Below are 57,671 nucleotides of genomic sequence, written 5' to 3' on the forward strand. Positions count from 1 at the left end.
ACAGCGGCAGGATTAGACGAGCATAGATCTTAAAGTCGCCTGCGCCGTCAATTTTTGCTGATTCTACAATCGCTTCCGGAATGCTGCCCATAAAAGACTTCATAACAATGATATAAAAGACATTGAGCATCATCGGAACCACTAAGGCCATCAGCGTATCCTTCATATGCAGGTAGTTGACCATAAGCAGATACCACGGAACCAAACCGCCGCTAAACAAAGTCGTAAAGAAAAAGAAGAATGAAAATTTATTGCGCCACTTAAAATCTTTTCGGGATAGCGCATAAGCAGTCATCGAAGTCAGAAACAAGCCAAGCACCGTGCCGAGTATAGTAACTCCTATTGTCACTATATAGGCTTGAATCATCTGTTCGGGATACTTAAACAAAATGCTGTAGGCCTCAGTTGAGAAGGCAGTCGGTATAAATTGATAACCATCCGTTAGGATTTTGGATTCTTCCGTAAAGGATGAAGATACGACAAGTATAAAAGGAAAAATACATAAAACTGAGAGAAAAATCAGGGATACATAACCAATACCTGAAAATATTTTACGATCAAGCTGCTTCATATCGTTACCTCCATTATGAAAGACTTAACTCCTGATACGATTAGAACAGAGCGCGGTCTTTGTCGTATTTACGGACAGCATAGTTCACTGACATGATCGTCGCGAAGCCAAGAACGGACTGGAAAACACCAGCTGCAGCTGACATGCCGATATCATTCGAAGTAATCAGTGACCTAAATACGAAAGTGTCGATAACGTCTGTCGAGGAGAACAACAAGCCGTTGTTGCCGATCATGTTATAGAACATCCCGAAATCACCACGGAAAATGTTCCCGACTGCCAGCAGCACCAGAATAATAATCGTTGGATACAAATTCGGAATGGTTACTTTCATAATTCGCTGAAAAATATTAGCCCCATCGATTTCGGCTGCTTCATACATTTCTGTATCTATCCCCGTAATCGCGGCCAAGTACATCACCGTTCCGTATCCGAGACTTTTCCATGCAGAAACTATAACCAGAATATACGGCCAATAGGAAGGTGTATTATAAATATCGACAGGCTGGAGTCCGATACCTCTGAGCAAAGCATTCACGGTGCCAATATCATAATTGAGCAGGTTATAAGCAATCGCTCCGACAACGACCCATGAGATAAAGTAAGGCAGGAACAACGCCGATTGTGTGATTTTGCGGAACCATTTACCACCGACCTCAAACAACATAATCGCTGCAAAAATTTGCAAACTGTTATTGACGACGATAAACGCAATGTTATATAGTGCTGTATTTCGTGTTACCCGCCAAGCATCACCTGATTCAAAGAAAAAGCGGAAGTTGTCGAGCCCGTTCCAGGCACTTCCAAAAATACCGCCCGCATAATCGTAATGCTTGAAGGCAATAATAATGCCCGCCATCGGGACATAGGCAAACAGAAGGAAAAAAGCAACCGCCGGAGCCAGCATCAGCAAGAGAACCCTATAATTCTTTAAATCGCTCCAAAATGTATGCCCTTTCATCTTTGCACCCCTCTCTTCTCTATATCTCTTATTATAAAAGGGCGAAGGCGCCTAGATAATTCAGCGAAACAACTAAACATAATACTAATTCAACGATTCGACAAAAAAAGGTTAGCCGGCAGACCAAAAACACCCGGCAGCGATTCTCCAATAACCGAAAAATCATCGCCGGGTTTTCATTTTCACCGCTTTTTTGTTAGATTTTATTTTTCTTCCGGTACTCACCGGGTGACATGCCCATGTATTGCTTGAACTGTCTGTTGAAATAAATAATATTTTTATATCCGGCTTGTTCTGCAATCTCATACACTTTCTTAGTCGGATCTTCGAGCAGCTCGCATACCCGTTTCATCCGTAATTCACTTAAAAAATCGCTGAATAAACTGTTGGTTTCAACCTTGAATAAATGACCGAGATAGTTAGGCGTAAAATCGAAATGGGCGGCCACTTCGTTCAGCGTTATTTTTTGATCTAATCTTTCTTTCACATATTCCGTGATTTCATCAATTAACTTCCGCTTTTGTCTTTGCCGTTTCAAATAAAGCAGCTCCGACAACTCAAAAAATCTTCTTCTCAGCCAAGAGAGAATATCATGCACCGTTTCAAACTGAAACAGCACAAAGGGATGATGTGAATCCCAATTCAAAATCTCGTATAGATGCTCGTTCATTTGCTGCAGATCGGCATGAAGCTTGGAGGTAATTCGAATAATGATATCGTAGATGTCATTTTTCTGGGAGAGCGGACTGTCCCCGGCAAACAGCTGCAGCAAACAATCATCAATGGTGGTAAGGTCGTAATCAAGCATCGCTTTAAGCATCCGGTCCACAATAACCTCTAAATCTGAGGCGATTTTTTCCTTCGGGCTCCATTCCGAGGCATCTTGGATGATTCTATTTTTCCCAACAATCCATTTAATACTTAAAGCAGCCTGAGCCTGCCGATAGGAATCATGCAGCTTACCCAGTTCTGTTGTGTACATCCCTCTTCCAATCGTAATTGAACAGGAAAACTCCTGATAGAATGACCGAATGAGCTCTTCCATCAAAGTGGTAAAATATTGTTCCTGAACCGCAGCAAGGATCACAAAATGATAGTCATAGGTTGTGATGACCATGCCTAAATTTTGATCTTGCGCGAACTTCCGGATAAACTGATTGGCTGTGCTGCTCCATAAACTCCGCTCTTCTTCCGTCCAAGTTTGGATTTTCCGTGCCATATCGTCGATCTCGACGATGGCAACCGCCGACGCGCCTTGTAAGTAAGACGTAAGAACGTTGTGAATATGCGTCTCTACCTGCCCCGGGGCAGTCTCATTAAACCAGCGCAGCAGCAGCTCCTGATTCACAAGCGTCAGTGTTTCCGATAAGGAAATATGCTGCTTCCTCTCCTTCTCAATCTTGGCGCAGAGTTCAGTCAGCGTCTTATTTAACTCGTCATCATCGACGGGTTTAAGCAAATAACCAGAGGCATTTAATTGAATGGCCTCTTTGGCATAGTTGAAATCCTGATGTCCGCTAATAAAAAGCAGATGGACCTCAGGGTTAATCTCCTTCGCTTTCCGGGCAAATTCCACGCCCGACATAATCGGCATGCGGATATCGGAGAGAATGATGTCAATGCGGTGCTGCTCCATCATTTTTAAAGCGGAAAAACCGCTAGTTGCCGTTCTCACGCTATGCAAAGGCAAATGATCACTGCCCGCCACCCGCCGTCTCAGCCATTCCAAATCGATCACTTCATCATCCACCAGCAGAACGTTGATCTCCATCGCCATACTATTTACTCCCCCATAACTTCCCGGATTTCCGCATTATCCACCGGTAAGATAATTTGAACGGTCGTTCCTGCCCCAAAGTAACTGCCGATATGAATGCCGAAATCATGGCCGTATCTCAGCTTGATTCGTTCCTCCACGTTTCTCAGTCCATAGCTGCTCGAATGGAATGAGCTTGAACGCATATTTCGCAGTGTCTCCGCCCGCATACCAATTCCGTTATCGATGACCTTGAGCTCGATGCGTTCACCCAGCCGTTTTCCGGTAATCCGGATCGCAATCGTCTCCCCAAACCAAGCATGCTTGAATATATTTTCTACAAATGGCTGCAAAATCAGCTTGATGATAGGAACCTGTAAAATATCAGGATCAATATCATAATAAACCTCAAACGCATCGGCATACTTTACCCTCTGAATTTCAAGGTACATCCTTACCTGCTCCAGCTCTTTTTCAAGAGAGATATAGACATGTCCTTCATTCAAGGTGAGGCGATAGAATTTAGAAAGACCTTGTACCATCTGTGTAACCTTCTCAACTTCGCCCAAATTGGCTAAGCTGCCAATGGTCGACAATGTATTGTATAAAAAATGCGGACTGATCTGAGCTTGAAGCACATCCAGTTCTGCTTGCTTTTTCTGAATCCCTTGCTCATAGACGTTCTGGATCAGGTCCTGGATACTAGTCGCCATCTGATTAAAACTATTAGCAATGTAGACAAATTCATCATTCCCGGCAAACCCAATTCTTTTATAAAAATTCCCTTCCTGAAACGACCGGACCAAATATACGATCCGTTTAATTTTTTTGCCTGATATGCGGGCAACGAGGAAGCCGATCACCGCCATGACTAAAAAGCTGATCAAACAAACCGTGGTGATCACCTTCTGCATTCGGCTAGCATCTTTATTCAAGTAGGCATGCGGCACCCGTACCTCGATAGCATAGTCAGACAACGGAATATCTTCACTAATGATCAGATAAGCATCTTGCTTCGCATGTTCATCGACAATACCTTGTTCATAAAGCGTTAATCCACTAACCCGATCCACTAGACGAAGGTCTATACCCTGTTCAATCGGAAAGGTATCGAAATTGCCAAAAAGCTCGTCAATTCTCGCCGTGACGCGAATATAACCAATAATCGATGGGCCTCCCTTAGAAGAAACCAGCTTGCGGAAATACGAAATATTGCTTAGTTTACTGTCGCTGTCCGCCTGAAGCCACAAGCTGTCTTTGTTATTGGCAACAATCGACTTGAACCATTCCTTATCTTCAATAACCTGATCAGAAAGAATATAATAATCGCTTCTACCGATAGGTACAGACATATCATCACCGGGGATTTCAAGCATCGTCTCATTTGCGGTATAGAGCACAAGTCTCAGATTGTTCCCATACAATTGCAGAGGAGCTTTCATATAAGGAACGATATCATCCCTCATTTTGAGCATGTTTTCCAATGCATCTCCCCTAAACTGCAGAGCATTCTGAAAATTCGTATTGAGAAACAGCGAGTTAGTCATTCGTTTGATTTCATCTGTCTGATATTCGATATTGTTCCTCGTCTGCTTCAAAGCTGTCCGGACATTCGTTTCCGCCATTTCCGTTCTGGACTCTACGAGCATCGTATAAGCTATATAACCCACCAATACATCTGTCAGCAATACTAGAATGAGGTACGGTATCATCATCTTATAGGTGAACGGAATATACTTTTTACTGAATAAAAACCTCTCCATACCCATGCTCCCTTGTATCCGAGTTAATGCTAACGTTGTTTTCATCCATTCTACAATGGAATGAAAGCGGTTACCAGATATTGTGTTTGGAAAATGGGCTTTAGAGCAACACCCTGTTTTCCAATATATTTTTCAGACTGATATGAGATTTTGAAGGTCCAAACTTTATAAGGTTGTCTTGGAATTCAGCTAACTCCTCAATCGACGCGGTTTGCACCTTTATGAGGTAATTATATTCTCCACTAATCCGATATAAATCGGTAACTTCCTTAGCATTTTTGCAAAAATCCGTAATCTCTTGGCAATGTTCTGTTTTTAATAGAATAAACGTAGTTGTGCCCCGATCCAGATCTCGTAAATTAAAAGCTGTATGATACCCAGAAATGATATTCCTTTCCTCCAGCTTGATCATTCGTTCTTTAACAGAGGGTTGTGACATCGAAACCTCTTTACTGATTTGTGAAATGGACATTCGGGCATTGTACTGAAGTAATTGCATAATCTTTTTATCAATCTCATCCACAAGTTGTTCCATAGCAAGCGCCTCCTAAACTCATTTTATAAAATAAACTTATTCCACTAAAATACCTTAAATTTAATAACCATATTACTACAAAACACTTATCTTATATATATATCTCATATTTTAATACAACTATAATAAGTATATATTAAAGTTGGGAGCGATTATAAATGAGTGTAAAAGGCCTTGCACATGTAGCGATTCAAGCTAAAGACTATAAAGCAACTATTTCTTTCTATATTGACGTTTTAGGATTCAAGCTAGGTCATCATTGGAGTCTGCCATCTTTTCAGATCAAAGAAGCCTCCATGCTGATTTCGCCTGACCGCAGAACCTGTATTGAGATTTTTGATAATGATGCAGTCATCGCCGCTCAAGGAAAAAAAGCCTTGTCTGATGAAGATATAGCACACGGAGCGTTATTACACCTTGCCTTCTATGTAGATAATGTAGAGGAGATGTATCAAAAAGCCCTTGCACATGGGGCCAAGGCTTTTATAGCACCGGACTCTCTGTCTCTGGGCGAACCGCCTCTTCTAATAAAAAACGCGATCATTCATAGTCCCAATGGAGAAGTTATCGAATTTCTTGAAGAGGTTGATTTTGATATGTCCAGCAAAGTTCATGTAGAATAAACGCTAGGGAGGGTTATGAATTATAAAACATACCATTCTCAGTAAAAGGTCGCTTTTCCTCTTAATTTTTTTGATATTTCTTATAGGAACCTACTTTTTATTCTTTGGACTTCCGTGGAAGTCTCTGGCTTTAAAAAAGCAATTTGAAGTCTATTTAGAAGATAAATATCAAATCGATTTCCAGCTGGGTAAGATGGACTTTGATTTTATACATCGCACTTATCTTTCTTATGCCCATCCAGCAAATGATCCCACTCTGATTTTTTATGTAGGTCAAGATATTGAAAGCAAGGAAATTCAGGATCTTTATCCATATGAAGTTAATAAACGAAATGCTGGGAGAAAGTAAGAGAATTGAATCCTGCTTCTAGCAGATGAAGAAGGAATGATAGTATTGATCGTGATTCAAGTCATCGCTTGGCTCATCGCCTTCGCAGCCTTGTTATCCATGGTGTCGATTGTGCTGGTGAGCTGGAGGAACGGGATATCGCCGATGCCTACGTCAAAATCTGTACGCTCGGCTGTTGCCGTTGAGGTGAATCGGATTCCGGGATATAGCAGCATTGTGGAGGCGGGATCGGGTTGGGGAACACTTGGCATGGATGTTATTCGCCAATGTCCAGGCAAAAGGCTGACAGGCATTGAAAATTCCAGTATTCCCTTGTGGACATCCCAGCTGCTTGCTAGGTTCGGCACACGTATGCTGCGAGCAGACGAAGGCCAGAATCTGCTCCACGGAAGGCTTCGTTATGTACGTGGGGATATCTATAGCAGCTCTTACGAGCATGCGGATATAGTTCTTTGTTACTTATTTCCCGGAGCGATGAAACGGCTGGGGGACAAGTTCAAGCGTGAGCTACTGCCGGGCGCAGTGGTCATTAGCATTTGTTTTGCCCTTCCAGGCATGCAGCCTGTCCGTACCATAACATGCACGGACACACTGCGTACCAAGGTATATGTATACACTTTTTAATTCAGGATTACCCCACTACTTCTCTTCTGATAAGGTGGTAATTCCTGAATTTATTTCAGTTTATCCACTTGAAGTCCCCCCCTTTCTATTAACCTCTCCATCTTTGCCAAAAACAATGAATTGCATGGATTTTATACTACTACCGAGGTAAGTGATTTGTGTAGGAGAATGAATTTTATCCTAAATATAACTTTTTGGATGTCTTCTCCATCTAATTATACAGAGGGCCCTCAAGGAGGAAAAATCATTTGCTGGAAAACGAACTGGATATCAAAAAAGCGCAGAAAGGCGACCACGAGGCGTTTACCCGTCTTTTCAGGCAACTGGAATCCCAGTTGTACAGATTAGCCAAAACCATTCTGCTAAAAGATGAAGATTGCGCGGATGCTCTTCAGGAAACAACACTGAAGGTGTATAAAGGGTTGGCCAACCTTAAACAGCCTAAGTTTTTTAAAACCTGGGTTATACGCATCCTGATTAATGAATGCAATCAGTTACTTCGTATGCGAGAACGAACTATAGCTGTGGCGGAAATTCCCGAGGAACCGGTCGTTTCCTATGTGCATTTTGAAGATTCAGGCAACGTAGACCTGCAAAGCTTCATTAATCAGTTGGACGAATCCCTGCGGCTTGCTATCGTGCTTTTTTATTATGACGATTTATCCATTAAGCAGATTGCAGATGTGCTCGACATCTCCGAGGGAGCGGTCAGGGCACGACTTCATCGCGCACGGAGATTGTTGTCCAAACAGATACATCCTGTGCGGGAGGAGGGTCTTGCTAATGAATAATAACAATTTAGAAAAGCAGATCAGGGAGCTAGGGAAAGCTAATATACAGGAGCTTCCTCCTTTACTACGATCACGGCAGGATTCGATTTATGCATCGCTGGCCACCATTGTCCAGGATCCTGTGGAAAAGGAAAAGAAAAAGCGGATATATCCAAAAATCACAGCTGCTGTGACTGCGGCGATATTGTTAAGTGTTATGCTAACGGCTATCTATCCGCCTACGTTGGCCAATGCGCTCAAGCAGCTTCCCTTGATAGGCGGTATATTTGAACGGGCAGATGATATAGGGTTACAAGCGGCCCAGCGTCTGGGACTGACTTCCCGTCTAAACAGCAGTGATACCCATGAAGGGATCACCTTGTCTGCCGAAGAGGCTGTATTTGATGGCAGCCGGTTGGCATTCTCGGTGAAGCGTGAGGGAGAAAAACTGGAAGGTAAGCTAGCCGGAGTAACGATTGGAGCGGATGGGAAGCCTTTTTTAGCGAAAGGTGCAATAACCTCTGCAGAAGTATTGATCGACGGCGCTTCCCTGGAGCAATTTTCTGATGGTCTCTGGAAAGCTATGCCGTTTCTAAGCTGGATAGAAGGTGCGGAAAGCAACACAGCTATTTTTAGACTAGTGGATTCCTCGAATTCCGGAATCTCCAACAAACCTTTTCCTGATCGATTTGTATTGACCGTAACTCTTGGCTTAAACGGTATGGATGAACCGTTTGTTCTCCAAATTCCTGCGCGGAAGGCTACGATTAATAAAATTTCCACACCTGACATACGCGCACAAGTTGGAGGATGGAGTTTGATCCTGAAAAAGCTGGAATATAGTCCATTAACGACACGCCTGTCGCTCATGCTGGAACAGGATACAGACGAAGATCATACAGCATTGAGTTTAGTGGGCTTTGAAGTAAAGGATCAACAAGGACAGGTGCTGAAAGATATTTCACAGAAAGTCCTCTCGACTTCCAATAGGTCACTTAATGTCGATTTGCTTACTGAGCCATTTGAGAAACACCCTAATATGCTCACAATCCGTGGCTATCTTTATGAGTTTGAGAACCCACAAAGTAAGAATGGAGCATTTAAAACAGACAGTTCTGGAAACCCAGTGAAGCATTATATTGACGGTCTAGAGATAAACGTGCTAGTTAAATAAAAATTAAGGAGCTTGATAATATCATGAAAAAAATGACTAAGAAGATGTCTGTAATTTTAAGTGCTGCTGTATGCCTAGGAGCGTTGGGAATGCCAGCTTTAACCCAAGCATCCAGTGCCCAACCCGCTGTTGAAGCTTCCCTGAATACAACAAAAGTGGCCGATTCACACGATCAGCTTACTTTAAAGGGCAATGCGCAGTTTGATGGTAACTATATTAAGATCGACCTGAGCCGTGAGGGATCGCTATTTTCAGGAATGCTCGCAGGAGTAACTTTAAATGATAAAGGTGAGCCCTATCTTGCAGAAGGTACTATTGTGGGAATAGACGCTAAGCTCACTCAACCAGGAGGCATTGATTTAAAAACACCACGCTGGATCAGTGACGGTGATGCCAACAAGGCGGTTGTTGTATTGCAGACCGGATGGTTAACTGAGCAACAAAAGGCAAACCTGGCTTCCTCTGAATTGAGTATCCATGTGAAGCTTAACGGAATCGATGAACCGTATGTACTTAAATTTTCTCTCAAGCAAGCAGGATTAGTGCATAACATTCAGCTGCCTGCTATAAAGAAAGACAACCAATTTGAAATCAAAACCACCCGTGTTGCTGCGGGAGAGACTTCTGTGCGTATCGCTTTAGCGGTTAAAGGGGTTGCCACCCAAGCACAGGCTTTAGGATATGACATTTATGATAATCTGGGAAATGAATTAGAATTTATTGCAAGGGATTCTGTTGCAGCAACTCAAAATACGGTTTCTGAAGATTTATTGTTCGAAGCACCTAGCTCAGCGGCAGAATATCTGATTATCAGACCGTATCAAGCCGTATTTGAAAAAGGCAACACCGGGGCTTATAAAGTAGATGCCAAAGGCAATGTAGTTAAAAATTACAACAAGCAATTGGAGATCAAAATCCCTCTAAAATAATCGTTAGCGCAGCAAACATAAACATATTTATCTAGGAAAAGGGGATTACCTCTCCGGCCGAAGGCTTGAGGTAATCCCCTTCTTTCAACGGAAAGAATGTTCCGTTTTACTGGTCATTTATAGCTAAAAAGCGGATAGTAGCTGTTGTCCCCTTACCTACAGAACTACTATAATAAATTTCGCCGCCGTACTTTTCTACGATATTAAAGCAAATCATTAATCCTAGACCTGTTCCATTACTTTTTAATGAATAAAAAGGAGTCCCTAGCGACTTAACCTCAGCTTCCGACATCCCGCTTCCTTCATCAATGATTGTTATCTCAATAAAATTATTGTTCCTATTCGCCATAATAGAGACAGATTTACCAACATCCGAAGCCTCTAAAGCATTTTTTATTATATTAATAAGCAGCTGCTTAAATTCAATTTTATTAATAGAGATCATGCAGTCTTCTTCTACATAGGTAACAATTTGATTATCAGATAACATTGCGTAGGAATGGAGCAATCCTGTGACACTCTCAATAACATCCTTCACATCTACTTTTTCTAGTTTTTGTTCTCCATTTGGCTTTGAAAGGGTTAGAAATTGCGAGATAATCTGTTCTACTGTGTTCAATTCATCAATCATTAATTTAAATTTTCTTTTCATAGGATCATCAAATGAAGGATCCTCATCAAAAAACTGTAAAAAACCTCTAACCACTGTCACTGGATTTCTAATTTCATGCGCAACGGCAGCTGTCAATTGTCCAACCATCTTTAAGCGCTCAGATTGCTGTAATTGTTCATAATAAAGCTGCTGTTTTTTCATCCGTTTAAATGATATTTGAAAAATGAAAAATAATAACACTTGAACCGCTATTATATTAATGAAATTCCCTAGAATATCATAATGTAAATATGTATATAGATCCCCTCTATCAATCAAGAGGATATAGCCAAATGTAATTACCATCAGTATTCCATTTATAATGAAGGAAAAATAGAACAATTTTAAATCAAAAAATAGAATAGAGAGTGCAGGAATAAGACAAATGAGGATATAGGTAGTCCAAGTTTGAGGGTATAAAAAGAATAGCGTGTAGAAATACGCAAATCCAAATAGAATGATAATCTTTCTAAAAGTATGTGTCTCATGCTTAGGGTAAATCCATAAACAAACCGTTAGAAACGCCACACATAAAAAATGAATGATATAACCAAAATCAATTCCATCTAACTCTAGAGTAGATAGTATTAATCCAGACATCATAAGAACGATGATCATTAACATTAATATGTAATAGGTTTTTCGATTCACCCGACTGTAGAACTCTCTCATGAATTCACCACTTTTAAATTGATTGTCGAAATAAGAATTATATCAGCTGAAATAGTAATAAACAATAACTGAAAAAACCAGTAAACTCAATACCCCATTTAATTTCTGAAACTAGTAATTATTGCTATAATCATTGTATTCACTTTAGTTCTGATATCTAAAGCATTAGGATGGTGTACCCTATGGTATTTGCATTTTTATTTATATTCGCTATGTATGCGGCAACTAACTATTACATTGCAAGAAAGATTTTTAAATGGTTACAACATATATTTTTACATATAAACGGGATCATATATGGAGTCATCTACAGCTTATGTGCGTTATCAATCATTATTAATTTACTATTGTCTTCTTCAGCTATGACGACCGATTCAAATATTGTTAATTTTATTGGTCAATTCGGGGACTATTGGATGGGTATCTACTTCTATTTGTTCTTGCTTTTGATCCTTTCAGATGTAATCTTACTAATTAGTAAATGGATCAAGGTCCTCCCTTCTCCTATACCAGCACGTGTCATTTTTCATACAAGGTCCATAGTATTAATTCTAGTCATAGGATTGGTGTCCTATGGGATTTATAATGCAAATCATTTAAAAGAAGTCACCTATCCGCTCCAAATACATAAAAACACTTCATTAGATCAGTTAAATATCGTCCTGATCAGCGACTTACATTTAGGCTACGTAAATGATGTAAAGTTTATTGAAGACGTTGTTGATCGTATTAATGGACTACAGCCGGATATAGTGTTGATGACAGGAGATATATTTAATGGTAACTACTATGCGCTCTCTAACCCTTCCAAAGGAATAGAGTTATTAAGTACTATTCAGTCAACCTATGGAGTTTATGCTTGTTTAGGTAACCATGATGCAGGACGCTCATACGATGAGATCGTGAACTTTATAGATAAGAGTAATATCAAACTTCTAAATGATGAGCATGTCGTTATTGATAATCAATTCGTTGTTGTTGGCAGAAGGGATTCATCACCGATTGGTAATCAAGGGAACCCTCGAGCAATTACTTCAGAAGTGATGAGTGACATTGATACAAATATGCCCGTTATCGTAATGGATCATCAACCAACCAATAGGATTGAATACGCAGATGACGTTGATTTGATACTTAGCGGACATACGCATCAAGGACAAGTATTCCCTGCAAATCTGATCACCAATGCTATGTTTACAGTAGATTATGGCCACTATCAGAAGAATCCTAACAGCCCTCACGTCATCGTTACATCTGGTGCAGGGACTTGGGGACCGCCATTACGAATTGGCACGAATAGTGAGATAGCACAAATCAAAGTTGATTTTAAATAGACGATAATTTTAGACTGATTAAAAAATATGGAAGAATATCCCGATAGCATACATAAGTTCGAAAAAGAGCATCGACCACATTAATGAGAAAATCCACCACCGTATGCGGTGGTGGATTTCTATGTCTGCCTATCCAACTGTAATATCAGCAAGCACCCTCATCGACTAATCATGCCGGATCTCCGTGTTAGTCCGAATACCTTCGAGACGTGCTCTTGGATCAGGCGTTATTCTTTCCCTCTTTCTTCTATTTATCGAATACAAAACAAATAATAATATAAACCATAAAGGCGTCAACAATAAGGCCGGACGAGTTTCATCAGCAAATAGCATAATTATGAGTATGATTGCAAACAAAGCTAGAACAACATAATTCACAAAGGGTGTAAACGGTGCTTTGAATTTTGATTTGGCCTGCAATTCCGGCTTCGTCTTTTTATATCGCAAATGGCAAATTAGAACGACGCCCCAAACCCAGATGAAACAAATGGCACTAATTGTTGTCACGATGCCAAAAGCCGTCTCCGGAATCAGCTTACTCAACAAAGCGCCTACAGATAAGACAAGCGTGGATATGAATAAAGCATTACTTGGTACATGATTTTTATTAAGCTTTGCAAAGTTGGCTGGAGCCTGGTCATTTCTGCTTAAATTGTATAGAATCCGGCTTGTTGAGAACATCCCGCTATTACAAGCGGACGCAGCTGAAGTTAATACAACGAAGTTAATAACCCCCGCGGCAATCGGAATCCCCACTAAACTAAATGTTTTAACAAAAGGACTTTCTGCCGGGTTTAGTTCTGTCCAAGCGTTGATGCATAATAAGGCAATAATAGCACCCACGTAGAAAAATAGAATTCGTAAAGGTATTTTATTAATCGCCGATGGGATAGTTTTTTCTGGATTGGAGGTCTCTGCTGCCGATACGCCTACCAATTCCACACCCACAAAAGCAAACACAACCATTTGAAATGAAAGCAGGAACCCTGAAATCCCGTTTGGAAATACTCCCCCATGTGCCCAAATATTACTGAGCGCAACCGTTCCGGTAGTTGTTTTGAATCCAATCACCAGTAAGACTACCCCGATAGCAATCAATGCGAGAATAGTGATTACCTTAATTAAAGCAAACCAAAATTCCAATTCGCCAAAGCTTTTTACCGTTAATAAATTGAGCCCTAATAAAATAATCAAACAAATGACTGCGGGTATCCATTGCGGGATATCAAACCAATATTGTACATAGACCCCAACAGCTATAATATCGGCCATAGCCGTCATGATCCAACAAAACCAATAGGTCCATCCGGTTACAAACGCCGCCCGCGGTCCAAGATAGTCTTCGGCAATGTCTGTAAAAGATTGATAACCTGCTTTAGACAACAGAAGTTCTCCTAATGCCCTCATCACAAAAAAAATAGCGATACCCACGATTAAATAAGCAAAAATGATGGATGGTCCTGCCAGCTGTATAGCTTTACCTGATCCTAAAAATAATCCGGTACCGATGGTTCCACCAATCGCAATGAGCTGAACATGCCGATTCTCTAAATCTCTCTTTAATTCTTGTACTGCCATTTCAAACTCCCCCTTATGTGAAAAAATGTACAAGTAAAAATGATAACAAAAAAGAGATTGGATACGCTCCAATCTCTTAGGTCTAAGAATAATAAATAAAATACATTCCTTTACTCTGACGATGATCAGAATAACAAATGAATTATCTAGTACTCTTCTGTCCTTTTGCCTGAGATTGTGAACCCTTCGGCGCCGGGGGAATCCCCCACGGTCTCTCCAGAAGCTGCTCCTGCTATAGTGTGATCCATAGCAATCATAGCTTGCGAATTATTTAATTGTTATGCCGCTAACTTCATTTTTAATATTTTTCAATACTAATCATTGTCAAATATTTTGTCAATAACATTAATTACCGCTGGATTTAAACACATAATACGGATTTTTAATAAAAATGCGAGAAATTAATAGCCTAAACGAGGGTAAAATGCTCGTTTTTAAAAGCTTCTCCTCTAATTGCGATTTACTTTAAGGCCCAAAAGATTACTATTTGGAGTACGTATTTCATTTAGCTTTTGAAAGCGTTTTATTAGAGGAGTACAGGCAGCTTGTTATGCATGGCAACTAAGTGAGGGGGAATTTATTTGAGACAAAAAACAAGCAATAGGTTTATGAGCGCACTCAAAAAAGACGGGCTTCTTTATATGATGGCACTGCCCGGCATATTAGCGCTGTTGGCCTTTTCCTACTTGCCAATGGCAGGGTCGATTTTAGTGTTTAAGGAATATCGCTTTGACGGAGGTATTTTTAACAGCCCATGGGCAGATCCCATCTTTAAAAACTTTCAATTTTTCTTTAACAATTTTGATACTGCAATGCGGGCGACATTTAATACGATAATGTTCAATATTTTATTTTTTGTATTTGGCACCATCTTCGCGGTAGCGATTGCTATTATGCTCAATGAAATTTCTAGTCGCCGATTCGTCAAAGTTAATCAAAGCATTATGTTTTTTCCGTTTTTTATGTCTTGGATGGTTATTGGCTCCATTCTAAATGCAATTTTGAATAATGAAACAGGCTTTCTAAATCAGATTATTAAAAGCATCACCGGTTCAACTTATGATTTTTATGCTACGCCGTGGATTTGGATTCCGATTCTGGTCATTGTGGTGATTTGGCAAAGTACAGGTTATAACTCCATTATTTATTTTGGTGTGTTGACTGGCTTTGATTCCTCCATGTATGAAGCCGCCGAGGTAGATGGCGCCAGTAAACTTCAGCAAATTTTTAAAATTACAATTCCTATGCTTAAACCGACCATCATTATTTTGTTTCTATTATCGGTCGGCAATATGCTGCGCGGTAACCTAAATATGATTATCGGCTTGACGAATATGAACCCGATTTTGTTACCCTTCACGGATCTGATCGATGTATTTGTTTATCGCAGCGGCGTAAGAAATGGTGAGATGGCGTTTGCGTCGGCGATTTCGTTATATCAATCTGTTTTTGGCTTCTTCCTTGTTATTATCGCTAACAAGATTACAAGCTGGTACGACAAAGATTCCACATTATTTTAAGGGGGTGTCTATTTGAAACGATCAAATGCTGATAAGTTAACTAATATAGCCTTTTATGTCTGCTCAGCAATATTTGCACTATTCTGCTTGTTCCCGATTGTTTTAGCGATTTCCGGTTCACTGTCTGATGAAATGGCGATCACTATGCAAGGTTTTTCGATTATTCCACGTCATTTCTCATTGGATACTTACCGTTATGTATTTTCTAATCTTGATTTTATGATCTTAAAAGCCTACAAGATAACATTGTTTACGACAATATTTGGCACACTACTATCGGTGTCGATAACAGCATGCTTTGCCTACGTCATTTCCGTAAAAGATTTTAAGCACCGTAATAAACTGGCGTTCTTCGCTTACTTTACTCTGCTGTTTAACAGCGGTATGTTGCCGTGGTATTTAGTGACCACACAATTTTTCGGCCTGAAGGATTCGTTGGCAGCATTGATTTTGCCTTATTCAATAAATGTATTCAATATGTATCTGCTACGTAATTTCTTCAAGTCCATCCCACATGAATTGCTGGAAAGTGCACAAATTGACGGCGCTGGTCATGGGCGGATTTTTATGCAAATGATGCTGCCGTTAGCCAAACCGGGGCTTGTTACGATCTCATTATTTTATGCACTGCAATATTGGAATGACTTCTATTTACCATTAATGCTCAATAATAATCCCGAGCTATATACGATGCAATACATCTTGTACAAAATGATGGCCAATATTCAATACCTTGCAGCCAATCCAAGTGGCACCATGGCAGGCCATGTTATTCTGCCCTCGCAAACGATTAAGATGGCAATTACCTGTATTGCGATTGGTCCGATTATCTTGCTGTATCCCTTTGTACAAAAGTACTTTGTTAAGGGCGTTACTGTTGGCGCTGTAAAAGGATAATAAGAAAAAACAATAGTAGTTAGGCCTATTTGAATTTTAGTAGGCTAAATATAAATTTGGGAGAGTGTTCTTATGGGCAAATCGAGAAAAGGGTTCACCTTACTGCTTGCATCTTTACTGCTGGCGGGACTTTTAAGCGGATGCGGCGGCAAGTCGCAAGGGGACGAAGCTGGTAGCAACAATAGCAATAATGGCAGTGGCGATCAGCCGACCAAAGCAACGTTAGTGCTTTACGGGGAGCAGTCAAAACGTATGGCTGATTTTGCGAAAAATGAGTTTCATGACAAGGTTCTGCAAGCGATTAACGTCGATGTAAGTATTCAATATTTACCGTGGACCGAGTATGCAACTGGTAAAACCGAGCTAATGCTATCATCCGGCGAAAAATTTGCCACATATACCGATACTGCATTTATGGCAAAATCCGTTGCCAAGGGCTATTATGCTGATTTGACTGAAGCTGCTGAAAAATATGCTGGCGATTTAAAAAAGAATACGGGCGGCGATGAAGCGTTTGACATCTGGAAGGTCAACGGAAAGCAATATGCATTACCTTTCGGCAATAAACCAAATGCTGGAGAAAATTATGTGATTATTGCACGAGAGGATCTGCTGCAAGAAGTCGGTATGACCGATTTGAAAACCGTTGAGGATGTTGAGCAATTTTACAAATTGGCAAAGCAAAAATATCCTGATATGATTGGCTCAGGACGCGGCTGGAGCTTGAATATCTTCAATGGCTCGATTAATTCAAACATTAATATTTATCAGCCGTATAGCTTTATTATGACCGATGGCAACAAGCCGGAAGATCCGACTGTCTACAGCTTTTATGAATCGGATGAATACAAACAAATGGCGGATATCGCCCGCAGATGGAATAAAGAAGGTCTTATCCCAAGCTACGCCTTGTCAAATCCTGCACAAGCAGATTCATCGTTTTTTGCAGGCAAAGCCTTATTCGGCATGGGTGCAAGCTATCGCGTATTTGAGTATATGGATGCCATACGCAAAGCTAACCCTAATGCGGTGTTCAAAAACTACTATTTAGGTGATCCTGCGAAAAAACCACTAATGTCACGCGGCACATATTCTACAGCGTTTGCAGTTGGGGCTAATGTAAAGGGTGCTGAACTTGAGGGTTACGTGAAGTTAATTAACTTACTGCAAAGCAGTCAAGAATGGACAGACTTTATTCTGTATGGCGTTGAAGGCAAAGATTATAACCTAACTGCTGATGGACAGATTGAGTTTATTAATCAAGATACATTGTTCGACACTTGGTTGCCTGATAACATTCATTTTACAAGATTTAGAGATTATATTACTGAAGAACAAATCAGTACGTATCAAAATTGGAACGAAGGCTCGATACTACAAAAAGATATTGGCTTCTCCTTCAACATGGAGCCCGTAAAAACGGAATACGCTCAAATGCAAGCCGTAGAACAAGAATATATACAACCCATATCACAAGGTTTTAAAGACTATGACTCCAATATTGACACTGCCTTGAAAAAGCTGGGTGATGCCGGTTTAGAAAAATTTATTGCTGAATATCAAAAACAATTTAGTGAGTTCATTTCCAGCAAAAAAGCAACTAATTAAGCTTATATGACTATCGGAATAGCCTGATTCATCAACTCACAATTAGGCTATTCCTTCATAATTTCATATAAGGAGGGAATGAAGCTATTGAAGCTGTTGAATCCAGGCAAACAATTTGTAAGTAAATATGCCAATAGATGGCGCAAAAGCTTTAAGTTCAAAGTCTATATGAACTTTTTATCCATTTCTATTATTACTGTAATTATTATCAATGTTGCGGCCTTCCAATATTTTAATGTTTATATGAAAAATCAAATTAATGACATGTTGCGAAATAAGCTGGAAAATATCAGTACCGTATACAACAGCAAACTAGATCAATACCGTCGCCTGACAGAGCTTATTAATAAAATGCCCAAATCTATTTCTTACATTTATGACTATGAAAACACCAGCGTATTGGACGCGATAGAGATAAGCAATAACTTACACCCGATTTTGAATGCGAACGAATCCGTCAACTCCATTTTCTTTTTTAATCAGGATGACATTATTTATGAACTGGATGACTACTATCTTAATCGAAATGAAAAACAAAATATTTTAAAGCAAGTACTGCAATCTAAGACGGATCGTTATCCTATTCCGATTACATTAGCAGATGGCAGCCAGCGACTCGTATTTTTTCAAACCTCGCGCACAGCCTTATACGGCACTAGTCAAAGTGGTATTATCATAGTCTCCAATACGGAAACATTACGTAAGAGCATTCTTTCCAGCTATGAAGATCAGTCTGACAGTATATTAATCGTAGATAATCAAACAAGCCAAATTATAACTGAACAAAACAATAATTATCCCATAGCACCAACTACACTAAATGAAATAGCGCATGCCACAGATGGCTATAACAGCTATTCATCAAAAAATAAGGGTAAAGATGAAGATATAGTAATTTCCTATGTAAATAATGGGCATGAAGGATACAGTATCGTTTCCGTCATGGATTATCAAAGCAGTATTGAACAATTACTTAAGGCTAGAAATGCGATTATTATCTTTTCCATCTTCATTATTTTCATTGCGCTATTATTAAGTTATGTGTTCACTAATAAAGTTTACAAGCCAGTTAATCATATGCTGCTCAATATTTATACAGCCTTCAGAAACTCGGAGCAGGATGATGAAGAGGAGCAAGAACATGGAAATCATTATGATGAGATACAAACAGCATCACTGACAATATCGAAAGCGCTTTCTAAAATGAGTGCCTTGGAATCACGGCACAGCAGCAATGAATTTATAGATTTTCTTCAAAAGCGTAACTATAGTCAACAAAATGCAGACCCGCAACTGCCGCGAGAACTGAAAAGCCTGCAAGAAAAGCTAGGAGATCAAGGACATTATCGCGTTATCAGTGTAGAAGTTACTGCTCCTTCTGCTCTAGATCTCGATTATAATCTCTTACTTCTTTTGCAAAATGTCGGGCAACAAATATGGAGCCAGGAAATAGATTATAAAGCCTATCCGATAAGCAGCAATCAGTTCATTCTAATTGTCAGCGAAGGACGGTCGGCTATTTTACTAAACGATCTGCAAGTTGTGGCGCAATACGCTGAACAAATGATTCATAAGCTTGCCGAGAACTATAAAGTTCATATCACTATAGGCATTTCACAAATAGCATATAACTTGCAGCAATTACCGGATTCCTATGAACAAGTCCAACATTTGATAAGAAATAAATTGTTTTGCTACAAGCAGTCGTACTTTATCTTTGACACCTTTACACCAAGTAGTCTATCCAAAGGGCAAGCGAATGAGTTGACACAGAAGATTTTGGAGCTAATTAAAAGCAACCAATTGCAAACAATCCCTCTTGAAAATATAGAAGCTTTACTTGAGCTTGTGAAGAATATTGAGTATGAAGCAGGTTTAAGTTATTTAGCCAATTTGCTTGCTGATGCTGCTATGCTAGCGCATAACTCCATAGTAGAAAATAAGGAATACCGTAGCATCTATCTGGATGTCTATGTGAAGCTGCAAAGCTGCAATAATATTGATGAGCTTAGTACCCTGCTAAAAACAATGCTCGACAGTGCTTGTTTAGAGTTAAAAACTTCCCGTTCATTAACGGTGCAAAACAACATTATGAAGGCGATCGAGTATATCCATGAGCATATTAACGATAATACGCTATCCATTGATGCCCTTGCTGAAAAATACAATATGAGCTCATCGTACTTTAGCAAACTGTTCAACAGCTATACGCAGAAGACCTTTCCAGATTATATAAATCAATTAAGACTGCAAAGAGCCGCAGCTCTACTGGTGGAAAAGAAAGATTTCAATATTAACGACATTGCCAGCGAAGTTGGCTTTAATAGTAGTTCTTATTTTGCTGCTGCCTTTAAGAAGAAATATGGGCTGTCACCGTCGCAATACAGGATCAATTATCTTGATGTTACTGCAGAATCAGCTGGAGAATGACACATAGAACATGGCGGCGAACCATCTCCAAAAAAACCTAAAAAGGCACCCGAAGGGGCGCCTTTTAGGTTTGGAATACACGTTGTATTAGTGGCTTGTCAGCCAAGCCGCCAACTCTTCTGTCTGACTCAGAATAGCTATTGGGTCCCAGTAGCCGGAGCGATCGCTTGTCCAAAGAAATACGTGATCATTTTTGACTGCTGGCAGTGCGCCCCAGATCGGGTCGGCTTTAAGTTCATCCAGCTTTTTCGAGTCGGAGGTAAGAATAATATAGTCACCGGCATACTTTGGTAAGACCTCAGCAGAGAATGAAGCCCAGCCCGGATCGGCCATTTCGGCGGCGATATCCGCAGGAGGCTTAAATCCTAATCCATTATAGATTGGTTGTCCACCTTTGCCGAAGTCTGTTCCGACGGCCATCAAGCTGTTTTCAGACCATTCAATAATGGAAAATGTGCTATCTGCAGGCACAACCTTCAATACGCTCTCCTTGGCATTGGCCATACGGCTGTCATAGTCTGCAAGCCAGGTTTTGGCCTTATCTTCTTCACTAAGCAGCTCACCGAAATAAGCCACTTCCTCATGTACCGTTTTTAAGGAAGCGTATGGAATAACGACCGTAGGTGCGATTTTTGACATCTGCTCATTTAGCTCAGGATAGAAATCATCCATAATAATCAAATCGGGATTAAGCGACAGAATTTTCTCTACATTTCCATTTCCGTCCCCTATATTCTCAACGTCTTTCAAATACTCCTGAAAATATGGATTTTTAATATGATGTTCGGAGGTTCCGATAGGTGTAATGCCAAGCGCAATTAAGCTGCCGAGATATTCACCTGCAACAATTCTTTTGGGATGAAGGGGGATCTCCACCTCACCGTTAACCGTTTTAACGATTTTGGTCTTCGGCTGCTGTGAGGCAGCATTCTCCGTAGCACCGTTTGTACCACATGCGCTCAGTACCAAAATGAAGCTTAACAGCAATACCGATGCCAGCGTAGGCCTTGAATGTTTAAACATGAATGAATCTCCCTCTTGATCAAAATGATACTGATAATCGTTATCAATATAATCAGTATAGTCAAATGATTCAAGGGCAACAATGGAGGATTCTATGTTTGTGGCAGGACTATCTTCTAGTTTGTTCTTTCTGGAATGCAATTCTCTATAGCTAATCGGGGAAACACCCTTATACTTTTTGAACAGCCTGCCCAAATAACTAGGGTCTTGATAACCGACGCCCACTGCAATTTCCTTCAGCGTAGCATCTGTTTCCAGCAGAAGTGCCACCGCTTTTTCGATGCGCACCTTAATTAAGTAATCAATCGGGCTAAGTCCAGTACGGATTTTGAAGTAGGAAGATAAATGGGGGACGCTATAGTTCAGGCTTTCCGATAATGATTCCAGCGTAATGTTATCCGTATAATGTTCATGGATAATGTCGGCAATCCGGGCAGCCAGATCACGCTTAGTCGTATTAACCCCTTGCACCGACATTTGATGAAATAGCTCATACACAAACTGATGGAGTAAAGTGCGAACATGCAACCGCGCAAGCGGCTGCGGCTTCCCCCACTCCTTAAACATCTCGCTCACTATGCGATACAGCGCTACCGAATTGTCAGGCGTCATGCTGTACGAATGATCAAAGGATTTAGCGCCCTCGTATAGCGTAGCAATCTCTAAGGGTAGTGAGGGATGCATACTCACTTTATAATAAATGCTATAGTAATCCAGCCCCTCGCTGCCTGCGTCAATGTTGAGCACAGTTCCTTTGCCTACATGAAGCACTGTAAAGCGCTGTAAACGGTGAACTTGGCTTCCCAGGTTAACTGTAGCATTACCGTGAATCGACATAAGAAACAGCCTTGAGGGGACGTAATAGGAAGGTATAGATTCGCCAGGTCTAAGGGTCATCCGACGAATATCAACTACTTTGCAATTCGCGTGATTCCATACAGCAATAAGGTCATTGATGTCCATGATTGACTAACACCTTACATGTTTTCGTTTGAAGCCGAGCTGCGATTTATCAACTGCCTTTTGAATATTAATTGAAGCATTCAAAATCTTGCTTTTTGCACTACCGGTATGGACTTCCACCGGGCCAACTTCCTTTGCAATCTCAACCGCTTTATCATGAAGCGGCAGATAGGATACGCCCACAGTGTAGATGAAATTGTTCATTGCGTATTTCGTTCGCTCAGGAGCATCATGAATCGTATTTTTAGCAAGCTCCAACATAGCGGCCAATTTTTCTGCGGAAAATTCACTGTCCGGGCGATTTCCGAGCAGCCAGCAGTAACAGTTCCAGCCCGCCGACATTTTCAGCTCTATCTCACTGGCAATCCATTTATCAGAAACCTCTTGCGCAATATCCGTCTCCGCCAACGTTACTGCCACCACAAAGTCCGATAGCATATAGAAATAAGCGCCAGCAATCCACCGCTCAAAATCCGACTCTGACATTGCTTTAGGCTCCGCGATCACCCCGGCAAAATACATAGCGTCGTAATTTCCCGTAGCATAAAGCTGCTCGGCCAAGGGTTGATTATGTTTTATTTTTCTGAAGATAGGCTTCATCTGGCCTGTGGCCACACCAAAAAGCGGTTCGTGCGCGCCATTGGATAGATATATTTTCTTGGTGCGTTCCTTGCCGAGAGCTTCAAGCTCTTGCATGACCGTTTCTAAATCCATTGTTCGCACTTCCTTTTTAGATTATTGGCTAGGGACTCAAACTTTACTTGAATATATCATAAAAGCTCTTATAAATACCTTCTTTTATACATCAAGGTAATTTGCCCCGCTATGTATTCAGCGCTATATTGGTTGCCATCCTTAATCCACCACATAATAATCCCCAGTAGTGAGGCTGCAATAATATCAACGGAGACTACCTCCTTAGTAAGGTCAATGTTCCTCGCGTTTCTTCGTTTTTCGACAGTACTTTTTAACAGGTTGGTCAAGTGTTTTTTGAAGCCTTTATGCTCAATCAATACAGCAAAAACTTTCCGGTATTCAAAAAAATAATTTAAAAAGGTGACCAGCTGCTCCTGTTCGTTGTTGCTCTTCATTTGTAATAGCGGTTCAACCTTCATGGACAGGTCATCGAAGATTTCATGTACGATCTGGCGCAATAAATCGTTAATATCCTCATAATGCAAATAAAACGTTGCACGATTTAGTTCCGCGCGGTTGGCGATTTTTTGGACGGTCAATTGCGAAATCTCCACATTGTCGGCCAATAATGAAAAAACGGCGTTCTTAAGCATCTTTTTTGAGCGAATAGCTCGTGGGTCAACTCTTTTATGTTCAGTCATTTCATCCCTCTATTATCGTTTAAATGGCCTTTCATCAACTAATTTGCCTATTCTGTCGATTAGTCGACATTTTCAATAAAATTGCAAATAGGAATACTATTTAAATCCTGATATGATTTATTTTATTGACACTATGTCGAAAAAGCAATGAAGAGAGGACTGCAACATGCAAGAAGACATTAAGAAAATAAATAAAGGGATCTTACTAACCATCTTAATCTTTGGTTGTTTCTTATCCACACTCAATCAGACGCTTTTAAATGTCGCCTTAAGTAGTCTGATGGATGTATTTGATGTCACGGCAACAACCGTACAATGGATTTCAACAGGATTTATGCTGATCAACGGGATTTTGATTCCGATTACGGCCTATTTAATGAAACGTTTTACAACACGGCAATTATTTATAAGTGCCATGTCATTTTTATTAATCGGTTCTATAATTTGTGCAGCAGCGCCGAGCTTTAGTCTACTCTTAATCGGACGAATGATCCAAGCTGCCGGTGCTGGCATTATAATGCCGCTCATGATGAGTGTTGTGCTGGCGATCTTCCCCGTTGAAAAACGTGGCAGCGCTATGGGACTGCTTGGACTGGCGATGATATTCGCTCCTGCTATTGGGCCAACGCTCGCGGGTTTTGTTGTCGAATACCACTCTTGGCGCTGGTTATTTATCGGGCTTATTCCACTTGTCCTCATTGTTATAGCGTTGGCACTCAAGTATTTAGTGAATGTATCTGAGACGTCTAAGTCGAAGCTTGATGTCATAAGTGTTCTTTTATCAACCGTCGGATTTGGCTTAATTTTATACGGCTTCAGTAGTGCAGGCAGTAAAGGCTGGGATGATGTAATCGTGATCCTGACCTTAGGGATTGGGGTCGTGGTAACAGCCGTATTCTGTCTTCGACAAATCAAATCGGATGATCCGCTGCTAAACCTGTCGGTCTTCAAAAATAAGGTTTTTACGATGACATCTCTTATTAACGTATTAATCACGATGATGATGTACGCAGATATGATCTTATTGCCTATTTATCTGCAGAATGGCCGCGGGTTTACAGCATTTGATGCAGGACTACTATTGTTGCCGGGCGCACTCGTAAATGCGTTCATGTCACCCGTCACCGGTAAATTATACGACCGTTTCGGTGCGAAACCGCTGTTCATCATTGGTCTATTGTTTATTATTCCATCTATGTGGGCGGTAACAGATTTATCTGAATCAACTACGTATACGTATCTAATGATTCGTACTATTGGCCTGCGAATTGGATTAAGCTTCATTACTATGCCACTCAATACAGCCGGACTAAATGCGTTGCCCAAACAACTTGGCACTCATGGTACAGCTGTGAACAATACCGTTCGCCAAATTGCCGGGGCCATTGGTACTGCTGTCGTAATTACAATTTATACAGTGCAGGCAACAAGTCATGCAACTACAGTGATGCTGAACAATCCCTCCACTACTCCTGACATTCTTAAATCCCTTACATCAATTCTTGGGGCAAGTGACGCCTACTACTTCATGATGATTTTATCCATTGCCGCATTTGTTATAACCTTATTTATGCCCACGAAAAACAAGCTCATGATTGAAAAGAAAGCAAACCTAGTTAGCAAGGAAGAACCTCAGTTGTAACTAGTAATTGCAGAGTAAATGAAGAAAAGCCATTCCTTAGCGGAGTGGCTTTTGTTATGAATGGCTTGCTTTGGATCATTGGAGCACGTATTCCTACGAGCATCAATATTTTCTTATCCATATCAGTATCCCCCTCTCCGTATCAAATGTGTAGACTCTATTATAAAAACGGAAAAATATTTAAACTTTACACATAAGTTAATATATGGTATTTTAATAGTGTTATTAAAAGGAATATTAATCCATAATAAGGAGCTGATTCCATTCATGAAACTATCTTTAAAAAAGAGATTGATGCTTGTTGGAACCTTTGTTTCAGTCTTTCTTTTTTCTTTTGTTTCCCAAGCATATGCGACTAATTTAATTGGCTACCCTACAGCTACACAAGCTAAGAATAATTGGTGCTGGGCTGCGACTAGCGTTACCATACTTCAATATTACGGAATCTCTGTAAGCCAATGTTCTTTTTATGATCATGTGAAGGGAACCTCCGGCTGTACAACAGACGAGAGTGAATCTTATGGAACTGTTCAAGAAGGCATTCATGATTATGGTGTCTCCAGTTGGAATCATACAGGAGCACTATCTTACAGCGATGTAAAAAACCAGATTGATAATGTTGGCAGTCCTATATATGTAAGCTGGAAATGGAATAGTGCTACCGGTGGCGGGCACGCAGTAGTTATCTATGGGTACGACACATATAGTGGAAATGATTGGATTCAACACATGAACCCGAGTGGGGGCACAAAAACCTCCATGTTATACACCAACGTTAAAGGTGGCTCCAGCTACGATAGAACCTGGAGATGGGGACTTCATGGCTTCAACAAATATATTTAAGGAGGGCTTCCCATTAAGAAAACGCTGCTGTTAACTGTAACTTCATTCGTTTTATTTCTGACTTTTTTCTCACCTGTATGGGCTCAGACCGTAACTGAAGATGTTGTTTCTTTTGCAAATACAGAAGGATTAACATTGATTAAAGAAGGGCTATCTAAAGATCCTGAAGGGTATGGTTACAACAATGAAGCAGAGATTAGTGAAATTACCGTAGGTCAAGGAATGCAGATTCATTTTATTGATGGCGCTAAGCTTAGGGCGGCTTCCGATAGTCTGATTGAAACGGTCACACCCCAAGACAACTGGGAGTTTCTTATTTTATCGGGCGGAATACCCAAATCTAAAATGATCATTCAAAAGGATTCAAACGGGTCCTATCAAGTTACTGAGTTTGGAGGAAATCCTAATACTTTGGCCTATGCTATTCATTCACTAGAAGCTGAGGGTGAAGTGAGTGAGCCTACACTTATCCGTGAGCGGGACGAATATATAGCTGCCTTCAAGAAAGACAATCAGGAACTAATCATCGCCCCACAACAAGCCTCATCAGCAGAAACAAAAGGACTAAGCAATATTTCGGAGCCTCAAGCACCCGGGCATTTAATTGATGTGTTACAAACGATGCAGAACGATTCTTCCGATGACGAGCAGGATGGGTCGGGAACCATTGCTTCCGCATATTATGCGGACGATAATAATCATCTAACAAGGTCTATCACCATTAGCGCCATTATTGCTCTAGTAGCGGTATTTGTGTTCTGGGCCTATCTCAGAAGACGTAAACAACCTAAATAAATGTAAAAATAAGTAGGCCGCCCTCCTTCATTGGATTGCGGCCTACTTTGATAGATAGTACCTCTAAAAAGCCTCCCTCTCCCCATATGATTAGGACATAAAGGCTGCCAAAGACCTCGTTAGCATAACACCATTTGTAATGGTATCTTGCGGCTAAACATCTCGTCCAGTACCCATGCCCCTTTTATACATTTTTTCTGCTTCAATAGGACTTTCTTTTGCCGTGATATGATACGGAATTACCCGATAAACTTGAACCGGACCGCCAAATACAGCCGATCTATACTTTTCCACATGCTGCTTGGACAAGGGGCGATTATAATAACCCGGTACGTATTTATTGATCAATTCCTGAAGTACGTGTGTGGCTTCATCCAAATCTGAAATCGGTTCTGCTTGTCCAAAAATCATTACGCTCATATAAGCTGTATCCGTTTTGGCTGGTACCGGATCTGTAATAGTTCCGTATTCCTCACATACCGTAAAACACACCTCCGGATTATCACGCATGACCTGATTACGTCTTCCATCTCCAGCCCCATGAATATACAGTTTCCCTTCAGTCCATACATAATTAAGTGGCACAACATAAGGGAGGTTCCCATCAACCAACCCCAGATAACCTAATCTCGTTTGGTGAAGGAACCTTTCAATCTTCTCTTGATCTAGGCATTCCCTGGTCTTGTAACGAACCGAATTCATATCGAATCTCTCCTTTTATTTAAATTGCGGATACCTGCGTTGTTACGGTAGTATATCAATGAATGGATTGCATTAAAATATCCATAATTCGCTGTTTAGAGCAATCCATAATCAGCTTTTTATGATTGGAGTTTCTATTTGGAGGTATGTACGATGATGAAAGTAATTCGTAATGATAAGAGACCGATCTGGCAGCAATTGCTTGATCAAGCGATCCATAATATTACTAGCGGAGTCTGGGCACCAGGAGAACTACTGATTCCTACCCGCGAACTTGCGCACATCGTAGGTGTCTCCCGCTCAACTATACAGATCGTCTATGAGGAATTGTTAAGTCGGGGTTATACAGTTACCTCCCGCCGGGGAGGGACGCGAGTTAGTACATGGAAGCAAGTCGCTATATCAACGAAGGAAATAGAAACAGAGGGCCCCACACCTCCTTCACTCTCCTTGCTAGACTCAGCTGTTGATCAATTACATGACTGGTTCAGAGGTAAAGAGCCGCTAGAAGTGGATATTGATTTCAGTCCCCATGAACCCTATTTGGACGAACAATTCCAAAAAAACTGGCGGCAATCGCTGCTCCAGGCATCCGCTGAAATGGATTTATCAAGCTGGGCTTACGGTAACTGCTACGGGTACACACCATTACGTGAGCAAATACAGCGTTATTTATCACTTGAACGGGGCATACATGTCCAAACCAATCAGATTCTGTTGACCTCAGGAGCTCAGCATAGTATTGACTTAATCGCACAGTCACTTTTAGCTGATGAGGACACTGTCTCAGTAGAAGATCCAGGTTTCCCAGCTGCTTGGATGGCAATGAAATACCGCCGTATGAATGTGGTACCCGTTCCTGTTGATGAGTATGGTCTAGTGGTTGAGCATATTCACCCGCAATCCAAACTGGTCTTTGCCACCCCTTCCCACCAGTGCGCAGTAGGGGTCGTTATGTCGGAGCCCCGCCGGCAACAACTGCTGCATAAGGCCGTTCAAGAACGATTTTGGATCATTGAAGACGATTATGATAGTGAATTTCGATATCGCGGGGAGCCGCTGCCAACGCTGTTTAGTCAGGCATCTAATAATACTTTGTATCTCATGAGTTTCTCTAAAATGATTGCACCAGGCATTCGTATTTCGGCTATTGTTGGATCAGTCGAGGCAATTGCTCAGCTAGCGAAGGTGCAGGAGCTGACTTACCGTCATCTTCCGATTATGGATCAGCTAACACTAACCCACTTCATTAAAAATGGTCATTTTATGCGCCATATGCGAAGAGTCAGAAACGTATACCGGCGAAGACACGAGGTCATGGCAAAAGCTATTATGGCTACCGGTTTAGGGGAGCGCTTCACGCTCAGTGGAGTAGAAACTGGATTACATATGTTATTAGAAGCTGAGGAAACATTCGACGAAGAAGCTGTGACAAAGTTAGCCCTACAACATGGAATACGTGTGTACCCTCTTGGACCCTATTGTTTGGATAGCAAAAGAAAAGGATGGGTATTGGGGTTTGCAAAAATAAATGAGGCAGCGATTGAGCAGGGCATTCATCGTCTTGCGGAGCTGATCCTATAAAATCATCTCCGCAGCACTCACAAAATTTGTTGAACAGTCCATAGACTATTTTAGATCTATGAAACCCTTGCTTCCGCGTATTATCCGGACGATAATAATCACCTAACAAGGTCTATTACCATTAGCGCCATTATTGCTCTAGCAGCGGTATTTATGATCTGGGCCTATCTCAGAAGACGTAAGCAACCTAAGTAAATGTAAAAAGAAATAGGCCGCTCTTTTCATGGAGTGCGGCCTATTTTTCTCTCATCTACGGCTCCCGAGAAATATTCAAACACTGCACTCTAATACTATTAAAAACTTACCAAGAAACTACTAAAAGGCATGTTGATTACTACTTCCGGAGACTATTTTTTATATGAAGGAATCAATCCTGGATTGGCTCAAACAGGCAATGTAGTATTTGAAATCCCAGAAGATATGACTGGCTTTCTTTTGAATGTCCAAACTGGGTTCTGGAGAACCGAACAAGGACAGATTGAATTGAAATAATACTATATGGATCGTAAACCACCCAACTGGATATTTAAAAATCAATGAAAAAGGCACTACCTTGAGGCAGTACCTTTTGCATTGTTAAGTGAAGAGATCTCCAATTTAGGGGGGGTAATACTCCACATCGACCCAATCAGGTCCTACATTACATAGCTTTTTCAGCCAAATCACTAACTAAATTTCTCATCCACTTACGGGAGTAAATCCGGGCGTAGCCGAAACCAAAGCGGACAACCTCCTCCAGCGAGATGACGAGATACACAAGGTAGACTGGTTGCTTCCAAATGTATGACAGCAACAGCCCGGATGGGACACCTATCAGCCACGTTGCGGTAGACTCCATGCCAAATACGAACTTGCTGTCTCCTCCGCTGTTTAGAATACCGCCGGCTATAATCATATTGGATACTTTGACCCAAAGAAATCCAGCAAACACGATAACGATATACATGCTCATTTGTTTAGCGTCCTCGGAGATATTGAACGCAGAGACATACAGCTTCGAGCCTGCCGCAATGATAACCCCGACGATCAGAGAGATAATGATGCCTAGACGAATGAACCTTTTCGCATGATCGAGTGCGATATCAGATTCATTCGCACCCAAACGGTTGCCAACCATTACCCCTGCTGCACTAGCCAGACCCGATAATAAACCAATGCAAAGACCCTGAAGTGGGAAGGTAATGGTCATTGCAGTCATTTCCATCGTCCCCATACGGCTATAAATGACCGCATATGCCGTTTCACCCAATACCCAAATCAATTCAGTCAGTAGCAGCGGATAGGTCGTTCCAAAAAACTTGCGAATGAGCGGTTTAGGAACGCTGAATAAGTTCTTTAACCCGACAGCTCCCGGTAAACGATACCGGTACACGGCACCAATGATCAACAAGCATTCGAAGACCCTAGAGATAAGAGTAGCAATGGCAGCGCCCTTCAGACCAAGCGCAGGAGCACCGAAATGACCGTAAATAAGTACGTAATTCAGTATAATATTCAAGCCAACTGCAATTAGACTTACATACATCGGCCATTTGGCATGGCCAGTACTGCGTAAAATCGCGGAATACATCATCGTGAGCATGACAGGCACAAAACCGATCGACATTATCTGGAGAAAGATATAACCCTCATCTATTACATTCACGTCTGTAGTGAATAGGCTCAGAAAGAGCGGCGAGTCGATAAAGACAGCCGCAGAGAACAGGAACGAGAACGCAAAGCCGGTGATCAGTCCGAGACCCAGTACTTGAGAGACGCTTTTGGAATCTTTATTTCCCCAAAACTGGGCTGCATATATGGATACACCCGTTGATAAACCGGCCAAGACAACCGCGATGATCCCGTATATTTTGGTCGACATCCCCACCGAGGCAATTGCCACATCTCCCAGCTGCCCAACCATCAATTGATCCGTCAAATTAAGCAACGCCATCAGCAAGCTTTGAAGCGTAACGGGCACAGCGATTTTATACACACTTTTGTAGAAATCTTCTTTCTCTGACATGTATCGTTCACAACCCCCATATTCTCGATTTTTCCAGAACTCATTGCCATTCGCAGTCTATGACTTAGTGTGAGGTTAGATCACCTTTTTGTAGCGCATGAGCGTGTAGTTATCTTTTGGTTGAATTTCTACAACCTTGAACTTTTTCGCAAAGTTCAATTGCTGATAACCGTCTCCATCCACTAAAGTAATGTTTGTGGAGCCGCCTATGATGATTGGAAGCTGCATTAGAATAATCTCATCGACGATATCCTGATTGAAAATATGCCAGTTTAAGAATCCGCCGCCTTCGACCAGCAGACTGGTAATCCCATAGTTCTCCTCCAACTGACGTTCAAGCTCCACAAAATCTACTTTATCCTCGCCGCAGATAAGGCACTCCTTCCCTCTTTGCCGGATCTGTTTGATTTTTTCTTCATCCCGTCCTTTCTCGGTCGTGACAATAATCGTCTTCCCTTGGTCCGAGAGTACATTGCAATCTAGCGGAATATCCAAGGTAGTTGTCGGAATGATACGAATTGGATTTTTATTTTCCTCATACCGATTAGTAAGGAAGGGATTGTCCGTCAAAATTGTATTTTTGCCGACCATAATTCCCTGCACCTTCCCCCGGAACAGATGAATAAATTCCATATCCTCACTGGAAAACAAAGAAAAAAGCTCTTTACTCGAATTACCAGCGCCCATAGTGAGCTTTCCATCAATAGAAATTTGGCTGAATATCGTTGTTTTCATTTGGCTCTCCCCATCTCTAATTAGCTTTTAAATGCGCCCCAAGAGGCTTGAATAGTCTGTTCTATTTTGTTCAATGCTTGTTCAGGATTGCTCAAGGGCAGCTCGATAAGACCCGCATTTAACGCCTCCCATACATGGATCATGAAGGGATAAGTCGGCATCGGCCGTGAGTGATCTAGAAGCGATAAAATCATCTTTTTGTTAGGCGCAGCAGAGGCAGCTAGACGGTTCAGTACCTCTTCATGAGCCGGAATCCGCTGTACACCCAGCGTCCACATCGTTTGGCATTCGTCACTCAGCATAAAGCGCGTGAATGATAAAATATCTTCCCGCTCCTCGGACGTTAATGAATGATTAGGGTAGATCAGGCCAATAGAAGAAGACATGGATAACGATTGCCGCCCTTCGATGCTCGGAAGCTGGCAAACCGCAAGCCTATTGTTCATATGCTTATCTAGATGGTTATAAATCCACTCGCCACAAATAATGGCGCCGATCTTACCGTCAATGAACTGCTCAAGCAGTCCTGTCGAGCCGTCGAGACTAACGAGCACGCCTTGATCCATCTTGTCGCTAATAAACTGAAGTGCCTGCTTCATTTCAGAGGTGACGATATTCGGCTTTCCATTCTGTACAAGCCAGCCGCCGAAAGCTGTAAGGAACGGAATAAACCAATAGCCTTGCTGTAAGTCTGCTCCAATCGGTACGATACCTTGGGCGGATAACCTTTCTGCTGCCTCTTCGAACACGTCCCATGTCGTCGGCGCACTAGGGTAAATCGACGGGTTGTAATACACAACCAGATGATTGCCCCGCAATACCGGGATACCATACTGAACACCATTCATTTGCATCGTTGAAAGAGCACCCTCAGTCAGCGTATCGCCAAATAGCCCGCCCGGCACTTCGGAGTAAAGACCGTTCTCAACATAGGAGGACATGTCGGCAGGAACCATCGCCAGATGTGGACCTTGCTGGGTGTCCTTAATTTGGTTCAGGCGCGCAGTCAGCTCCGTAATATTCATGACTTGTGGCGTAATTTGTACCCCAAAGCGCTCAGTATACAGCTTACAAATTCCCTCCAGCACCTCAATCGAGGTATCTCCCGGACCATCAAACTCATGCCATACCACGACTTCCTTATTGTTCTTTTCCATTGCAGCCTCTCTCCCTTACCTAAATTGTCTATGACTGTTTACGAGCACTAAAGCCTGATTAGGCGCAAGCAGCAAGCAATCGAACGCCTGACCTACGCTGCTACCCGTTAAGGAACTATCCAGTGTTACCGTCATTGGGCATCGTCCAGGTACGGCAACCTTCAAATCAACTTGGCAGAAAGCAGCAGCACTCAAGTTAAAGCAGCACAGCAGCGTTTCATCTCCATGCATATACCCATACAGAACAATACCTTCCGGGGATTGAGCCACGAAAAAGTTTTCCGGCTTCACTAGGTGGCGCCAATCTCTCTTGAGTTCACTTAGCTCCGCCAACAGCGGCAGCATCGGTGTAGGATTGGTCCAATTAATTTGCATGACGTTAAAAAAAGCTCGGGAAATCTCCTCTCCGTTCGTGTTGTCTCCAAGACCACAGTTGAGCGGCTGCTCCTCATTCATTTCATAACCCGTCGTCACGTATGGAATTGCGTTCGGAAGAAATTGATTAAATACCGCAATCATCCGAGCAACCTCAACACCGCCACGGCTGGTGATCCGAGGAGTATCTGCTGTTTCTGCACAGGCAAACACATGAATATTCAACTCAGGCAGCTCTTCTAAGAATGAAACGAGATTGTCTTTAGTAATTTGTGTCATGACGTTCCATCCACTGCCAAGCATAATGTTATAGCCGGTGTTTGCTGCCTTCTTGTGGTTGCGATTGAACAAATCTTCGCTGATTAAGATCGCATTTGGATTCATCTCTTTAATCGTGTCAAAAATACGAGTCAACAACGGAATAGGAAGCACGTGTCCGATGTCGATGCGGAAGCCGTCAATCCCATATTTTTCGAGATTAACCCGTACTGCCTCCTCCAGAACATCCCACAGCTCCAGATTCGGCTGCTCTCCCGGGTAGTCATTACATTTAATCGTATCAAAAAGGACATATGGCGCCTGATCCGGACTTATAAGATGTCTCACTTGCGGAGAGAAATCCTTGTAGAGGCGTAAGAACGTAATGTCTGTCCAAATCGGCTGCACATCATTTATCCAATCCGAATGCGCTGGAGCAGTCGTTATCCCCATCTCTTGCTCCACCAAAGTTAATAGCTCATCTCTAGTTTTAGCAGCTTTCTCCTTTAAGTGCTGCCAAAGAATTGGATGGAGTTCATTGGGCGGTGGCGTGAACTTCCGCAGAAATACTGCTGTCTCCTGGCTGCGGTAGACCGTCTCCAATTTGTCCGGCGTACACTCCTCAAAAAATCCAAGCTGGGGAATCGCGGGCGGCGCAAAGCCTTCTAATTCGTCCATTTTGATCCAATACACCCATTCAGGATGCTCGGTAATGAACACACTGTTTTTCGCCGTCACACGGGGAATGAAATCAACAACAGTCTTAATATCAAGTAAATGACAAGCCTCTACCAAAGCGCTGAGCTCATCGTGGATCGTAAACTCCTCCATATCATCCAATAGGCTATCGTGCAGGTTCTCGTCCAAATGAAATAACGATTGCACTGCGTAAGGGGACCCAATACCCCCCTTCAGATTCAACTTGCTGTACTGGTTAACTGGAAGCATGTACAGAATATTGATGCCCATTTTCTTTAGCAGAGGCAGAAGAATAAAGAATCTTAAAAAAGTACCCGATTCAATTTTTCCGTCATGGTTATAATCCCAAGCCGTAGAATAGCGAATAAGCGAAGAATAGATCGCGCTATCGTCCAGATTTATGCGTTCCTTAAGCAGATATCTCCACGAAAGCCTGTCCACATAATTCAAATGATCAGTCAAAAAATCATACGGGTGTACACAAATTTCACCCTCTTTTTCTAAGAGAACACGTTCATATTGGCACTCATTCCACACTGCGGGTATCCAAATTGGCTCTACCTCTTTGGCCTTTTGTGTAGACAAGTAATCTTGAATTAATCTGAATTTGCTATCATTGCTCATCAACAGTGCCACCTCTCATTGATTGTAGTCTTACGTTTAGGGAACAAAAACCGTCTTTACGGTTTCACTCCCAACCACCTTCAAAGAGTTCAATTCATAGCCGATTAACTCATCTATCGCTGCTTCATGCTGACTGAGCTTAACTTTTCTAGTTACTAGTTTCTCCATTTCAGGAGTTTCAGCGGCAAACCGCAAAGCTTCCTCGAACATGTAGCGGTATTCACCTGCTGCTATAATTTTTATTGCATGCTGCACGAATTTGGTAGGGGAAAAGGTGTAGCGATACTTCGCATTAATACCAAAAGGAACGATGCGGCCTCCACGTTCAATCCACTTTTCCGCCATTTCGAGTTGAGTGCCCACCGTATCGATAATCACATCAAACTTATGTCCCCCACAGATTTTGTCTACGGTAGCTTGATTTAATTGGGCAGGGGTTAGAGCAAAATCTGAGATCTCTCTGGCAAAAGCTAGCCGATAGGGATTGACTTCAGTCGCTACCGTGAGCGCAGATTTCGACTTGCTCACAATTTGGCTTAACAGTCCCATTGGACCCGATCCAAGAATAAGTACCTTGTCGTCTGCTGTGACATTGGCTTCTTTGAAATTGTGCAGTACACAGGCAAGCGGCTCAATCAAAACCCCCGTCTCCCAGCTCATATGATCGGGAAGACGGTGTGCAAACGTTTGTGCAGTTGAGTAAAAAAAAGTGAAAGTCCCATTTCGATTCAAACCCGCAATAGGCATCCCATTTCCATCGATGCCCGTACAGAGGTGCGGCTGTTTCTTCAGGCAAAAATAGCATTCATCACAGCTTTGATTCGGATCGATAACTACTCGGTCGCCTACCTTAACACGGTCAACGTTGCTGCCGATTTGGATTACAGTCCCTACTGCCTCATGACCCCGAATGACCCCTGGAACCCCCTCCTCTTTCCCAGTTATGACTGCTAAATCTGTTCCACATACACCTGTCATCTCAATCCGGATCTTGACTTCATCCGGTGCTGCAATCTGCGGCTCTTCCCATTCGCAGAGCTCCAGCTTATGATTGGATGTCCACACCAACGCTTCCATACTCATTCCCCTTTCTCTTTTTTGTTATCCATATTCGCCCAGAATATATCATAACTACCATGTAAAAGTAAGGTGAATGTTGTCGAAAAATGTTAATAATTACATTTTTATATAAACACTTCACGAGTAAGCGCTTTAATTTTCTTTCGCTTATTATGCGGATTGCACTGTCTGAAACGGCAAGTTTAAGGGCCATCCCTTGTGGGATGACCCTTGAATACTATCGTGATCAATCGAGCTCCGCACGGGAATAAATCCCGCATCAACGTCTCCTATTTTGCAGCTTCCGCTTCCAGCCGTGCAATGACCTCTGAGCGGGCTTGATCTGTGAAGCTAAGCACCCCGTTTTCCTGAACGATCAGTCCTTCCCGTATTCGGCCATCCAGCCAATCGCTGATCCAGCCGGGAGCATACCCGCCTTGGCCGAACTCGCCGCCAAAAGCAATCATTTCTTCATATACATCCAGATATTGTTGACGGCTCGTATTTGGATAAGAGCTTGTGTATAGCCAGAACTGCACATCATACATCAGAGTAGAAAGCTCATCCGCATGAAAGGAGAAGTGTCCCTTCTCTTCAACGATTCGGGTACATACTTTACGGATCTTCTGCTCAAGCTGATCTACTTCAGACACATGGCTGCACAGCTTCGCAAGCAATGGTGAGAATTGGCCTACGGCTACTTTGCGCAAATCCTCCTCTTTATCTTCTTCAGAGGTGTCGTATTCTTCATCACTCACCAGGCCGCGTATAAACGTCTCGAAGTCTGGGGCCAGAAATGTAATCTCATAATTATCTTCCTGATCCACATGAATCACCTCGGGTTCACCGTCCTTCCCGCAATTCCGGTAATCCAGCATCACGACATCATGACCTGCCGAAGGGCAATCGCAAATTACCACGCCAATGTCAGGGTATCCCCACTCCTCAATCATAAACGGACTGCCGAGATCGCCGCAGAGTGAATAGCTTTTCTCACGTCCGATGCCCATAATGCCCGTAATCGCAATATGATCCTCAGCCCATGAGGTCGCATCCTCCGTAGGAAAACAAGTATTATAAGGCACTCCCCCATTGTGCTGCTTCATCAGACTGATATAAGAGGCAGGAAGCTTGTAACCCAGTTCTTCTTCTACAGAAGCAATCAGCTCATCCGTAGGCGGGGCCGAAACATATTCTTTTAGCGCATAATCGCTATCTTTCCAAAATTCGGAGAGGTCCATCCCTTCAAAAGGAGTTGCAGTCGTCCCCGAATCATTATGTTGCTCTCTGATTGCCTGTCTGGCTGCGGCGTGTTGTTCTTTGCGTAGCTTGCGCTGGCTGAATTTCAGAAACATGGCCGTATTCTCATCATCCGGATCGAGGTCATGGGCAATACCCAGCACTCTCACCGCTTCCTCATATCGATTCAAATAATAGTAGGAATATCCCACACGAAAATGCCACAGATAATCATTCTGTCCTTGTTCCGCAATCTTCGCGAAGTGTTCAAGGGCTTCTTCATAACGTTCCAAATTGTTATACGCTCTTGCCAGACTGCTGACCATCTCGTAATCTCTGTCCGCTGGAGGAATCTCCATCAGAGTGTCTACAATCTTCTGGTGTTCATCATCTTCATGCCACTGTGTCAGCTGTGCGATTAGTTCTTTGTCCATGGTCTACCTCCCAAGCTTATAATCAAGTTACTAGAATATAGAGAAATATGGTTTTCCCTATTCTACCAGATGGGATGTAGGTATTGAAAATCGATAATAGAGCCTCACAAAGATTCTTAATTATGGGTACAGCCATATCCCTGAAACCGTCATCACCGCTGGCAGTACAGCCTCGTCAACCGCTACATTGTCATACCAGCCGCCCACTGCAAGGTTCAGCACCAGATAAAATGACTCGTTAAAGGGCATAACCCCTGGCTCCAAGCAGCGCTCGGCAAAGCAATGTCCGTCTACCAGCCATCGAATCGAACTGGCGGTCCATTCCAGTGCATAATCATGGAATTCATTAATGGTTCCGCTTTCAAAATGGTGCGAGAACTCCTCGACGATTTGATGTTCCCAATCCTTTCCGTAGTGCAGTGTTCCGGATATTTGCTGAGGCAAGCGGCCTTTGGCTTCCATGATATCAATCTCGCCGGAAGCTGGCCAAGGTCCGTAAGCCTGTTCCTGCGGAAGCAACCAGATGGCAGGCCAAACCCCTTGCCCCACCGGCAGCTTTGCACGCACAACTAACTTCCCATAGCAAAAGGAAAAATGGTCCTTTGTATCCAAACGAGCCGAGGTATATGCAAAATTGCGCCCATCCTTTCCAATGGATTCACTGCGTGCGCACAGATTTAAGCCAAATTCATCGATATACAGATTGCTGGAATGATCCGTGTAATACTGCTGCTCTCCGTTGCCCCAACCTGGGTCTATGGGATTACCTTCATTATCTAATAAGTCGTTGCCAAGGCGGATATTCCATAGCTTCATATCGGCATTTCTATCTAAGAAATTCTGTTCCCATACAGGTTTATTCATCCTTTGCACACTCCCTTCATTTAATCACAGCATACTTAATTTTTGCGGCTGGTCAAACAAATCTAAAAAAATGGGATAGGGTCGATAATCATGGGCTTTTTTTCCTATACGCTTTTTCATACGATGAAATAGAAAGGGGGCACGGAAAATGTTCCAATACAGAACGGAACAAATGAAAGCGCTTTTTAAGCAGTGGCAATTGCAAAGCATGGTTATCCCGGGAATCATCTGGATGTTTATCTTTTGTTATATCCCTATGTTTTGGCTCATTATTGCATTTATGGACTACAGCATCGCCAAACCCTTACTAGAATCACCGTTTGTCGGGCTGAAGCATTTTCAGGATTTTTTGACGGATGAGCGTTTTTGGCGTTCGATTCGCAATACGCTGGGGATGAGCAGCATCAAGCTGGTCCTGGGTTTTCCCATTCCTATCTTGTTTGCCTTGCTGCTGAATGAAATACGGAGCCTTCGATTTAAGCGAACGGTACAAACCATTTCGTACCTGCCGCACTTTATTGCCTGGACGATTTTTGGCGGCATTGCGCTCAATTGGCTGGGCGAGGGCGGTGTGATCAATCAGTTGATGATGGCGATCGGGCTCCAGGAACGCGAAATCCTGTTTAACAGCGACCCTAAGTACTTTTGGTGGATCACCTTTTTCACCGATACGTTAAAAGAAACCGGCTGGAGCGCCATTATCTACATAGCGGCAATATCCGGCATTGATCCGGGGTTGTACGAAGCGGCTGAGCTGGATGGCGCAAACCGGCGGCAGCGGATGTGGCATATCACCATTCAGAGTATACGCCCCACCATCGCTATTTTGTTCATCCTCGCTGTCAGCGGGATACTTGGCAGTAACTTTGAGCAGATCTTTATGTTGAAGAACAATATGAACATGAGGATGGCGGAAAGCCTAGACTTGTATATCTACAACATGGGGTTGGTCTCCGGGCGCCATTCCTTCTCAACAGCCGTCCTGTTCGCCCGCTCTATTGTGGCGCTAGGTTTGTTGTTTTTGGCAAATCACACATCCAAAAAACTAACCGGCGACAGCATTTTTTAGAAGGGAGAGGACAGAGGTATGGAAAGACGCAAAAGATTTCGGCAAATTGGAGTATTTGAGGTCTGCAACACCCTGCTGATGCTGGCGGTTTGCTTTTTAACACTGTACCCGATGTGGTTTGTATTCATTAACTCGCTTAATGCGCCGCAGCAGGCATCCCTGGGCACCGTCAACTGGTTTCCCAAAGAATTATCGCTGGCCAGCTATAGCGTTGTGTTCAATGATAAAACAATGATGAACGGTTTTTACATCACCACTCTGCGCACAGTCATCGGGACAGCAACGCATGTGTTGTTTACCGCCATTATTGCTTACGGAATGAGCAAGTCTAATCTAATCGGACGCAAGCTGTATCTTAAAATCGCATTGGTTACGATGCTGTTCTCAGGCGGGCTGATCCCTACATTTATTCTGATGACGAAGCTGGGATTATATGATAATTTTTGGATATTCATCATTCCCTCTATGTACACTTTTTTTAATATGGTCATTTTCATGAGCTTCTTCCGCACCATACCTGACAGCCTGGAGGAATCTGCGAAAGTAGACGGTGCTTCAGACTATGGTGTCCTGTTCAGAATCGTATTGCCCAATAGCATGGCTGTCATTGCGACTATATCGCTTTTTTCAGCCGTTTATCATTGGAATGATTATTACCAGGGGGTCATCTACATCCGTTCGCAGGAATTACTGCCACTACAGACCATGCTGTACAAAATCATTGCGGAGAATTCTATGTCCTTCATGCAGCAGCAAGCTATGGCGCAATTCGGCGCAAGACTTCCCGGCAACTCTATTAAATTTGCATCCATGATGGTGGCCACACTGCCTATTCTGATAGTCTATCCTTTCATTCAACGCTATCTGGTCAAAGGTGTAATGATTGGCGCCATTAAGGGATAAGAGTGTGAGTGTCTAGAAACTGGTATACAAAAATTCAGAAGCAGCAAAGAAAGGATGATTATGTCATGAAACGCAATCTCATTAAGCCGGGGTTGACCCTCGTTCTGGCCGCAAGCCTGATGCTAGGCATAGCCGCGTGTTCCAATTCAGCGAATAGTGAAAATAAGCCAACACCACAGCCTACAGATAGTACACAGCCGCCGCAGAGTGAAGCAAAGCTCAATCCCGATGATCCGGCATGGAAGCTGGATACCAGCCCTGTTGATTTGACCTGGTTCGTAGGTGCTAACTGGTATGCCCACACTTGGGGAGACAGCTTGACCTCCAAGTACGTAACGGAAAAAACAGGCGTAAACATCAAGCTTGAAGTACCTTCTGGTGAAGCGAATGAGCATATTACCCTAATGATGACCTCGGGCAAGCTGCCAGACTTGATATCAATGGGTTCGTGGGAAACCGCTGTCAAAAAGCTGTGGGAAGGCGATCATGTCTACGCCTTAAATGAATTAGCTGACAAGTATGACCCTTACTTCTTCAAGGTGGCCGGGGACGGTACACTGAAGTGGTATCGTCAAGAAAATGGCAATACCTATGGCGTTCCGAATGATTCATATAGCCCCAACCTGATGCATGAAACTGGCATGACGGCCGCCAACCAGACTTTCCTGGTGCGGAAAGATCTGTATGAGGAGATGGGCAGCCCGGACCTTAGCACTCCAGAGGGCTTTCTGAACGCACTGCAACTGGTAAAGGATAAGTACTCCCAATATAAAGGCCAGCCCATCAGTCCCTTTTTTGCACAAGGGAACGTCCCTTACGGGATGACCGAATATCTGCAGAACCTACTGGCCGTACCGCATGAGAAAGACGGAAAAGTATACGACCGCATTACCGATCCCGATTATATTGCCTGGCTTAAAACCTTCCGTACGGCTTACGAGCGCGGGTTGATTAATGTGGATTTCCTGGTGGATTCCGATACTCAGGTAGAGGAAAAAACAAACAACGCCCGCTATTTCATGATGGTCCGCGAGTGGACCGGTATGTCGGCTGTCAATCCTATGCTGGCTGCTAGCGGCAACCCGGACTCTTACTACATCGCAGTCGATGGGCCAAAGAACAGCAAGGGCGATAACCCTAAGTTATTCCCTGGCAACATGGACGGCTGGATGGTGACGATGATTAGCAAATCAACCGAAAACCCTGAACGAGCCATCCGCTTTTTGACCTATCTGGCCAGCGAAGAAGGCCAGCGAGATTTGTTCCTTGGCAAGGAAGGCGAAACATGGGAGATGGTGGATGGCAAGCCGCAACTGAAGCCTGAAATGGTAAAATTACTCGACACTGATATTGAGAAGCTGGAGAAAGAATACGGCATCATGGATACCTATTGGATGATGCGAAACCCTGTAATCGTCAACCAGTGGAGACCGGAGAAATCTCCTGTCATTAAGCAAATGGAAGACTTCGCCAATAAGCAGGCCGATATTGATAGCGGTATCTATAAGGGCTTAGATCCACAGGGCGATTCTGATGTGTCGGTAGCCTGGTCCCGTATTTCGCAAAATTGGGAGGAAGTACTCCCTGAGCTAATTACGGCCAAGAATGAGGCTGAATTTGATAAAATCTTCGACAATTTCCTTGACCGCCGCGAGAATTACAACTTTGGCAAGGTGATGGAATACCGCCAGGCTGAACTGGATGTGCGAAAATCCAAAATGGCAGAGTAATAATGCCCGTATAAAGATTACTGCCGGCCACCGAAAGGTTGGCCGGTATTCCCTTTTTCGCTTCTTTTAACCATTTAACAAAACAGCCTAGTTACCTACCGGGCAGTTTGTAATATATGGTATATTACAAGGGTAGGAGGCTGCTTAAATGAAGTATCTGCTGACTAAAATGAAGAAGCTGTACCGTAATTCCCGCATCTCCCAAAAATTGTTTTTGGCCTTTAGCATGATGATTGCCATCCCTGCGATTGTGGTATCCTTTTTATTTATCCGCACACAGGAAAGTCAGCTGTACAAGGACGCTATGGCTACCGGCAGCAGCCATGTCTCAAGAATTAACGAACAGCTGCGCAGCAAAATGGGCATTATTGAGAACGCTTCCTCTACTGCGCTGAATCAAAAGGCATTTGTAGATTTTATTCACTCCAATATGCGCGGGGATGGCCTGCGTCTCGTAAAATTTAGACAAAATCAATTTGAGCAAATGCATAATATCATTCAAAGCTACGAGATGATCAGCGAGCTCAGTTTCTATGTCGATAATCCAAACCTATTTGAGATTTGGCCTGAAATCTACCATTATGAAAAGTTCTGGCCGAAGGACTACTGGGTGACACTTCGGGAGGAAGGCGGTGCGGCATACCGCTTATTTGCTTTTAAAGATGGAGAGCATACGCTATCCTATTACCGGTTGGTACGTCTTCAGGGGCAACAGCAGAAACTCCCTACCATTATGGAAATCCGCGCCCAGCATAGCGTCTTTTTCAGTGACCTGCTTGAGGATAGCGGGGGGGATTTCTTTTCTGTAGTGATGGATGGAGCCGACTCTTCCCGATCGGTATACAATCCTGAGCATATTTTTTCTCGAAATGCCGGTGAAGAATTGGATAAAATTCTAGGCAGCATTCACCAGCGGTTGGATGTGCTGCAGCAGAGTAGCCCCATTAAGGTAAAGGTAGGCGACCATACTTACTACGCGTTGTATCGCTACATCGCCCCACTGAACGCCTATGTAGTGGATATTGCCTCTCATCAAGCGCTGATGAAAGGCCCACGAAGCTGGTATTTGCTCGTAGTAGCGATCACATTGTGTATATTGCTGCTGATGTTACTGCTCGTTTCACATACCACTCGGCGCATTTTCCGCCGGCTCGACAGGGTGCTGGTTTCTATGCGCAAGGTGCGGCAAGGCCAACTGGATGCGAAAATTGATACCGGCCTGGATAAAAACGAAACCGGTGACGAAATCGACGAGGTGGCCGTCAGCTACAATAATATGTTGGACGAAATCAAACATCTGATGACCCAAGTGGTAGATAAACAGCTGATCGCCAAAAATGCACAACTGCACTCGCTGCATTCGCAGATCAATTCACATTTTTTATATAATGCGCTGGAATCCATCCGTATGCTCGCGGAGGTTCAGCGACAGCCGGGTATCGCCGAAGCGTTGGTGTCTTTAGGCTCACAACTGCGATACAGTATGCAATGGCGCAGCGATACGGTTGCGCTTACCGAAGAACTTGCCAACATACACAGCTATGTCCGATTCATAAACTTTATGGAGGGTGGCAGCATTGAGTTGACGGCGGATCTCCCGCAGGAGGTACTGCGTTATACAATCCCTAAAATGTGCATGCAGCCCATCGTCGAAAATGCCGTTCATCATGCAGCGCCCTCGGGCGGCAGCGTAAGTATCCAAATTACCGTATCGGTAGAAAATGACAGCCTTCTGCTAATTGAGATACGAGATGATGGCGCAGGTATTGACCCGGAAATGCTGTCCAGTCTGCAGGCTGTGCTGCGGGGCGACTCAGATTCACCGATTGTTACCAGCAAAAACGGACTGGGCTTGGAGAACGTGCATAAGCGCATACAGCTTCATTATGGTAAGGACTGCGGTCTTTGGATTGACAGTGTGCAGGGCGCCTATACTTGTGTAACCATACGTTTGCCTTGGGAAAATGTGAATCTTGGAGGATGGTAGGGCATGATCAATATTCTAATTGTGGACGATCAAAAGCACATTCGTGATGGGCTGCAGGCTATGCTGCGCCAATTTCCGCTGCAGCTGGACAATATTTACTGTGCCGTAAACGGAATTGAGGCCTTGGATATATTGAGTCAGCACAACATCCAACTGGTGATTACTGATATCAGGATGCCCGATATGGATGGACTGACGCTGATGGCGCAGAGCAAACAGAAGCACATCGAGGTAGATTATCTGATTATTAGCGGCTATAGTGATTTTGCCTATGCTCAAAAGGCCATCGAACTTGGAGCAAAGGGCTACCTGCTCAAACCTGTGAAACGTGAAGATCTGCAAACCGCAGTAGAACATGTAGCGAATGAGATAAAAACACGGCAGACGCTCTCGCGTAATATGGAGCATATCTCACGCCGCGCCCGGGAGACAGACCGCAAGGAACTGAGTATGTTCATGCAGGGTGCAATGATTGATGAGGCGTGGGTTATCCAGACCCAGCAACAGAATCCAGAGTTGTGGAGTAATTACCGCCTGTGTCTGCTGCGGGAGGAATTATGGATTAACCAACCGGGAGCCGACAGTAGCCACAGCATGGAATCCCTTGCCTACCGTGTGTATGGCAGACGAGGGTGTATATGCCTGCAACACCGCCCGTACCTGATTCTCGCGGTTGATGCGGCCGTAGATACGGGAGCCTTCCCGGCCGCCCTCAAAGCAGGACAGATAGATGCCATTACTGCCATAACCAGCCCGCAGCAAGGATTGAAGGAGTTGCCCCGCAGCTATACACAAGCGTTGGAGCTCTATCGCCACAGTTACCTGTTTCCAGAGAAGAGCTGCATCTTGCCAACACATATTGAGCGACTGGAGCAGCAGTGGGAGCTTCCCTATGAAGAGTTATATGCCCTGTTCCAGTTAATCGGCACCAAAAACAGCGGTACAATCACCCAAGGCATTTCTATGATATTTCACAAAGATACATTGCAACGCTATCACATCCAATACACACAGCAGCTATGCCGTGCCATTGTACAGATGCTGGAGGAATCTGTACGTGTGATCCGCCCGTACATGGGGGAAGAAGCGCTGGACATCGAATGTTTACGAAATCTATTCGATTATCCGGGTATTCGCGATTATATTCAGGCGCTGCAACAACAGCTGCTTCGGCTGAACCAATTTTATTATGAATATAAGTGCAGCTATCGCAACTCGCAAGATTTAAATGAAGCCATACGCTTTATACACGAAAGCTATCATAAACCCCTGGATCTCGCGATGGTATCGAACCACGTGTCGCTTAATTATGCCTATTTTTCTAACCTGTTCAAAAAAAATATCGGCAAAGGCTTTGCAGAATACTTGCGCGATGTGCGCCTGGATAAAGCCCGGCGGCTACTGGCCGAAACCGATCATAAAATTGTAGAGGTAGCCACCATGGTAGGGTATGAAAGCTACAAAAGTTTTACACGATCCTTTCGGGATGTCATGGATATGCAGCCCACAGAATATCGGCAAATGATGCGCCGGAAGCACGACAGCGGGGAAAAGTACCGTGACACAGCGCTATAAATAATCAAAAGCCAAAAAATTGGGTTAGAACAAAAATAATTGTACCTTTTAGCTGATTATTATATTCGATAGAATAGAGATGTCCCTAAATGTAAGCGGTTTCGTTTCTTCATTATTTTATTAAAGGAGGGCAAGTATGAAACGACTTTACAATACGGAGAGTGGTTTTAAGCAGAAGGTATTTAGTTTGTTCTTAGCAGTAGTACTGTTAGCTGGGGTTGGCCTATTGCCGACTTCAAAGGTGCAGGCAGCAGGAACCACAGTTACCTCTATGTCTTACTTTTCAGCAGCAGACGGTCCTGTCATCTCAAAATCAGGGGTTGGGCAAGCTAGCTATGGTTTCGTCATGCCTACATTTAATGGGGGCTCTGCCACCTGGAATGATGTTTCCGATGACGTCGGTGTAAAAGTAAAAGTTGCTGGAAACTGGGTGGATATTGACAATGCAGGTGGCTATACCTACAACCAAAACTGGGGATACTGGAGCGACGGTGGCTTGAATGGCTATTGGTTCACTCTCTCCGCAACAACGGAGATTCAGCTATTCTCCAAGGCTAATGGAGTTACACTTGATTACACCCTGGTATTTCAAAACATAAACAAAACGACCATTACTTCTATGGCCCCTACACAAGGGCCGCAGATTACAGCAGGATTTACAGGAAGTGCAGGCTTTACTTATCCTACCTTCAACAATGATCCGGCTGTTACCTATGAAGCCGTAGCTGAAGATCTGAAGGTATATGTAAAACCTGTAAGCAGCAGTACATGGATTGATATTGACAATAATGCAGCCAGCGGCTGGATCTACGATAACAACTTCGGACAATTCACCGAAGGCGGCGGTGGCTACTGGTTCACCGTAACAGAGTCTATCAACGTCAAGTTAGAATCGAAAACCTCAACGGCTAACGTCGTTTATACCCTCACCTTTAATAAACCGGTAAGAAATTCATACGTCTTAACTCCTTATGAGGGAACGACCTTTACCGCAGATGCAAAAGGTGTAATAGGTGTCCCGCTACCCAAAATTGATGGGGGCGCTCCAATAGGCACTGAGCTAGGAAATTACGTTTACCAAATTAACATCAACGGACAATGGGTTGCTATGAGTGATTCCAGCCAAAGCGGATTTGTATACGCCGGCAATGGCTATAACAACATGTCCGATGCCAACCAGTGGGGCTATTGGGCTGACTATATCTATGGGCTTTGGTTCCAGCCCGTCCAAGAGGATGTGCAAATCCGTATTGGCTATCCATTAAATGGACAGGCGGGCGGAAGTGTCGGCAACAATTACGTCAACTATACCTTTATCGGTAATCCAGATGCCCCACGTCCGGATGTATCCGATCATGATGACATTGCCATCGGAACACCAAACGACCCGGCGATAGAGGGCATGAATCTCATTTGGCAGGATGAATTTAACGGAACAGCACTCGATACGAGCAAATGGAGCTACGAACAAGGTTATTATATTACTGACGATCCGAATAGCTGGGGCTGGGGCAACGCGGAACTGCAGCACTATACAGACAGTACACAAAATGTATTTGTACAGGACGGAAAGCTGAATATCAGAGCTTTGAACGATTCAAAATCCTTTCCACAGGACCCAAGCCGGTATGCCCAGTACTCATCCGGCAAGATTAACACCAAAGATCACTTGTCCTTCCAGTACGGCAGAGTAGATATTCGTGCTAAGCTGCCTACAGGTAACGGCGTTTGGCCAGCACTTTGGATGCTTCCGGAAGATGCCGCTTATGGAGCGTGGGCCGCATCCGGAGAAATTGATATTATGGAAGCCAAAGGACGCTTGCCCGGCACGACCAGCGGGGCCATACACTTTGGCGGACAATGGCCTGTAAACAGATATATTGCTGGTGAATATCACTTCCCTGAAGGCCAGACCTTCGCCAATGATTATCATGTGTACTCCATGATCTGGGAAGAAGATAATATGAAATGGTATGTGGACGGCAAGTTCTTCTTTAAAGTCAGTAGAGATCAATGGTATTCCGTAGCTGCACCTAACAATCCGAATGCCCCATTCGATCAACCCTTCTACATCATTATGAATCTGGCGATCGGCGGGCACTTCGACAGCGGCCAAACCCCAGATCCGTCCGATATTCCTGCAGCAATGCAAGTGGATTATGTTCGTGTCTATAAAGAAGGCAACAGCGAGAATCCGGTAAACGTACCGGTTACCGGTATTTCTCTGAATCAAACTACTGCGCAGGTGGAGGTCGGACAGACTGTGCAGTTGAACGCCAATATTGCCCCGACTAATGCAACCAATAAGCAGGTCACTTGGACCGTATCAGGTACCAGCGTCGCTTCCGTGAATCCGAACGGTCTCGTGACGGGACTCACTCCAGGCACAACAACCGTAACGGCTACAACAGCCGACGGCAATAAAACAGCCCTCTCCACCATCACTGTTGTACCGGCATCATCATCCGGTGTTATCATCGTCGGCGATGAGGTGCGGGGTCTGAAGAAAATAGGCGACGACCTGCTGTTCTATGTGAACGGCGCAACCTTTGCCGACTTACACTATAAGATAAATAATGGTGGGCAGCTAAACGTAGCCATGACCCCGGCAGGGAACGGTAACTACACCTACCCTGTAAATCACCTGCAACACGGGGATACCATCGAGTACTCCTTCACCTATAATCCGGGACAAGGGGCCGTCGATTCCCCAACGCTCTCGTATATCCATGGGGTAACCCAAGGAACACCAGAATAAAGTAGTTGAACCCTAAGCAACTGCATGAACACAAATAGGCGAGTAGGAAGTGTTGAAGCTTCCCTCTCGCCTATTTTGTTGTTTCTACCGTGCTGCAGGTCTTCTCGGTGGAAGCTCGGCTAGCTAGCCTCATGATTATGGGCCGTCGGTTCATCACTTGACGCTTTCCGGACCTTCGCTCGCTTGCCTAAATTAACGCGTCGAAATGACCCTCCGCGTCCACCGTCGCCGTCCGGGGATCAGTCAGGCCGATGCCCTTGAGGCCTCCCTTTCCTTCAATTCCCCAAAGGGGGAGGTGATCCTGAAGCGGAGAAGCCGGCACAAAATTTACGGAGGTGCTGCTCCCGCTTTTCTGTACCAGTTGGGACTCCAGCAGCCGGATTTGCCGCTGCAGCTGCTCCCGGCGATAAGGCGTCTGCATCTCACTTCCTTGTGCCGCATTCACTTTATCCAGTTCCATCATCAGCCGGTTTCGCTGTTTCTCCAGAGAACTGACATCACTCTGTGTACCGCCGTAGGCCGCAATGGTCTGTACGGAGCTGATGCCTGATACTGTCTGTGCCGCCATGATCTTTCCCCCGTTTCCTTGGCTCCCAATCCAAAATCAGCCAAATTTGAAAGTTCTAATCATCTTTATTACCCGGCAGGCCCCGTCATGACAACATCACAGCCTCAATTGGAAAATAATCGTCGTATAGTCTCAGTCGGCCGCGTGTTTCAACCCTACCAAAGACCCACCAAAGGCTGGCTAAAGTCCCTTCAGAGCTCCCTTACTCGTCCTTCAACCGCCGCTGATACAAAATGACAGACACTACTGTTAGCACAACCGTCCATACCAAATTAATGAGGAGAGGTTTCAATACATCGCCCGTCGTATAACCTGTATTGCTTAGACCCAGCAGATGCACAAGCTGACTGCTTGGCATGTAATCCAGCACTTTGAAGACCGGATAATCCTTCACTAGTACTTCTCCCCACGGTGCCCCCATAAATATGAACGCCACAGGGAGTATAGATAATGAGGCTTCAAGCAACGTCTTAGAGAATAAACCGCAGATCGTCCCGGCTGCAGTATACAGAATAATCGAAAGAATGATTACTGCCACAAACGCCCATATATTAGCTGGCTCATAGCCAAATAATAATGTAGAAATAGCGAGAACAACAGTGGACATGACAAAGACCAAACTGCTTTTACCGATTAGTACATCCATGGTCGTAGCCGGTGTCATCATTAATGACCGTAAAGTGTTACGCTCCTTCTCTTCCGCAATCAAGCAGGCTTGTGCGAAACATGTTAGCAATACAAACGAACTATTAAAAAGAAAACCGCTGGCTCCAGGTAAAGACGCACCTGCCCTCTTGAAAATCAGAGCGATAATAATAGGAAAAATCAGCATAATGGACAGCGCGTAGTTACGTGAAAACTCTTTGTAATCCTTCACAAATATCGCCCGGGCACGTTTGTATGAGATACTCATAGTAGCTCACTTCCTGTCATTTTAATAAAGATATCACCTAGACTTGGTTCTTTCATCTCTAACCGGTCAATTAGCCCCCGCTTCATCCAATCCGCGATTTGATCAGCCGCCCCCTCATCGATCGGGAGCTCGTAGGTTTCCCCATTGATTAAGTCCACACAAATTACGTTCTCCCGGTGCTGTCGTTTAAGTTCCTTTGGAGAGCCTATGGTTTGGATTTGTCCCTGATACAGAATCGCTACACGGTTGCATATCAATTCTGCTTCAGACATATCATGCGTAGTCAGAAAAATCGTTGTTCCTTTCTCATTTAAGTAGCGTAAGCCTTTATAAATATGTGCTGTGTTTACCGGATCTAAAGCCGAAGTTGGTTCATCCAGAAATAATAATTCCGGCTCATGGATAATCGCGCATGCCAGCATGACACGCTGACGCATCCCTTTGGATAAGAGGTTGGCTTTCTTTTTGCGCTCTCCGCTTAAGTTTACAAACTGCAGCACCTTGTCGACCGCAGATTTGGGAAGATCATATAGCTTACGATACAGCTCCAGATTTTCCTCAATACTTAACCTCTCATATAGACCACTGTTATCCGTCAAAATGCCAAAACGCATCTTCTGAGCAGACTGCTGCATCATTTCCGCCGGCTGGTCAAATACACTTGCCTGTCCACTTGTCGGATTTAACTGTGCCGTTAGAATCTTGATTAATGTTGTTTTGCCTGAGCCACTCGGGCCAAGGAAACCAAAAATTTCACCCTTAGGAATTGAAAAAGAAACATCTGCTAACGCATCCTTTTCTCCAAATCTCTTACGGATACGTTCTACCCGGATAACATTCATTAACTCCACATCCTTAGTGTTGATGGCTTAAACATATACAGATTACATGCTTCCTGCCATCAAAACGCGCCGAAATGTAGCTGTAAGCGCCTGAATGGTACCCTTTAAATGTTAAGAAGAGCTTTTAATTCAGACAATTTTGAACGGGATAACGGAACCACGGCATCTTGACCTGTATTTAATCGCAAGCTGTAGCTATTTTTCGTCCATGTAATAATCTCTCTTACTTTTTGCAGATTAACAATATAGGATCGGTGGCACCTAAAAAAACCGAAATTTAATAATCTCTGCTCGAGCTCGGTCAGCGTCAGCGCACAGTCATAATTTTCACCGCCCACATGAACAAGGATTGACCCCTCTACACTCTCTATAAAATCAATTTCAGGCGGATTAAATAAAATCACTTTATCATTTCTTTTGGTAGAGATCTTCTGCAAGGTTATATTGGCCTCGTCTTGTTTCTGTACTTCCTGCTTATCCTCGTCGAAGTCCCGAATATCCAATGGATGAAATCCCGATTCGTTCAACCGATAAATGGCATCACAGGAAATAAGGGCATCCTCTAAATTCGAAGTTAAAATTAAAATCTGCTTTTCTTGTGAAAGATCATCAAGAATCCGTTTGAGTTGACGACAATCTTGCTCTTCCAAGTAAAAATAGGGTTCCTCCAGTACAAGTGTAGGCTGATGCGCAAAAAACACACGCAGCAATGTCACATACATTCTTTTCGATGAGCTTAGATCCTTGATCTTTACCTTCCGTTCTTCCTTTAAAGCAAAATAATCTATCAACGAAGCGGCACGCTCATTCCTCTCCGTTATTCTGATTAGAAAAGTGATTAGTTCCTCCACCGATAAACGCATATACTCGTTTTGCCCAGCCCGAAATAAATAATATTGGGAATGATCACCTAATTGATTCATTAAAAGCTGCTTTCGCTTCAAGTCCGTTATGATGCCAACCGATTGATTCGGTGTCATATTTAATTCGATCTTCGGTAGAAATAATTCCCCATTATAATAAATTGGTTGAAATTGCATGCCATCCTCCCGGTCAGTGCTGCTATAGGGTATACTTTTTCAATTTAGTTCCTGTTATTTCCTGCTCGATAAATACGATTTAGGTAATATTTAATGCAAATATAAGTCAAGGCATCTTCTAGTCATTTCTGCACATAAAAAAAGCCCAAGCAGCTTCTCCGCTCGGTGCAAGAGTACATTAATTAGTAATACGGTTCAGCGCAATTTCTGTAACAGCAAGTTTTGAATAAAGACCATCCCGATAAAAGGATAGTCTTTAGGGTCACTAATTTATTTTAATTGCCTCAATACAAAGCTCGATCCTCACTTCATTTCCGACTATAATTCCACCCGTTTCCAGAGGCGAGTTGAATTTCAATCCAAATTCATTACGATCAATACTGGCTGTTGAATGAAATCCTACACGTTCCCGTCCGCGGGGGTCCTTGTTTAGTCCTTCAAAAACAGTATGAAAAGTAACAGATTGGGTTACTCCATGCAGAGTTAGATTGCCTGTAAGTTCATATTGCCGCTCACCAGCAAAGACACAGTTGGTGCTTTGAAATGCAATGGTTGGATACTTGGCAGCATGAAGGAAATCGTCGCCCCTCAAATGTTCATCTCGTTGCGCTTGGCGAGTTGTGATGCTATTTGCGTCTATGGAAGCCTGAATACCCATGGTCGTTAACTCGTTGGGATCAAAACTTAAAATCGCCTGGAAACGCTCAAATACTCCTTTGATTTTATTAATCATTAAATGCGTCACCGAAAACTCGACGGAGCTGTGGTCCGGATCCACTTCCCATTTGATATTACTCATGAATAAATTCCACCTCTATAATAAGATTATGAGCAAGGTCACCTATCTCCAAAACAATGCGCTACTCGCTATACACCTAATATACAAAAACGCTACTGACAACGTTGTGTCAGTAGCGTTTTAGCATTTTTGCGGCTTCCTCGTAAATCCGATTTCAGAATGGTTCCCCATTGAATCCGTAATTCCTTTTACCCGAATATCCACCATGGCAATAAACATCGAACTGTGTGTGAACAGTCATAATCTGCAACTAGTCGAATCTTTGCAGCGATTCAAATAAACGCCTTAAGTTATTCAATAAGCTGTTTTTTTCCTCCAGAGTCCAGTCATCCAAAGCTTCATGCAAAATTCGTTCACGGGTGAGGCTAATCATTGCATTGATTTTCTCCCCGCTTTTCGTCAATTCAGACACACGAATGCGGGAATCTGCACTTGATGGATACGTATGAACCAACCCCGCGTTTTCTAACTTATCGATTTGCCGGCTAACACTCGAATAGTTTTTTCCCATCATGGCGGCCAAATCACCAACACTAGTCGGTTGGAGATGCACGATGCCCACAAAGACACGAAAGGTTGCTGCCTCCAAATTTACGCCAGCATTAGCAATCATCTTCTTATCGCGGTCTGGCCTATTGATAATGGAAACTAAATCGATCAGCGCTTTAAAAATATCGTTTTCCATTTTATTTCACCCTTACAACAGGACGAGGCATTAGCGGGGCATTCCAGGCCTCTTCAATATCTTCTAGAGCGAACTCTTTTGTGTTAATTTTTATCTTCCCCTCGGCGGCCATTTCAAAGACACCTCTAACAGCGGATAGCATATCAGCTTTGGAAATACTCTTATCTCCGCTACCTACGAGTTCGATTGTTGATGAGCGTAAAAGAGATGAAGGTAAATGAATGCTTTCTTGGCCAGATGAAGTTCCAATGCTTACAAAACGGGTTGAACGATCCGTTTTCGCCTTAGCAAGAGCTGACATGATGGCGAGTGCGCTGTCGCCCCAAAGATAATCCAATATAACATCAACACCTTCAGCAATAACTGGCATTAGGGCGTTTTCAAACATTTTTTGACCGTTGTCGGCTGTCATATCAAATGCAATGGCCTCATCAGCTTCAAGTGCTTGCAACTTTGATTCGTTGCGTCCTGTTACAATGACCTTCTTGGCCCCCAGACCCTTAGCAATCTGAACTGCTAAACTACCGGATGCACCAGTAGCGCCATTAATCAATACAGTTTGACCGGATTTAAAACCAGCTCGAAATACCAATGCAGCCCATGACGACATAGCAGGGTTGGCGATAGCGGCAGCAGTGAGATCATCAATACCATCTGGTAAACGGACAGTCAGCTTTTCGTTGACGATTGTTTGCTCAGCGAAACTACCATATGGTGCAGTAGGCAGCGCAAAGTAAACACGAGACCCATCTTTTAAAGTTCCTACACCGTCGATACCGGCTACAATTGGAAAGTTATCTTCAGAAGAATAGTGCATACCCATTGAACGGAACTTGCTAACTCGACTCAAGGCTGTGGCCGTAACGTTAATTATAACTAGCCCCTCTGTCCCAACGGGGGAATCAAAATGACCCATTACGGGAATCGTCCCCTTAACCTTTACGATTGCTGCCTTCATATTTACACCCTTCTTCCACCCCATATTATGTGCATATTGCACATAATAAAGTATACCACGAATTATGTGCAATATGCACACTTTATTTGGAATCCATATCCAAACGCACGCCCATTAGCTTATTTCCAAAAGAAACGGCTGGTCAGGTTCCCCTGATCCAGCCGTTTTTTGATTACTTTAATATTACATTATCGATTAGTATTGCCGTATCGTAGATACTGTCTCCTTGATCCCAAACATGGAACCGAAGGACAATGGAGCCCTTGCCGGCAAATTGGCTTACATCAAATTGTACATGCTTCCAATTCGTCATGTATGTTGTATGATCCCCGCCGTAGAAATCAATCGCTACTTTGTTCTCTTCAATCCAATAGGCCGTGGATTCATTAATCGATTCAGCCCCGATAATAACAGAATCATTACCATAGACACTGGACGTCACTGTATTGCCGCCATTTATGTGAGAAGTAATGAGGGAAGCCGTATTAATGTATACACTGGAAGTTACCGTTGCGCGGAACGTGTCATTGAATTTGCTTCCAACGAATTCCTTAGGCTCCTCAGAAATGAAATTGTAATCGAACGATAGGGTTGTTGCACCCGCCGGAACAATGAAACTTTGCTCGATATAACTGTCTGAATTGTAGTCATATCCTCCTTGATCATTGTTTTCATACCCAAGGCCAGTGCTGATAATAGCCATGTAGTTCCCCTCTGTCGGTTTAAGCGGTCCCAGCTTGGAGATCACCCGAACATCGCCGTTTCCATTCCAGCCGGTCCAAGTTCCGTTTTCAAAGGTTCCGTTGATGACCCCTTCGGTCTTAGTGCCAATGCTGCTTCCTTTCATGAAGAATGCTGCCAACCCATCGTTTGCTCCATGGGCAGCCACTGCTGCTTGAAAGGCTTTTTCGGTTGTCATGTTGTCATCGTTTAAAGCGGTAAATACGGATTTAGCAATAGCTTGATCATATGCAAGCTTTACATAATCGGTATATCCATAATAAGTGCCAGCACCATTGTTGATGAAGGCATCTGCCATGGAATCGTTGTACGCGCTGCGGCAGCTGCCATTATATACGATGGTATCAGGAAGCATATCGTTGTACCGTGTAATAAAAGACGGTGTAATAGCATAATAACCGGATATAATAGCCAGTCTTCCCTTTTTCAAGTCCAACTCATAGGTCTTTTTGCTCTCTGTCGTTGCCTTTTCTCCTGTCAGGAACATAACTTGCGGTCCAGCGTATTTGAAATCAATGCCGTATTTATTATGGAGCTTCTGTAGCACTATTTCATCATAATAAGTATCTCCGTGGGTATCCAAGACCACGACGCCATACTGATTCAGCCCTTTAAAGAAATTAACGCCCGCTGCGGTGTCCTTTACTCTTTCCACAAGGAAAGGGTAACTCGACTGGTCGAAGCTGTCATATACAGCGTCATATACAGTCGAAGATGGAAGTGTGCCGGAGAACGGAGAAATTACAGCAACCCGCTGGCTTCCTATGGTGGCTACGGTTTGTTCCACATTTTGCGTTAGCGCCTCAGCCGCCAATGCAGCACTGGACGCAGCCTCTTCTACGGTGCTGCTTAACCCTTTTGTATTCTCAGGAGCTGCGGAGATCCCCCCTAGAATCCCGTTGTCCAGCAAATACCAGATGCTTCCTCCTTCACCCGAAATCCCAGCATGCTCTACTTCTGCTTGGGTTTGGAGCCAAGCCACAGTTTCTTCCTTTGCTTTTTGCAAATTACCATATGAAGTAGCCAGTTGATCAAGCTTACTCTGTGTATTATTTTCAATGATTTCCGTTTGTGCAAGCTGTTCATCCGTAAGATGCTTCATTACAGATAATTTAAAAACTGTGCTGCTTGGCACATCTCCCACAAACGCCTGCAGATTTATGTAACCCTCCGTACTTTCAGTCAATACTGCTTTCCCACTGTACAGTCCGTCTGCCTCAAGACTGTCTCCATGGGCTTCCAAACCGTCATCGTACAACGAAATGATTTGCGAAATCACTTTGCCGCTGTCATCTACTTGATAGACACTAGCAATTACCGTTCCTGGCGCATTAATCGATGAGCGGAATATAACTTCTGTTGGCTCTTCCACATAAATGGCATCTGAACTCTCCCCCTTCACCACAACCTGGAGAGCATTTGCCGATGTTGGTGTTGGTGTCGGTGTCGGTGTTGGTGTCGGTGTTGGTGTCACTGGTGCTGGGGTTGCCGGTGCTGCCGTTCCCGGACCTGAAGCTCCCGGCGCCGGTGCTGTCACAGATGTCCCGCGGTCAGTTGTTGCCGGGGTGGCAGTCGGTGTTACCTCAGGACTCTTGCCCTTATTAACCTCTTCAGCCAGAAGCTGTTTGGATTTCTCGACATATACTGACTTATTGGTTTTGAACTCATAAGCCAGACGAGCCAGAGCCTGGCGCTCCGCATGCTCTTTCGGTTTGAATTTCAGAGTGCCGTCACTGCCTTGGACCCCGTTGATGAAACCATTTTTGAAGGCAAGGGATACTTGCGCTTTTGCCCATTCGGACACCTCTGAGATATCCGACAGCTTGCTATCAACCGGAAGCTTCTTCGCTGTTTCATCCAATTCGAAAGCTCGGATGAAAAACACGACCAGCTCCTCACGGGTGACATTTGCATTAGGACTGAAGGTGGTGGCCGATGTCCCCTCCGTAATGCCTGCCTTTACCAATGCACCTACATAACCGCGATACCAACTGTTCGCGGCAACGTCTTTAAACGGTG

Annotated in this window: 47 protein-coding genes and 1 riboswitch (2 of these 48 running past the window's edge); of the genes, 21 read left to right on the plus strand and 26 right to left on the minus strand. The window is 43.4% G+C overall.

Annotated elements, in window-relative coordinates; all coding sequences use genetic code 11:
* The 5 genes from MKY54_RS30265 to MKY54_RS30285 all read right to left on the minus strand — a co-directional run.
* On the minus strand, positions 1-571 hold the 5' portion of the coding sequence (locus MKY54_RS30265; RefSeq protein WP_076124225.1) for a carbohydrate ABC transporter permease. The gene continues 311 nt to the left of window position 1, outside the view; the window shows 571 of its 882 coding nt (coding positions 1-571); it begins with the start codon at positions 569-571; its stop codon lies off the left edge, out of view.
* A 40-nt stretch (positions 572-611) separates the two neighbouring features.
* Entirely contained in the window at positions 612-1,532 is a 921-nt protein-coding gene (locus tag MKY54_RS30270) for an ABC transporter permease subunit (protein ID WP_036682339.1), read from the minus strand.
* 196 nt (positions 1,533-1,728) lie between these two features.
* Positions 1,729-3,309 (minus strand): response regulator, encoded by a 1,581-nt coding sequence (locus tag MKY54_RS30275; RefSeq protein WP_339188975.1) that lies wholly within the window; start codon positions 3,307-3,309, stop codon positions 1,729-1,731.
* 5 nt (positions 3,310-3,314) lie between these two features.
* Positions 3,315-5,051 (minus strand): histidine kinase, encoded by a 1,737-nt coding sequence (locus MKY54_RS30280; protein WP_339188977.1) that lies wholly within the window; start codon positions 5,049-5,051, stop codon positions 3,315-3,317.
* Positions 5,052-5,151: 100 nt separating this feature from the next.
* Complete coding sequence (locus MKY54_RS30285) at positions 5,152-5,586, minus strand: Lrp/AsnC family transcriptional regulator (protein ID WP_076218859.1); 435 nt, start codon at positions 5,584-5,586, stop codon at positions 5,152-5,154.
* Positions 5,587-5,744: 158 nt separating this feature from the next.
* Here MKY54_RS30285 and MKY54_RS30290 point away from each other — a divergent pair, with 158 nt between their 5' ends.
* The 6 genes from MKY54_RS30290 to MKY54_RS30315 all read left to right on the plus strand — a co-directional run bounded on the left by MKY54_RS30290 (position 5,745) and on the right by MKY54_RS30315 (position 10,055).
* Positions 5,745-6,209, plus strand: a complete 465-nt coding sequence (locus tag MKY54_RS30290; RefSeq protein WP_036682343.1) for a VOC family protein — start codon at positions 5,745-5,747, stop codon at positions 6,207-6,209.
* A 70-nt stretch (positions 6,210-6,279) separates the two neighbouring features.
* Positions 6,280-6,558 (plus strand): hypothetical protein, encoded by a 279-nt coding sequence (locus tag MKY54_RS30295; RefSeq protein ID WP_076124232.1) that lies wholly within the window; start codon positions 6,280-6,282, stop codon positions 6,556-6,558.
* A gap of 36 nt (positions 6,559-6,594) precedes the next feature.
* On the plus strand, positions 6,595-7,182 hold the full coding sequence (locus tag MKY54_RS30300) for a class I SAM-dependent methyltransferase (RefSeq protein ID WP_076191549.1): 588 nt from the start codon (positions 6,595-6,597) through the stop codon (positions 7,180-7,182).
* Between the two features lie 248 nt (positions 7,183-7,430).
* Positions 7,431-7,973, plus strand: coding sequence for a sigma-70 family RNA polymerase sigma factor (locus MKY54_RS30305; RefSeq protein WP_232061486.1), 543 nt, complete (start codon positions 7,431-7,433; stop codon positions 7,971-7,973).
* A complete protein-coding gene (locus tag MKY54_RS30310) occupies positions 7,966-9,126 on the plus strand; it encodes a DUF4179 domain-containing protein (protein WP_076124235.1) in 1,161 nt (386 codons plus the stop codon). The genes MKY54_RS30305 and MKY54_RS30310 overlap by 8 nt, the downstream gene beginning before the upstream one ends.
* A 23-nt stretch (positions 9,127-9,149) precedes the next feature.
* The gene (locus MKY54_RS30315) at positions 9,150-10,055 is read left to right on the plus strand and encodes a DUF5643 domain-containing protein (protein WP_076278231.1); all 906 of its coding nucleotides are present in this window, start codon (positions 9,150-9,152) and stop codon (positions 10,053-10,055) included.
* Between the two features lie 106 nt (positions 10,056-10,161).
* Here the strand turns inward: MKY54_RS30315 and MKY54_RS30320 are convergent, their stop codons facing one another.
* Positions 10,162-10,869: a HAMP domain-containing sensor histidine kinase gene (locus tag MKY54_RS30320; RefSeq protein WP_339188980.1), complete on the minus strand. Its 708-nt coding sequence runs from the start codon at positions 10,867-10,869 to the stop codon at positions 10,162-10,164.
* Between the two features lie 692 nt (positions 10,870-11,561).
* Between MKY54_RS30320 and MKY54_RS30325 the strand changes: the two genes are divergently transcribed.
* A complete protein-coding gene (locus tag MKY54_RS30325) occupies positions 11,562-12,713 on the plus strand; it encodes a metallophosphoesterase (RefSeq protein WP_339188983.1) in 1,152 nt (383 codons plus the stop codon).
* Positions 12,714-12,878: 165 nt separating this feature from the next.
* Here the strand turns inward: MKY54_RS30325 and MKY54_RS30330 are convergent, their stop codons facing one another.
* Positions 12,879-14,291 carry an amino acid permease gene (locus MKY54_RS30330; protein WP_076278229.1) on the minus strand — a complete coding sequence of 471 codons (1,413 nt, stop codon included), beginning with the start codon at positions 14,289-14,291 and terminating at the stop codon, positions 12,879-12,881.
* 147 nt (positions 14,292-14,438) lie between these two features.
* A riboswitch (glycine riboswitch) is annotated at positions 14,439-14,521 on the minus strand.
* Positions 14,522-14,872: 351 nt separating this feature from the next.
* Between MKY54_RS30330 and MKY54_RS30335 the strand changes: the two genes are divergently transcribed.
* From MKY54_RS30335 to MKY54_RS30350, 4 genes are all read left to right on the plus strand, one after another.
* A complete protein-coding gene (locus tag MKY54_RS30335; RefSeq protein WP_139331004.1) occupies positions 14,873-15,811 on the plus strand; it encodes an ABC transporter permease subunit in 939 nt (312 codons plus the stop codon).
* A 12-nt stretch (positions 15,812-15,823) separates the two neighbouring features.
* On the plus strand, positions 15,824-16,708 hold the full coding sequence (locus MKY54_RS30340) for a carbohydrate ABC transporter permease (protein WP_076278228.1): 885 nt from the start codon (positions 15,824-15,826) through the stop codon (positions 16,706-16,708).
* Positions 16,709-16,780: 72 nt separating this feature from the next.
* A complete protein-coding gene (locus tag MKY54_RS30345) occupies positions 16,781-18,316 on the plus strand; it encodes a DUF3502 domain-containing protein (protein ID WP_339188988.1) in 1,536 nt (511 codons plus the stop codon).
* Positions 18,317-18,403: 87 nt separating this feature from the next.
* Positions 18,404-20,746 carry an AraC family transcriptional regulator gene (locus tag MKY54_RS30350; RefSeq protein ID WP_339188991.1) on the plus strand — a complete coding sequence of 781 codons (2,343 nt, stop codon included), beginning with the start codon at positions 18,404-18,406 and terminating at the stop codon, positions 20,744-20,746.
* Positions 20,747-20,833: 87 nt separating this feature from the next.
* Here MKY54_RS30350 and MKY54_RS30355 read toward each other — a convergent pair whose 3' ends face one another.
* From MKY54_RS30355 to MKY54_RS30365, 3 genes are all read right to left on the minus strand, one after another.
* Positions 20,834-22,732 (minus strand): ABC transporter substrate-binding protein, encoded by a 1,899-nt coding sequence (locus MKY54_RS30355; protein ID WP_339188994.1) that lies wholly within the window; start codon positions 22,730-22,732, stop codon positions 20,834-20,836.
* Between the two features lie 6 nt (positions 22,733-22,738).
* Positions 22,739-23,446, minus strand: a complete 708-nt coding sequence (locus MKY54_RS30360; RefSeq protein ID WP_076143912.1) for a DNA alkylation repair protein — start codon at positions 23,444-23,446, stop codon at positions 22,739-22,741.
* Positions 23,447-23,514: 68 nt separating this feature from the next.
* Entirely contained in the window at positions 23,515-24,021 is a 507-nt protein-coding gene (locus tag MKY54_RS30365) for a TetR-like C-terminal domain-containing protein (RefSeq protein ID WP_339188997.1), read from the minus strand.
* Positions 24,022-24,235: 214 nt separating this feature from the next.
* Between MKY54_RS30365 and MKY54_RS30370 the strand changes: the two genes are divergently transcribed.
* The 3 genes from MKY54_RS30370 (at position 24,236) to MKY54_RS30380 (ending at position 27,349) form a co-directional block, all read left to right on the plus strand.
* Positions 24,236-25,711: a DHA2 family efflux MFS transporter permease subunit gene (locus MKY54_RS30370; protein WP_076124247.1), complete on the plus strand. Its 1,476-nt coding sequence runs from the start codon at positions 24,236-24,238 to the stop codon at positions 25,709-25,711.
* Positions 25,712-25,978: 267 nt separating this feature from the next.
* Complete coding sequence (locus tag MKY54_RS30375) at positions 25,979-26,554, plus strand: C39 family peptidase (RefSeq protein WP_076124249.1); 576 nt, start codon at positions 25,979-25,981, stop codon at positions 26,552-26,554.
* Between the two features lie 135 nt (positions 26,555-26,689).
* On the plus strand, positions 26,690-27,349 hold the full coding sequence (locus MKY54_RS30380; protein ID WP_076124251.1) for a hypothetical protein: 660 nt from the start codon (positions 26,690-26,692) through the stop codon (positions 27,347-27,349).
* 153 nt (positions 27,350-27,502) lie between these two features.
* On the opposite strand, the gene MKY54_RS30385 is transcribed toward MKY54_RS30380, so the two are convergent.
* Complete coding sequence (locus MKY54_RS30385; protein WP_036682364.1) at positions 27,503-28,051, minus strand: pyridoxamine 5'-phosphate oxidase family protein; 549 nt, start codon at positions 28,049-28,051, stop codon at positions 27,503-27,505.
* 153 nt (positions 28,052-28,204) lie between these two features.
* On the opposite strand from MKY54_RS30385, the gene MKY54_RS30390 reads away from it, so the two are divergent.
* Complete coding sequence (locus tag MKY54_RS30390) at positions 28,205-29,635, plus strand: PLP-dependent aminotransferase family protein (RefSeq protein ID WP_339188998.1); 1,431 nt, start codon at positions 28,205-28,207, stop codon at positions 29,633-29,635.
* 640 nt (positions 29,636-30,275) lie between these two features.
* Here the strand turns inward: MKY54_RS30390 and MKY54_RS30395 are convergent.
* The 7 genes from MKY54_RS30395 to MKY54_RS30425 form a co-directional block, all read right to left on the minus strand.
* Entirely contained in the window at positions 30,276-31,640 is a 1,365-nt protein-coding gene (locus tag MKY54_RS30395; RefSeq protein ID WP_076124257.1) for an MATE family efflux transporter, read from the minus strand.
* A 75-nt stretch (positions 31,641-31,715) separates the two neighbouring features.
* Positions 31,716-32,375 carry a dihydrofolate reductase family protein gene (locus tag MKY54_RS30400; protein ID WP_076191531.1) on the minus strand — a complete coding sequence of 220 codons (660 nt, stop codon included), beginning with the start codon at positions 32,373-32,375 and terminating at the stop codon, positions 31,716-31,718.
* Between the two features lie 20 nt (positions 32,376-32,395).
* Positions 32,396-33,532 carry an extracellular solute-binding protein gene (locus tag MKY54_RS30405; RefSeq protein WP_339189000.1) on the minus strand — a complete coding sequence of 379 codons (1,137 nt, stop codon included), beginning with the start codon at positions 33,530-33,532 and terminating at the stop codon, positions 32,396-32,398.
* Between the two features lie 15 nt (positions 33,533-33,547).
* Positions 33,548-35,488 carry an alpha-amylase gene (locus tag MKY54_RS30410; RefSeq protein ID WP_339189002.1) on the minus strand — a complete coding sequence of 647 codons (1,941 nt, stop codon included), beginning with the start codon at positions 35,486-35,488 and terminating at the stop codon, positions 33,548-33,550.
* A 36-nt stretch (positions 35,489-35,524) separates the two neighbouring features.
* The gene (locus MKY54_RS30415) at positions 35,525-36,571 is read right to left on the minus strand and encodes an alcohol dehydrogenase catalytic domain-containing protein (RefSeq protein WP_339189005.1); all 1,047 of its coding nucleotides are present in this window, start codon (positions 36,569-36,571) and stop codon (positions 35,525-35,527) included.
* A gap of 266 nt (positions 36,572-36,837) precedes the next feature.
* On the minus strand, positions 36,838-38,220 hold the full coding sequence (locus tag MKY54_RS30420; protein WP_076303515.1) for an SMI1/KNR4 family protein: 1,383 nt from the start codon (positions 38,218-38,220) through the stop codon (positions 36,838-36,840).
* Between the two features lie 120 nt (positions 38,221-38,340).
* Positions 38,341-39,084: a glycoside hydrolase family 16 protein gene (locus MKY54_RS30425; protein WP_339189007.1), complete on the minus strand. Its 744-nt coding sequence runs from the start codon at positions 39,082-39,084 to the stop codon at positions 38,341-38,343.
* Between the two features lie 148 nt (positions 39,085-39,232).
* On the opposite strand from MKY54_RS30425, the gene MKY54_RS30430 reads away from it, so the two are divergent.
* From MKY54_RS30430 to MKY54_RS30455, 6 genes are all read left to right on the plus strand, one after another.
* A complete protein-coding gene (locus MKY54_RS30430; RefSeq protein ID WP_076124267.1) occupies positions 39,233-40,153 on the plus strand; it encodes an ABC transporter permease subunit in 921 nt (306 codons plus the stop codon).
* Positions 40,154-40,171: 18 nt separating this feature from the next.
* Positions 40,172-41,056 (plus strand): carbohydrate ABC transporter permease, encoded by an 885-nt coding sequence (locus tag MKY54_RS30435; protein ID WP_038573901.1) that lies wholly within the window; start codon positions 40,172-40,174, stop codon positions 41,054-41,056.
* A 65-nt stretch (positions 41,057-41,121) separates the two neighbouring features.
* Entirely contained in the window at positions 41,122-42,786 is a 1,665-nt protein-coding gene (locus MKY54_RS30440) for an extracellular solute-binding protein (RefSeq protein WP_076220283.1), read from the plus strand.
* Between the two features lie 148 nt (positions 42,787-42,934).
* A complete protein-coding gene (locus tag MKY54_RS30445) occupies positions 42,935-44,773 on the plus strand; it encodes a histidine kinase (RefSeq protein WP_339189010.1) in 1,839 nt (612 codons plus the stop codon).
* A gap of 3 nt (positions 44,774-44,776) precedes the next feature.
* Positions 44,777-46,348 (plus strand): response regulator, encoded by a 1,572-nt coding sequence (locus MKY54_RS30450; RefSeq protein ID WP_076305862.1) that lies wholly within the window; start codon positions 44,777-44,779, stop codon positions 46,346-46,348.
* A gap of 136 nt (positions 46,349-46,484) precedes the next feature.
* Complete coding sequence (locus MKY54_RS30455) at positions 46,485-49,106, plus strand: family 16 glycosylhydrolase (RefSeq protein ID WP_339189013.1); 2,622 nt, start codon at positions 46,485-46,487, stop codon at positions 49,104-49,106.
* Positions 49,107-49,293: 187 nt separating this feature from the next.
* Here the strand turns inward: MKY54_RS30455 and MKY54_RS30460 are convergent, their stop codons facing one another.
* From MKY54_RS30460 to MKY54_RS30495, 8 genes are all read right to left on the minus strand, one after another.
* Positions 49,294-49,674, minus strand: coding sequence for a FlxA-like family protein (locus tag MKY54_RS30460; protein ID WP_076124277.1), 381 nt, complete (start codon positions 49,672-49,674; stop codon positions 49,294-49,296).
* A 202-nt stretch (positions 49,675-49,876) separates the two neighbouring features.
* The gene (locus tag MKY54_RS30465; protein ID WP_339189016.1) at positions 49,877-50,587 is read right to left on the minus strand and encodes an ABC transporter permease; all 711 of its coding nucleotides are present in this window, start codon (positions 50,585-50,587) and stop codon (positions 49,877-49,879) included.
* Positions 50,584-51,429 carry an ABC transporter ATP-binding protein gene (locus MKY54_RS30470; RefSeq protein ID WP_076278213.1) on the minus strand — a complete coding sequence of 282 codons (846 nt, stop codon included), beginning with the start codon at positions 51,427-51,429 and terminating at the stop codon, positions 50,584-50,586. Before MKY54_RS30470 ends, MKY54_RS30465 begins: the two co-directional genes overlap by 4 nt.
* A 104-nt stretch (positions 51,430-51,533) precedes the next feature.
* The gene (locus MKY54_RS30475; protein ID WP_076181756.1) at positions 51,534-52,469 is read right to left on the minus strand and encodes a LytTR family transcriptional regulator DNA-binding domain-containing protein; all 936 of its coding nucleotides are present in this window, start codon (positions 52,467-52,469) and stop codon (positions 51,534-51,536) included.
* 265 nt (positions 52,470-52,734) lie between these two features.
* Positions 52,735-53,268: a YceI family protein gene (locus MKY54_RS30480; protein ID WP_076278212.1), complete on the minus strand. Its 534-nt coding sequence runs from the start codon at positions 53,266-53,268 to the stop codon at positions 52,735-52,737.
* A gap of 250 nt (positions 53,269-53,518) precedes the next feature.
* Positions 53,519-53,953, minus strand: a complete 435-nt coding sequence (locus MKY54_RS30485; protein WP_076124286.1) for a MarR family winged helix-turn-helix transcriptional regulator — start codon at positions 53,951-53,953, stop codon at positions 53,519-53,521.
* 1 nt (position 53,954) lies between these two features.
* Positions 53,955-54,911, minus strand: coding sequence for a zinc-binding alcohol dehydrogenase family protein (locus MKY54_RS30490; protein ID WP_076305865.1), 957 nt, complete (start codon positions 54,909-54,911; stop codon positions 53,955-53,957).
* Between the two features lie 172 nt (positions 54,912-55,083).
* A protein-coding gene (locus MKY54_RS30495) for an S-layer homology domain-containing protein (protein WP_339189019.1) crosses the window boundary here: on the minus strand, positions 55,084-57,671 show its 3' portion. The gene runs 277 nt beyond the window's last position; the window shows 2,588 of its 2,865 coding nt (coding positions 278-2,865); its start codon lies beyond the right edge, outside the window; it ends in the stop codon at positions 55,084-55,086.

Source organism: Paenibacillus sp. FSL P2-0121 (genome assembly GCF_037975345.1).
Taxonomy (GTDB): domain Bacteria; phylum Bacillota; class Bacilli; order Paenibacillales; family Paenibacillaceae; genus Paenibacillus_AQ; species Paenibacillus_AQ odorifer.

Coding starts and splice junctions, on each gene's coding strand:
- MKY54_RS30270 (WP_036682339.1), bottom strand. CDS start 1,532: ATGAAAGGGCATACATTTTGGAGCGATTTAAAGAATTATAGGGTTCTC.
- MKY54_RS30275 (WP_339188975.1), bottom strand. CDS start 3,309: ATGGCGATGGAGATCAACGTTCTGCTGGTGGATGATGAAGTGATCGAT.
- MKY54_RS30280 (WP_339188977.1), bottom strand. CDS start 5,051: ATGGAGAGGTTTTTATTCAGTAAAAAGTATATTCCGTTCACCTATAAG.
- MKY54_RS30285 (WP_076218859.1), bottom strand. CDS start 5,586: ATGGAACAACTTGTGGATGAGATTGATAAAAAGATTATGCAATTACTT.
- MKY54_RS30290 (WP_036682343.1), top strand. CDS start 5,745: ATGAGTGTAAAAGGCCTTGCACATGTAGCGATTCAAGCTAAAGACTAT.
- MKY54_RS30300 (WP_076191549.1), top strand. CDS start 6,595: ATGATAGTATTGATCGTGATTCAAGTCATCGCTTGGCTCATCGCCTTC.
- MKY54_RS30310 (WP_076124235.1), top strand. CDS start 7,966: ATGAATAATAACAATTTAGAAAAGCAGATCAGGGAGCTAGGGAAAGCT.
- MKY54_RS30315 (WP_076278231.1), top strand. CDS start 9,150: ATGAAAAAAATGACTAAGAAGATGTCTGTAATTTTAAGTGCTGCTGTA.
- MKY54_RS30320 (WP_339188980.1), bottom strand. CDS start 10,869: ATGAAAAAACAGCAGCTTTATTATGAACAATTACAGCAATCTGAGCGC.
- MKY54_RS30325 (WP_339188983.1), top strand. CDS start 11,562: ATGGTATTTGCATTTTTATTTATATTCGCTATGTATGCGGCAACTAAC.
- MKY54_RS30330 (WP_076278229.1), bottom strand. CDS start 14,291: ATGGCAGTACAAGAATTAAAGAGAGATTTAGAGAATCGGCATGTTCAG.
- MKY54_RS30345 (WP_339188988.1), top strand. CDS start 16,781: ATGGGCAAATCGAGAAAAGGGTTCACCTTACTGCTTGCATCTTTACTG.
- MKY54_RS30355 (WP_339188994.1), bottom strand. CDS start 22,732: ATGGACATCAATGACCTTATTGCTGTATGGAATCACGCGAATTGCAAA.
- MKY54_RS30360 (WP_076143912.1), bottom strand. CDS start 23,446: ATGGATTTAGAAACGGTCATGCAAGAGCTTGAAGCTCTCGGCAAGGAA.
- MKY54_RS30365 (WP_339188997.1), bottom strand. CDS start 24,021: ATGCTTAAGAACGCCGTTTTTTCATTATTGGCCGACAATGTGGAGATT.
- MKY54_RS30370 (WP_076124247.1), top strand. CDS start 24,236: ATGCAAGAAGACATTAAGAAAATAAATAAAGGGATCTTACTAACCATC.
- MKY54_RS30375 (WP_076124249.1), top strand. CDS start 25,979: ATGAAACTATCTTTAAAAAAGAGATTGATGCTTGTTGGAACCTTTGTT.
- MKY54_RS30385 (WP_036682364.1), bottom strand. CDS start 28,051: ATGAATTCGGTTCGTTACAAGACCAGGGAATGCCTAGATCAAGAGAAG.
- MKY54_RS30390 (WP_339188998.1), top strand. CDS start 28,205: ATGATGAAAGTAATTCGTAATGATAAGAGACCGATCTGGCAGCAATTG.
- MKY54_RS30395 (WP_076124257.1), bottom strand. CDS start 31,640: ATGTCAGAGAAAGAAGATTTCTACAAAAGTGTGTATAAAATCGCTGTG.
- MKY54_RS30400 (WP_076191531.1), bottom strand. CDS start 32,375: ATGAAAACAACGATATTCAGCCAAATTTCTATTGATGGAAAGCTCACT.
- MKY54_RS30405 (WP_339189000.1), bottom strand. CDS start 33,532: ATGGAAAAGAACAATAAGGAAGTCGTGGTATGGCATGAGTTTGATGGT.
- MKY54_RS30410 (WP_339189002.1), bottom strand. CDS start 35,488: ATGAGCAATGATAGCAAATTCAGATTAATTCAAGATTACTTGTCTACA.
- MKY54_RS30415 (WP_339189005.1), bottom strand. CDS start 36,571: ATGAGTATGGAAGCGTTGGTGTGGACATCCAATCATAAGCTGGAGCTC.
- MKY54_RS30420 (WP_076303515.1), bottom strand. CDS start 38,220: ATGGACAAAGAACTAATCGCACAGCTGACACAGTGGCATGAAGATGAT.
- MKY54_RS30425 (WP_339189007.1), bottom strand. CDS start 39,084: ATGAATAAACCTGTATGGGAACAGAATTTCTTAGATAGAAATGCCGAT.
- MKY54_RS30430 (WP_076124267.1), top strand. CDS start 39,233: ATGTTCCAATACAGAACGGAACAAATGAAAGCGCTTTTTAAGCAGTGG.
- MKY54_RS30435 (WP_038573901.1), top strand. CDS start 40,172: ATGGAAAGACGCAAAAGATTTCGGCAAATTGGAGTATTTGAGGTCTGC.
- MKY54_RS30440 (WP_076220283.1), top strand. CDS start 41,122: ATGAAACGCAATCTCATTAAGCCGGGGTTGACCCTCGTTCTGGCCGCA.
- MKY54_RS30445 (WP_339189010.1), top strand. CDS start 42,935: ATGAAGTATCTGCTGACTAAAATGAAGAAGCTGTACCGTAATTCCCGC.
- MKY54_RS30450 (WP_076305862.1), top strand. CDS start 44,777: ATGATCAATATTCTAATTGTGGACGATCAAAAGCACATTCGTGATGGG.
- MKY54_RS30455 (WP_339189013.1), top strand. CDS start 46,485: ATGAAACGACTTTACAATACGGAGAGTGGTTTTAAGCAGAAGGTATTT.
- MKY54_RS30460 (WP_076124277.1), bottom strand. CDS start 49,674: ATGGCGGCACAGACAGTATCAGGCATCAGCTCCGTACAGACCATTGCG.
- MKY54_RS30465 (WP_339189016.1), bottom strand. CDS start 50,587: ATGAGTATCTCATACAAACGTGCCCGGGCGATATTTGTGAAGGATTAC.
- MKY54_RS30470 (WP_076278213.1), bottom strand. CDS start 51,429: ATGAATGTTATCCGGGTAGAACGTATCCGTAAGAGATTTGGAGAAAAG.
- MKY54_RS30475 (WP_076181756.1), bottom strand. CDS start 52,469: ATGCAATTTCAACCAATTTATTATAATGGGGAATTATTTCTACCGAAG.
- MKY54_RS30480 (WP_076278212.1), bottom strand. CDS start 53,268: ATGAGTAATATCAAATGGGAAGTGGATCCGGACCACAGCTCCGTCGAG.
- MKY54_RS30485 (WP_076124286.1), bottom strand. CDS start 53,953: ATGGAAAACGATATTTTTAAAGCGCTGATCGATTTAGTTTCCATTATC.
- MKY54_RS30490 (WP_076305865.1), bottom strand. CDS start 54,911: ATGAAGGCAGCAATCGTAAAGGTTAAGGGGACGATTCCCGTAATGGGT.